We start from the raw sequence: 50923 nt of genomic DNA on the forward strand, positions 1-50923 counted from the left end.
CTTCTTCATTTGTCACTTGAATCCCCGCCCTTTTCAGTTATTACTATCTTTTACCCGATTAGGCGGTTCTTAATTTTATGAGTTCAATCTATATAACAAATAATTTTTATATATAAAAAGAGATCAGGGGATTTATAATTTCGTACAGGTATTATAATTGGGGGTCGAATGTTCAAATGGTAGCGATCTTTATCATTGGATTTATCGTGTCAATGGGACTGGCTCTTGCCCTGACACCACTTGTCAAAAAGTTCGCAGTCCGCATTGGCGCAATGGATACGCCGAATGCACGTAAAGTACACACACGGATCATGCCACGTCTTGGTGGTCTGGGGATATTCCTGGCCTTTATTATTACAGTTGCTGCATTGCTTCCGTTTGTATCGGCATGGTTCACAACTCGGGATATGAGTTTTGTCAGCGCATTTCTGATTGGTGGAACAATTATTGTACTGATCGGCGCACTCGATGATCGGTTTGAACTATCGGCCAAAGTGAAGCTGCTTGGTCAGATCGTTGCTGCTTCTGTCGTTGTATTCGGATTTAATATCCGGGTAGATTTCGTTAACATTCCGTTTCAGGATTCCTACTCTTCACTCGAAGCTTGGGTATCCATACCGCTGACGATCTTCTGGATCGTTGGTGTAACCAATGCGATTAACCTGATTGATGGTCTGGATGGTCTGGCAGCCGGTGTATCTGGTATTGCAATTGGTACCATTGCCGTAATGTCATTCCTCATGGGTAACATGATGATTGCCTTGATGTGTCTTGTATTGCTGGGTAGTATTATCGGATTCCTGTTCTTCAACTTCCACCCGGCCAAGATCTTCATGGGGGATACCGGATCACTATTCCTTGGTTTCTCTCTGGCAATGCTATCTATGCTGGGATTCAAACAAATTGCTATCGTGTCCTTTATTACACCGCTGATCATTATCGGTGTGCCGCTCTCGGATACCTTCTTCGCGATTATCCGTCGTGCGGTACAACGGAAACCGATTTTCGCACCGGATAAAGGTCACCTGCATCACTGCTTGCGTGAACTTGGATTCAGTCACCGTCAGACGGTACTGATCATTTATGGAATTGCCGCATTCTTCGGAGTTCTGGCGATTATCCAATCTTCTGCTGCCATGTTTGAAGCGAATTGGGTAACATTTGTGGTCATCTGTATCATGATGTTCTTCCTCCAAGTGGGAGCAGAAGTTATCGGGCTTGTTAGCAAAACGAGAAGACCGGTTATTAACTTCCTGATGCGCATGCGCGTTAAGTTGAATCCGGAGACTCGTTCGAAATCATAAATAGATAAATGGTATGGTTATAGCTATTCTTGAATATTATTCCAGACCCAACCTTATCCCTTGTGGATAAGGTTTTTTGTTTATTTTGAGATTTTTACTAAATAATTGGAACCTTTTGCCGATATATAAAGGTAACTGACTTAAAAAGAGGAGAGATGATTGAATGCAACGTACGAAGAAGCCGTTAATCTGGCTGATGATGGTGGCGCTGGTTGTATCTCTAATACCAGCTGGCCTTGCACCAGTCGCATCGGCGGCGGGACAGACAAGTTACTTTACTCCTGATAATACAGCCAACGTTCCATTGAAAAGTACAGTAGGACTCAAAATGACTGGAACAGGCTCTGATGTTCTTTCTCGTTCGACTGCTTTTGTGGTAACTAGCGCGGAGCAAGCTGTAACAGGCACGTTTACGAATGTTACTGGCTCTACGTTGGGTGCCAACGTACAGCTATTGAATTTAAAAGATGGAACATGGGTTCCAGACAGTTCAAGATTAGCACCAGCTGTTGTCACAGTTGATCCTAATCGCCCGGATAATCGCTTTAACGCAACACTTACTTTGTTCCCCGGAATGAACAAAGTGACGTTTTCCGGTTCCCAAGGTCCAAGTGAGCGTTCCGAAAGTTTTTATATTTTGTATGACTCTGTACCTTACATTGAGAAACTGCAGGTTTTGGGTGGAGCGGATAATCTCGATCTAAATGAAGGATCGCAGGTTGTTGTGGATACGGGTGATGTGACGATTCAAGGTGTAGCTCACAACTCCTCCAAAGTAACAGTAACACTGAATAATGGTGAGGCTTTACCAACATCTTTATCGACACAAGATGGTACATTCTTCTCACCTATGCTTCGATTAAAATCAGGTAAGAATGATCTGGTTGTAACGATTGAAAGCGGCGTAGACAAAAATAAATTCACGTATTCTCTGCTCTACTATGATGAAGAAAATCCGTTCTCTCAACTCGATCTGAAAGAGGGCTCAGATGGGCTGTCTCAGAGTATGTTAACTGATCGGCCTACGTATGGGGGGGATCCCGCACAAGCCCGTGTGATGGTTGAATTGCTTTTGCCGGATGATAAAACCACTGCTGTTCCTGAAATTTCTGTGGATGGTGTGTTGACTAATATTGTTCCCAAGATTGAACCCATTCCTAGTGTGGGGATCAACACACCTTCATATTCTCTGTTTTCATTCGAAATTCCATCTTTGAAGTTTACAGAATCAGCAACTGGCACACCTCCAGTCACTTCGATTGATTCTTTACAGAATCATTCGTTGACTGTCAAATATGGAAAAAACACAGCCAGTACAAACATGAATTTTCAATATCTAGAGAACGAAACGGTAATTACGGATTTAAGATACCTTAAAGACTACAGCGGTTCTGGTGATGCACCAGAAGGGGTACCACTTTCGGGTTCTAGTGTCACTTCTGCAGATTTCTATATCCTTGTAGAGACTAGCAGAAATCCTAATGGAAGCTTGTTGACAGCGGAATATCTTCCAAGGAGCACAAGCCCAATTGAACTTTCAACAACGCCTATACAGGTATCTCCAACGAAATATATTTATCAAATTAAAGGTTTCAAAAACGGAAATCAAACGGTTCAGTTTAAATTTACTGGATCAAAATCAAGCAAAAACGCAACGATCTCGTTTGCTTCCAAAAACTATATTTTTGTGAGCAACCTGACGGATGGCCAAACATATGATATGAATTCCAAAAAAACAGATAAATTGTTGCTTGAAGGTAAGTACGTTGATTTTGCCACATTAGATAGCAAATACTTTGTAGCAGAGATTTTTGCGAACGGAGTTAAAGTGTATTCAACACATCCTGCAGCGAACACAAAGCAAAAACAATTGACTTTGGGTGCTGATGGAAGTTTCGAGGATGTTGAGATTGATATCGATGGGGACACAGGACCATTATTCTTTGGGGAAAACCGTATTGTATTAACGGGAACAGGAACTGGAGATAAAGGCCAACTGAATGAAGTAACTAAAGAATTGCGTATTTACATCAATGATAACAATGTATCTACAATCAATAATTTTCAACCTGCACCAAGTAAAAATCGCTCGACATTCCTTGATCCATATAATCCGGATGACCAATGGGTGAAAAACCTGTTTAACCTGTCCACGGATTTCACATTTGCGGACAAGAAATATACGACCAGCCTGAAAAACTTTGACTTGGCTATCCGTGGTGCAGGGGCGACTCGAATGAGCTTGAGTATGGGTACTCAAACGATTTTTGACTTGAACATACCAGATGGATCGGCAACTAATACAACTTGGCAAGATCCAATAATCTCTTCTGAGTATGCACTGAACAATGGTAATGTTATTGTGGATCGTTCCGGAAGTCAGAAGGACTTTGTGGTGCGGTTAAGAGACTTAAAAGCGGAGACACCAGGAACATACATCTACACACTGGATTTGTATAACAAAACAGGTGCAAAAACGAGCCAAAAGGTAGAAGTGGTCAGAGAAGCAGCGGGTTATCGCATCTTGGCTCCACGTCCTACTTCAGGCAGCCAAATTGTTGTGAGCAAAAACTTTGTTCATTTTGATATTGAGGCTGAAGGAGCTACTTCCGTTGTTATTGACAAAGAAACGGCTAAGAAGCTTCAAGGCACAGAAACAGATCGTTTTGCTTTGGATTATGTGGGGCTCAAGGCTGACAAAGTGAATAAAATCAAGTTGACGATTGATCGAAATGGTGTCAAAACAAATGATACAGTGGAAGTGTACTATACAAGCAACACTGGTGTTGACTCTCAGTATATGGCGCCTAAGGTAGCCAACAAATATTCAGCATTCAATAAACAGCTGGAACTGAGTTTCCCGAAAGGCACGGTAATGCAAAGCACGGACCTCAGCGGGATTGCTAAATTCTATCCAAACAACAAGCTGCTGTTTGGTATTGCTGACCCGAACACAGGAATTGTGGAGCGGAAGAACGACTATGGAAGCATCGTTGGTTTCAGAACAGAAGCAGAGGACCCGAATCCATTAAGCGTTCCCGATGACTATTATAGAAGGTTCTCCGCAATTGTAGGGGACTCTGTAAACTTTAGTCCAGTTTCCGAAATTTACTGGGTAAGCGGCGGCCTTGGGGAGTCGGGTACAAGAGGAGATAATAATTACAAAGAGCCAACGAATGGAATTGGCCCTTATACTGTAGATTCCTTATACGGTAATCCTTTGACGCCTGCAGAGCGAAAAATCAAGCCTTCACAACGGGGTACATTAACTCTTGCTTATGATCCAAATGTAGTAGATGATGCTGGTTCAACCATTTCCGTATTTTACTATTCTCCAAGCAGAGAGTGGAGACGGATTGGCGGCGAAGTGGATTCGAAGAAGCATACAGTGACCGTTCCTTTTGATGAGTTTGGTTATTATAAAGTAATGAAGCTGAGAAGAAGTTATAACGATATCACCAACCATGGGTGGGCAAGAAATATTCTAAATGCACTCTATGCTAAAGGATTCATGGCTCCATTGCGCTTTGAACAATTCGGTACAGATGACCGTACTTCGCGTGGAGAGTTTGCAACTCTTCTTGTGAAAGGTTTGAATTTACCAATTACGTCCGATAGCAGAAGAACATTCACGGATGTTGCACCAGGTACAAGTTCATTCACATGGGATTATGACAGTATCGAGACCGCAGCAAGAGCGGGTATCATTACTGGCCTGACAGATGGTGTGTTCGGACCGGATCGTCCGCTGACACGTGAACAGGCTGCAGTGATGATTGCTCGGGCACTAGAGCTGAAAATGGTTGCTAATGATAGCAAGCTTCAAAGTGCACTTGCTAAGGCATTCATCGATTCCGGCAGCATGGAGAGTTATGCTGGACCAGCGGTACAAGCTGTGACGAAAGCCAAGATCATGGAGGGTTCTCCGGTTACAGTGGCTGGACAGAAGAAGCCGCAATATGCATTCAACCCGAAAGGTAATCTGACACGTGCAGAAGCGGGTAAAATTGCAGTAGAATTGCTCAAGAAGAGCACAAAAGTATTCCCTAAAACCTTGAGTTAATTCATTTGATACATCGATGCAATTTAGGAAGGACCTGTCCCTTACTCTAAAGGGGCAGGTCCTTTTCATGGCTGTCAATGAATTGACATAGAGTACTTTTATAATAGAAGAAACAGAATTTTTACCAATAACTATTTTTGTAATTTGCTAGAGTTTAAGATACAATAACGGTAAATACACAATGATCTAGAGGGTGAAGTTAGCTAATGAAACCGATTTATTCGAAAGCCCAGCTGGGCTACATGAAGGCAAAGACACAGTTTGAGAAGCAGGCAGTCATTCTGGAGAAAAAGTTGGAAGATACACGCAAGACTCAGGAGATCTCTCAGGAAGTTATGGAAGGGCTTGTACAGTCCACTGGCTTCCATGATGCGTATAACAATCTGGTTCTGGCTGAGAATGAGTTGATTGAATGGTCTCACACAACGATGAAGCATGAGAAAACGTACCGTGAGAACAGACAACCAATTGACGATATGTATCTGAGATTGAACAGTGACCCCAATATGCGTGCTCAAATTATTGAACTCGCGATGAAGATTAAATAACTTATATTTCCAGAACTGCAGGAAAAGCATCCCAACAGGGGTGCTTTTTTATTTTATTTTTTGTGAATTTTGTCGCTTCATAGGTTGAAGTTGCGGGTATAAATAAACGTTGGTAGCACAGACAAACCAGAGATCACCATTCCAGATTCATTGCTGTATCAACGGTTTGAAAAGGTTTTGGATAGCTTCAATACCCGCACTGTACCTATACATAAAAAAAATCAAAACTTTTTTTGTGCAATCCGCAACTTTTTGAAATCTACTGCGTTTAAAGTGTAGAGTCGAAAACATTGGGCCTGTTACCAAGAATGACCTCGTGAAGAATCTTGTCTATTTTTTAGAAAAAATTGCTTTACGGCACGAGAGACCCATTGTATAATACGTAAGGTAGGATTAGGAAACTACTCTATTTACGTGTGATTCTGGTTTACAAACTAGTTTACAAGTTTCTGTGATATGCTCACAGACATCATTTATATTAACTTGCTCACAACTCTGGAAAGGGGGTGCAACAATATATGAGGAATACGAGCGACCCTATTAAAAAAGAAAATTCAAATGTTATGAACGCCCAAGGAGGAGAAAAAAAGGTTATGAAGAAAATTTTATCCGTAGCATTGTCTACAGCAATGGCATTCTCAATGTTTGCATCTGTAGCATTCGGTGACACAGCAGTTTCCCCGCAACAACAGTTTGATGCATTGAAAGCAAAAGGTATCTTCAACGGTTATCCGGATGGTACAGCAGGTCTTGACAAAGACATGACTCGCGCTGAGTTTGCAAAAGTTATCACTAAATTGCTGGGTCTGAAAGAGATCACTGGAACTCTTTCTTACACTGACAAAAACTACACAGCTAAAAACTGGGCTGTACCTTACATCGAAGCAGTAACTGCTGCTGGTATCATGGAAGGTAAAAACGTTGAGAAGAAAATCTTCGACTTCAACGGTAAAGTGACTGTGTCCGAGATGGCTACAATCCTGACTCGTGCATTGGATCTTGAAATCCCAGCTGAAACAAACAACACTGCTCCAGCTTGGGCTAAAGGTTATGTTCAAGCAGCAATCAACGCTGGTCTGGTTGATGCAAACACTAACTTTACAGCTAACGCTTCCCGTGAATTGCTTGTAGGCGCTGCTTACTCAATTGACCAAGCGCAAAGCTTGAAAGTATCTTCTTACACAGTAACTGAAGGTGGAAAAGTTGTTGAATTCAAAATCAGCGACGGCGAAACTGTAAAAGTTACTTTGGATAAAGCTCTTGAAGCTAACAAAGAAACTGAAGTGAAATTTACTTACAAAGATAAGAACTTCACTGAAAAAGTTACTTATGTTGTAGAAGCTGCAACTAAAGTACAATCCGCTTCTTCTGTTAACCTGAAAGAAGTTGACGTTGCTTTTGACGGTAAAGTAGACAAAGCTACTGCAACTGACAAAAACAACTACAGCATCGATTCCAACTCTAAAGGGATCAAATCGATCACTTTGTTGGCTGACGGTAAAACAGCTCGTCTTTTGCTGAATGAATCCAGCAAATTCGTACAAGGAACAACTTACAAAGTTGTTGCTAAAAACGTGAAATCTTCTACTGGTACAGTATTGCCACAAGGTGAAGTTTCCTTCACATCTGCTGACAATGTTCTGCCTACAGTAGCAGAAGTTAAAGCTCTGGGAACTAAAGTTATCAAAGTAACTTTCTCCGAGCCAGTTGTATCTCCAACAAGCAGCAACTTCCAATTGGATGACAAAGCTTTTGTTGGTTCTGTAACTCAAGGTGCTAACCAACGTGAAGTAATCCTTCGTGATTACACTGGTTCGATCTCTGAAGGTGCTCACAAGTTGACAACTTCTTTGGTTGAAGACTTCGCTGGTTTGAAATCTTTGGCTGCAACAACTGACTTCACAGTAGCTGTTGATACTGAAGGTCCTAAAGTGACTGAAATCTCCGCTACTCTTGAAAAAGTAACTGTTACTTTCGATGAAGAAATCGATCCAGCTTCTGTAACTAACGACAGCTTCTACTGGAAGTCTGGCGATACTAAGAAAACTGGTACAGTAACTCAAGTTGCTTCTAACGTATATGAAGTTCAATTCACACAAGCTAACCGTCTGCCAGGATATGAGTCCACTTTGTTTGTAGAAGTTAAAGACTACTCTGGTAACGTTAATGCTGTGAAAGAACACAAAATCAATGCAACTGTTGACTTGGTTCGTCCACAAGTAGTTGAAACTACATTTGGAGATCGTACTAACACATTGACAGTTCGTTTTGACAAAGCTGTAAGTGCAGCTGATAAAAAATACTTCACTATTAAAAAAGGTGACGATGTCATCCCAGTAAACAGTGTTGTAGCAGCTGATTCTTCCAACAAAATTTTCTACGTTACTTTCTTTAACACACTTGCAACTGGCACTTATAACTTGAAAGTTGCTGATGTTCAAGACACTACAGCGTTGAGAAACACATTGGTAGAATTCAATGGTACATTCGTAGCTAATGATACTGCGAATCCTTCCATCTCTTCTACAGATTACAATGAGTCTGCTCGCAAAGTAACATTGAACTTCGGTCGCGAAATGGACCTGGCAACTGTTAATACTAAAGGTAACTACTACATTAACTTCGAGAAAAACGGTGCTAATGCTCAAAACATCGCTCTTCCAACTGAAGTTAGCGTAAACGCAGTTAACGGTGGTAAATCCGTAGTACTTCAGTTCCCTGAGTTCATCGATGGAACTAAAGTTACATTCGGACCGAACGGATCCGTTAAAGGTGTAGTAGCAACTGGATTGAAATCCAAAACAGGTCAAGTAGTATCCTTGGATGCTTCTAGCTTGAAAGATGCTGCTGCTAACCAATTGAAATGGACTAACGCTGTACAAAAAGATGCTAAAACTTTCGAGTTGACATTCAACCAAGTAGTTGCATCTGCAAATGTTAGCGACTTCCAAATCAATGGAACATACCCTACATCTGTAAGCATTGACGAGAATAAAGTAACATTGAAAACTGCTGATGAAGTTACTGGTGGCAACATCACTTTGTTCGCTAATAATTCTATTGAGACTTATTCAAACAATAAGTTGAATCTCTCTACTAATGCTTCGATGCCTGTAAGCAATGCAGTAGCACCTCGTGTAATTACTGTTGACTCTACAAGAAACGTAAGTAATGAGTTTGTTATTGAGTTCTCTACAGCAATTAGTGCAGTAGATCCAACCGTTGCGACATTACTTGCGAATGATCTGGTAGTTAAAGATCTTTCAGCAACTAATACACCAACTTTGACACCTGTTGTAGATTACGATGTTGTAGTTCAAAACAGCAATGAACTTAAAGTAACTATCAAAAAGACATCTGTACAAAATAAACCAGTATCTGTTCAAGTTAAAGATGCTAAGTATATCGTTGCAAATACTACAACAACTAAAGCTGCCGATTCCAGCGTATACACTGTTGTAGCTCCAAGTACTAGTAATGCAGCTGTGAGAGTTAATTCAACTAAAATCACAGATGGAAAAGAAGCTGTAGCATCTAAATCTAATGATTTGAGTGGCGTAGTGTTGACTGCTACAAAAGCTACTATCGTAGATGGAGATACAGTGACTCTTACAGTAGATCCTACACTTACTAACCCTACTGATCCTAAAGTTACTATTAGTGTAGATGGTAAAACTATCACTGTGAGTCCAGCTGCTACAAGCGCTGATATTATCACTGAAATCACTAATTCAAATCTTCCATACTCAGCTGCAGCAGGTACTTCTTCTACTGTAGCATCCGGTAACTTTACATTTGCGGGTTCGCAAGCTGCTACCAACAACACATTGGCAGTAACATTGAACGGTAATGTTCAAGCGATTAAAAATGTTAGTATTGGCACTAAAACTTACACAGCAACTGATGTGACTTTCACTGCAGGTACTTCTACATTTACTGTAAATGTTGGTACAGATGATGTTGAAGGTAAACAACTGAAAGCTGTAGCTACTGTAGGTACTGCACCTAATGCTATGGATGTTAACCTTGACGTAACTATTGGTAACGTTAAGTAAGCATTAACAATTTTAAAAAGAAGGGGTTACGTCCAGATTCTCTGGGGTGTAACCCCTTCTTTTTTATTTCTCAAAAACAAGTCCTAATTACTTCTTTAGTACTTTTTTTTTTTCTTAATGAAATCATCTACATATGATTTTGATTTTAATTGTTAAAAGAGTTAATATATCTATAAAAAATTAATTTTTCTGATATTGTTAAATGATGAAAGATGAATATTTCAATTTTAGATTGTTAGATGACTAAGAGTTTCATTGCAATACACTTAATAAAAACCAACAACATCGTAACTTTCTCCCCATCCCAAACGTTTATACTATATAGCAACAAGCAACTTATGGGAGGTTTGGAAGTGGATCATAAAAAGGTCATAATGACTTTGATAACTAGTATGTTATTCATCAGTTCAAGTGGAGGTTTAGTAGCTGCTGCAAGTACACCAGCTAACTCAGGTAAACCTGCTACAAATAACAGCGCAACAACAAAGAAGCAACAGACAACAACCACGAACAAAGTCGTACATACACTGGCTAAGGTACCTGCGGTCAAAGTAACTGCACGTAGTACCGTGAAGTTAACCGACGTTAATATCTTGTCCCAAGACGACGGGAATACGGTGACGTATACACTAACGTATAAAAATAATGACAGCACACCGATGATGATGCTCGATTATTGGAGCAAAGTGAAAACAAAAGGTGGAACAAGCTTCTCTCCAAAGCTGATCGCCAAGGATCAAGAGAAGAAGACGGTATCACCGGGTTCCACGGTGGATCTCACATACGTTATGAAGGTTGGACGTGAAGTGAAATTGAGTGATCTGAACTTCTTGATTGTAAAATGGGATTTCAGCAAACCGAATTATGAAAGCACGCTGGGGAAATTCAATGTTCCCGCATCATATAGCATCACTACACCTGTAGGCAAAACAAAGACGGTTCGTCTGAGTGATTCAGCCGTCAAGGTTAAAGTCTCTGGTATTAAAGTGTATCCAGGGGAGAATAAGAAACAATACGTCAAAGTTGGCGTGAACCTAAATAATATCAGTTATAAGTTATTGGACAATCCAAATATCAAGTGGATTCTACGTACACCGGGAGGTACGAATTATCCGTTGACCCCTGATAAGGATAGTACGGGTGTCAGCATTCAGGCACAGGCCAACAAAACGTTAAATTTAATGGCTTCTTTGCCTACAGCATTGAAACTGGAAAAATCAGAATTACTTCTTGTGGAAGAACAAGGTGAAGAGAAGACAGCTCTGCCAGTTGCTGCACTACAGTTGCCCGAAGCTAGTCAAACCAATGTAAACGTAGCAACCAATCAACCGAACATCATTTCGATTGATGGACAACCTGTATCGACTCTATTGGAATCTGCTCGTGTCCGTGGTGAGGATGAAGAGTTTGATCTAACGATGCAGTGGGTCATTAAGAACCAAGGGAAAAAAGAAGTTAAGGTTCCCAAATACGCATTAGAGATCCGTACAGAAGATGGTACTTCCTATCCGATCGAGACGAAGGCACTGGATGATCTGAAGTTGAAGCCAGGTGCGACTAAAACGATCAAGCTGAACTCTACGATCCAAGGGAATGGGGATACCAGCAAAATCAAATTATATGCGATGACACCTACAACCAAAGATGAGAGCAAAGAAGGGGAAACGTCTAGTGGAGGTACGAGTGGCTTTGAGTTCTCCTATCCGGTTGGCATCTATGCTATTCCTGAATCCGTAACAAGTGGAGATGGACTTACAACGGAAACGGTAATTAAGAATAGTAAAGGTACATTCGGTGTATCTGTTGGCTCCTTGCAACGCCTTCCTTGGACAGACAGTGATATTATTGCTGCCAAGGTCACCATCCGTAATGCATCGGCCAAAACAGTTCAATTGCCTGAACTGGAAGCGATGTTCACAATCGATTCCGCACGCATTGATGGAGATACGAAGCTGATTAGCGCGCAAGGGGGCAAGTTGCTTGGTTCTGGCATGGTCACCGAAGCTTATCTCTTGACGAAGATTCCATCTGAACTCAATATGAGCCGTCTGGAATTAACTTTGCAGGAGAAAGTAAGTGAGGAAGAAAAGAACGATTGGATTACCCTGAGTACGTCCGGTTTAATTCAGCCCCTCTCTTATGTAGGCGAAGGAAAAACCTATACTCAAGGAACTGCAGATAAAGAAACAGAGCTGGGCATACGCAGAACATATGTGTATCCGGGATCTTCGTCCGATATTGTATACACCGAATTCGAGATGACGAATAAGTCGCTGCGTCAGAGTGGCCTTGCGAAGTTGGTAGGATACTACAAAACAGCAGATGGTCAATATTACAAAGCAACAGCTAAGCAGGCAAACCGTGTACCGGGACCAGGTCAGAAGAGTATTGTTACGTTCTGGGCCAAAGTGCCGAAGAGTGTGAAAACATTATCTGATATGCGTCTGATTGTAGGTGAAGGGGTTGCTGACAACAAATTTGTAACCGGTGAAGGCGAGGCAACGGCTTATGTTAATGCCACGTCATTCGAGGTGCAACCGAAATCATTATCTGTTCTATCATCTCTGAATGATATCGACTTGTATCCTTTCAAATTCTCGGGTAGCAATATTAAAGCTTATCTTACAGGTGGAACGGCAGTACAGATTGAGATGATCTACTCCTTAACACAGGAGGAAGCTGTGGATAGTGGAGAGTACGGACACAAGCTGATTTTATCTATAACTGATGGGTCAGGAAAAGTGTTTGATAAAGAGCTCACACCAGGAACTGATCTGAAAACAGGCATTAACCAGACGCTGAACTGGAGTATTGATGATACGGTATTTGATAAAATACGTGGTGGCTCATATCGCGTAGCCTTGTATGATGTTTTCGAAGGTCAACGAATTCGTCTTGCAGAACAAGGCTATAGTTACGATGTATCCAAACTGCCTAAAGAAGAACCGATCATCCCGGAGTTCCCGGAAGAGGGTTCTAATAATCCCAATAATAATCGGTAATTTGTACGAAACTTAAGATATTTTAAAGCTAAGACCTCGCTTCCACATCTTCGGAAGCGAGGTTTTGCTTGTCGCATGTCTATTTTTTCTCTATAGTTAAAGTTAATAGATTACCAGAGGAGGAAAATGATTCACATGAAACCTTATATGAAAGTATCCCTCGCTGCGCTCGCCATTGGTGTTGGCGTCTGGGTTGGGTCGGTATACAGCAATACAGCCATCGGTGCAGGTACAAGCCAGCCAGGAACAGCAGATGATCCGGTTGTAACTAAGAGTTATGTAGATCAGCAGATCCAACAGGCTTTGGGCGGTAAGATCCCGACTGGAGGAGGTAGTACCAATACGGGAACAGACAGCAATGCAGGAAATGGTAACAACACCGGCTCTACAGGAACCGGGAACTCCGGTAGCACAGGTGGAGACACATCCCTTCCTCCACTGGTCTCGGGCGCTTCTGATGCCGTTGAGATCGTAACCGTGAAGCCGGGTCAACAGCTGATCGGTAAGTCTGGCGCGGAGTTCATTTTACGTAGCGGCAAAGCTGTGATCGTCAGTGAAGGTACGAATGGCGTAGCTGATCTGACGGACGGGATTGACCTGACGAATGGACAGGCAGCGCCCACCAATCACCTGCTCTCTTTTCCAAGGGATGGACGGGGGATCACGGTATTGGAAGGAAACAAATACAGCTTAACTGTAATGGTTCGTGGTGGATATACTCTGAAATAGGATTTGTAGCTGTTAAAGGAATTATTCATTAGTCCTGTATTTGATTTACGCAGAGTACAGAACCCCCCTCACTTTCGGTCCACTTCTTTAGACGAGCATGGAGATAATGTCGGATATGGAGTATCACTATTGTGATACTCCATATCCGAAACGTCTGTGTTCTTTTTTTTATTAACGTGTTTCAATTGATCCATTTAACTGATACAGTATAGACATGTACGAATATAGAAGAACAAAAACAACCGTATCTTTGTTGAACTATCATTTTGTGTTCTGCCCACGATACAGGAGAAAGATATTTCTCAAATCAGAGCTAGAACAACGCTTCAAGGAATTGGTGCATGAGTTATGTGCAGAGCTAAAAATTGAGATTGTTGCCATAGAATGCAACAAAGACCATACACATATGATTCTCAATGCACTTCCAACATTAAGCCCTGCAGATATCATGGCAAAAATAAAAGGAGTCACATCAAAAAAACTACGAGAAGAGTTTCCCCACCTTCTACATTTGCCCAGTTTGTGGACACGCTCCTATTTTGTTTCTACTGCTGGACATGTATCAAGTGAGACCATCCAACGTTATGTTGAACAACAAAAGACAAGGGGGTGAAGCCTATGTCCCAGACCATAACGGTTAAGGTAAAGTTGCTGCCGACGAAAGAGCAGATCCGACTATTGCAACAGAGTAGTCATGAATATATCCGAGTTGTTAATAAACTCGTGGCAGAGATGGTAGAAGAAAAGAAAAGGTTGAAGAAGACAACAAAAGACGTTTCTGCTAATCTACCCAGTGCAGTAAAAAATCAAGCGATTAAAGATGCAATAAGTGTGTTTTCTACCAAAGTTAAGAAAAGTAAATACGCAATCATACCAACGCTAAAGAAACCGATTTGCGTATGGAATAACCAAAACTATTCCTTTGACTTCACGCATATTTCTATTCCATTCATGGTAGAGGGTAAATCCAATCGCTTAAAAATTCGTGCATTGTTCATGGACAAAGACAATCGAAACGTTGACCTTTTGAAGCATAAACTAGGTACGCTCCGTGTCACGAAAAGCTCCGGCAAGTGGGTAGCCCAAATTGCTGTCACCATGCCAACAATTGAAAAAACGGGAATGCGGATTTTAGGCGTTGATTTAGGGCTGAAAGTCCCTGCCGTGGCTATCACGGATGATGATCAAGCTCGCTTCTTTGGGAATGGGCGAGAAAGCAAATACAAAAAACGGAAATTTCGAAGTATTCGTAAAAAACTAGGAAAACTAAAGAAAGTGAACGCTATTCGCAATTTAGATGATAAAGAACAACGATGGATGAAAGACAAAGACCACAAGGTTAGTCGTGAAATCATTAATTTCGCAGTCGAGAATAGGATTTCTGTCATTCGCTTAGAGCAACTAACGAATATTAGGCAGACGACAAGAACAAGTCGTAAAAACGAAAAGAATCTACATACCTGGTCATTCTATCGTTTGGCACAATTCATTGAATACAAAGCAAATATGATAGGGATCAAAGTGGAATATGTGAACCCTGCAAATACAAGTCAAACATGTCCAGAATGTTCAAAAAAGAACAAGGTGCAAGATAGAAGATATAAGTGTCCATGTGGATTCAAAAAACATCGTGATATCGTTGGGGCGATGAATATTCGCTACGCAACTGTGATTGGCGGTAACAGTCAATCAGCCTAAGATGCTATATGCACTGTCTTAGGAGGGGTAATGGCATACCCTAATCTTAGCATTTGTCCAAAACAGAAATGAATTGAGGACGTTAAGCTAGCTAAGAATCCCAGTCAAGTTATTGACCTTGCTCCTTAGGGGTGGGAGTGTCAACCAGTTCTAACAAACATTAATACGGCTAGCCAGCCTTGTTCCTGCTCACTCTATAACTGTTGACAATCAATTAATGGAGGTGCAGGAATCATGGCTAGAAGCAATCGCAAAGTGGTACCCGAAAGTCGTCAAATGCTGGATCAGATGAAGTATGAGATTGCTGCAGAGTTTGGTCTCAATGTAGGTTATGGTGGCAGAGGTTTAGCTGGTGCGGATACAGAATTTGGATCTGAACTGGGTGAAGTAAGTGATCATTCCTATGGGCAATACAAAGGGTGGGGACATCTGACTTCCCGCGAGAATGGATCGGTTGGTGGAGAGATCACCAAAAGGCTAATTCGCCAGGCAGAACAGCACTTATAGGGCATTTTCCTTACCCCATTTCGTTTGACACGTCTTGACAAATACGTTAAGATGGCACTTGAGGTATGCAACCTTTTCCACTAGGGAAAGGTTGATTTTCGTTTGAGGCAATTACCTGAAAAATCCTTATCTTCGGTACTGCGGACCCTGCGTCCTTATTCCATTTTGGAAAGCTTCGAGGGTACAGTGAACGAATCGCTGTCATGTTTTGTTCGGGCAATCGCCATACTACTAGTTATGGGAGGTTGAAACTTCATGTCTGTTAAAGGCCGGCATCTATTTACATCGGAGTCTGTAACCGAAGGACATCCGGATAAAATCTGCGATCAGATCTCAGACGCCGTTTTGGACGCGTTCCTGTTGAATGATCCTAATGCTCGTGTAGCGTGCGAAGTTTCTGTAGCCACAGGCCTTGTGCTTGTTATCGGTGAGATTAGCTCAGCGTCTGAATATGTGGACATTCCGTCCATCGTTCGTAATACCATTAAGGAAATTGGGTACACCAATGCCCAGTTCGGTTTTGATTATAACACTTGTGCAGTTCTGACTTCTTTGAATGAGCAGTCTGCTGATATTGCCCAAGGCGTTAACGCAGCGTTTGAGAACCGTGACCCGGAACAAATGGCTCGTGAGACAGAAAACATTGGTGCAGGTGACCAAGGTCTGATGTTCGGTTTTGCAACGAACGAAACACCGGAACTTATGCCTTTGCCAATCGCATTGTCCCACCGTATCGCACGCCGTCTGGCGGAAGTGCGTAAGAACGGTACATTGGAATATCTTCGTCCAGATGGTAAAACGCAAGTAACGATTGAATACGACGGTGATAAGCCGGTACGTGTGGATACAATCGTTGTGTCTACTCAGCACGCTGAAGAGACTACGCTGGAGCAGATCCAAAAAGACATCAAAGAACATGTAATCTTGCCTGTCGTTCCAGCTGAATTGCTGGATGAGCAGACTAAATATTTCATCAATCCAACAGGACGTTTCGTTATTGGCGGACCTCAGGGAGATGCAGGCCTCACTGGACGTAAAATCATCGTAGATACTTACGGCGGTTATGCACGTCACGGCGGTGGTGCGTTCTCTGGTAAAGATCCAACTAAAGTAGACCGCTCTGCAGCATATGCGGCTCGTTACGTAGCGAAAAACCTTGTAGCTGCAGGACTTGCAGACAAAGTTGAAATCCAGCTCGCTTACGCGATTGGTGTAGCCAACCCGGTATCGATCAACGTGGATACATACGGAACTGGCAAAGTCAGCGAAGAGAAATTGGTTGAGCTTGTGCGTAACAACTTTGATCTTCGTCCGGCTGGCATTATCCGTATGCTGGATCTGCGTCGCCCAATTTACAAACAAACCGCTGCTTACGGTCACTTCGGCCGTACAGACCTGGATGTACCTTGGGAGCAAGTCGACAAAGTAGACCTTTTGAAAGCTCAAGCAGGTCTGTAATTAGCTAACGTTATGTGGATCATTCAATGAGGCCCTTGGTTCCGATAAGGAATTAAGGGTTTTTTTGTGCTTCTATTGATATGGCTGCCTTGATTATCTTTTTCAGCGAATGTTCCCTCACATATCCCTTTTCCTGAAATCACGACGCTTATTCTTATTACATTGCTTGTCATAGACAAAATGAAAATTGTGGAATATATACCCAAATAACTAAATGAAATCCCTTCTCTAACCGAAATACATAATGAGGTCTGTACATCAGACAAGAGAAGAAATTCAGATAAGGGGGAAGATCAGTGGAATTGAAGAGAATTGCAAGAAAAGGCATGCTCGGAATCTTAATTGTTATGCTGACGGCTCAAGGTTGGCTTACGGGTTGGAGTGGAGTCGAGCAGGAAGCATATGCGGCCAATGAATTAAGTGCAAATGGAATAACGAATACTGTTCCTGCCGTGAAAGGAACGAATGTGGATAGTTCAGTACCATTCGTTATTGATTTTGATAAACCTGTTCAGAAGGCAACGGGTACACAAAGTTCAATCTTGATTAAGCGCTTGGATGATAATACAACGATGGGTTCGGTACTGGTATCCAGTGACCAAGTTGTGATTGATCCCACACCACCGATTACAGACCCAACGACACCCGATGCGGGGGACAGCACATCTGTACCAGCTACTGGCCTACGAGTGACGATTACACTGGGCAAGGATCTACCGGGAGCAACATACTACGTAGAGATAGATAATAAATCATTTGTTTACGCGGACAATACTCCATTTCCGGGACTGACTAACAAAGAGTGGACCTTTAGCACTCTGGGACTAGGCTCAACTTCGCTTGTGAGTAGAATTCCTGATAACGCAGCAATGGTATCTCCTTCAACTAAGGTAGTGATGACTTTCGATAAGCCGGTAACCGCAGGTAGAGGGAATCTCATTATTTATCAGGGAAGAGTTGGTGGTACTGTATTTGAGCAGATTCCAGTAAACGCAGGAACACCTCGAATTACAGGTTTTGGAACAAATACGATTACGATCGTTCCCACGAATAACTGGAACAACAACACTACATATTACATCGTAATGCCAGAAGGTTTTTTGAGGGATAGAAATGAGAATGATATCAGTGCAATTAGTGGGAATGTTTGGGGATTCAATGTCATATCCGATCCAACGTCCCTTATGGTATCTACTGTATCTCCCACAAACGGTACTACCAATGCACCCTTAACGGGAAATTTAACAGTTACGTTTAACAAAGAACTTGATCCGAATTACATTCAGAATGTAACGCTCAAAAAAGCAAATGGGGCAATTGTTGCATCTAAGACAGTCATTAATAGTGCAAACAATAGACAATTGCTGATTACACCTGCGAACGCATTGGATAGCAACACGAATTATGTGGTAGACATTCCAGCCAATACGTTTCGTGATAAAGCAGGAAATACATTTACAGGTCTTAATGGGTCTACATCATGGGCCTTTAAAACATTAAGTGCAGATACAACTGCACCTGTGTTGAAGAATGCTAAGATGCATAGCAATAACACCATTCGCCTGACGTATGATGAGTGGCTGTACAGCACTAATTCGCTGAGTAGTACCTATGCTGTAACTGTAAATGGTGAAAAGAGGAATGTCAGCTCCACTTATATCTCAGGTGACAGTGTATATGTTGTCTTGGATACGGGTGTAGCGGTAGGACAGGTTGTGCGGATCGCATATGCACCCGGTACTACAGGTAATCGTCTTACAGATCAGTCTTCCAATGCTGCGGCTGCTTTTGGCGCAAGAGATGTGGAGAATGGTTTAGATTCTGTCATGTCCAAGCCGCGGGAAGGTAACGTGTATTACAGTACAATTACGTTGTACTACCCTGAGACGGTATATATTACTTCAAGTGATGCAGCAAGACAATTCAGTGTAACTGCGGATCAGTATGCTGTAGGCATCAATAGCATATCGATCAATGGCAGCTCTGTGGTGACGTTGAATCTTAGTCGATCCATTACGGATGGTGAAGTCGTTCGGGTTGCATACACGCCAGGTTCATGGCCTGTTAAAGATACACGTGGACAGGCTCTTGCTGGATTCAGCGGCTTCTATGTCCGCAATTCAATTGATACCAAACCACCTGAGTTTAAGAGTGCTGAGGTGAGTGGTAACAAGTTATGGATGCGTTACAATGAACCACTGAGCACGACGAATAAACCGCTCAACAGCCAATATTCAGTTCTGGTCGATGGCAAGCCAGTCTTCGTTAATGATTCCGAGATCGAAAATGATCTGGTTACGTTAACGCTGGCTTCAGCGGTGAAGGATACACAAAATATATCGTTATCATATGTACCTGGAGCATTGCGATTAACGGATCTGAACAATAACCCAGCAGGATATCTCAATCTGACTCCAGTAACGTACACATATGGAAATGGCAAAATCCTTTCGGCTACGCTTCAGGAAGACACGGTTCAAATTAATTTCCGTGATTCAATCCAGTCCCAGGCTGCACTAACAGCATCTCAGTTCAGTGTAGTGATTGGTAATTCAACCACAACTGTATTGTCTGCTTCAGCTTCTGGCTCTGTGGTGACGTTGAAAGTGGATACTTCAGCAGTAACATCGACAGCTACTCAGACGGGAACGGTGAGTTATGTACCTGGGGCAGTGCCGTTACGGGATGCGTCGAATGTCACGATAACAGCATTTGGTCCACTTACGTTACAACAGACGAATAATAGTTCGAACAATAATCAGTCGGGAAACCGTCCTTCCTGGTTGTCGGAATTGGATGCAGCGAGCTATGGTCAGTCTTTACTTGTGATGAATAATACTACGGCTTCTGCTGTATCTGCGATGTCCCACTATAATCGGCCGACTCGTCAATTCAACGTGGATGCAACCAAGTTGATTCAGTCCTTTGAATACGATGGAGCAAACGGGAAATTGACTCAGCCGGTGGTATTTGAGATTCCGGACAGTGAATCGGCTGCGTATGTTGGATTCCCATTAAATGCACTGACTCAGATTGCTACAAGTTATCGCACAGGCACTATTGGTGTGAAATATGGCGATCTTCTCTGGACGGTGCCACTGTCTAATTTAGATATGGCGGCTATGAGTCGGAGTGTAGGAACGTCAAACACAAGTACAACGACAGGAGCAGCGGTTCCATCCTTATACGTTCAGTTAGAGACGGTACCTGTGTCTTCATCGGGGACGATGGAAGGCTTGATTGCAGGTGCAGGAGCACAGAAACTTGCGAATTATACGGATGTGTACCTGTTTGCCAGTAATGGTACGACCGATCAACGTGTGGAGCAGAAAGTGAAAAGTCAGTTATCCATGCAATTACCAGTAGGTACTTCTACAGTAACATCTGGATTCACTTATATTGATCCGGTTACCTTCATGTTATCAAACGTACCTAGCTCGTTTAAAAATACACCAGGAAGTGTAGTTGTCCAAGGACAACTGAATGGGAATCAATCGGTAGTTCCGGTCAACCATATTGTTAATTATCCGGACACCACATCACACTGGGCTAGTGCAGTTATTAAGGAACTCTCTGCCAAATGGATTATTAATGCACCAAATGGTTCTTACTATCGACCAAATGAGAATATATCACGTGCAGAATTCGCTGAATTGGTCGCCAGAGGTCTGGGTTTAAATGGAGAACCAACTGCAGCGAGTCGTTTCAGGGACGTTCGCAGTGGAAGTATGACAAGTGCCTATATCGGGGCTGCCGCTGAAGCGGGGATCATTACGGGGAATACCGATGGTACGTTTAAGCCGGATCGCCCCATTACGCGTGAGCAGATGGCGCTTATGATGGTACGTGCGATGAATTACGGTGGGAAAACAGTCTCTCTTCAATCTTCCGCTGCTACCACTCTATCCAAGTTCAAGGACAGCAACAAAATCCAGTCTAAGGATTCTGTTGCCAAAGCGGTGCAGGAGGGAATCATTCAAGGCATGACAGCCAGAACATTTGAACCTCAGGGAAATGCAACTCGTGCACAGGCAGCAGTCATGTTGAAACGGGTTTTGGACAAATTAGGATATCTATAATAGTAATTAGCTCTTTTATCTTAGTGAAGCGAAATCGATCAGGGGAATAAGTTCAACTGGTTGGTTTCGCTTTTTTATATTATAAAGTCATAAATTTCATGGATAGAGGGTGTAAATTTGCTTAAAAAAATGCTAGTATTTGTCCTCGTTCTGGGGTTAGTATCTATACCATCACTGGCTTATGCTCAAAATAATAAAGAATCCATACAACTGTACGTTAATGAAAAGCCTACAGACATTAAACTGATGACAAAATCAGGAACGGTGTATGTTCCATTTCGAGAGTTTATTCAACTAATGGGGTACCAAGCGGATTACTCAGTGGTAGATCGAGAGATTTCAGTTAAGATCGGGAAATCAAAATTTATCTTCCTACCGGATGATGGTTACATTAGTGGATCGGGAGATTATTACGAATTACAAAGGCCGGGTATTCAAATTGATGGAAAATTCTTTTTACCTATCCGTTATGCCGCCTGGTTAACCAAGCACTCGGTTAAGTATGATCAAAAGTCGAACACGGCTTGGATGGTAGAGTATGGGTATGGTCAAGAGAAAGAGATACTTGATTTGATAACAACATATGATAGAGCATTTACTGTAAAACTACTAGCTTCTAAACATATGCAGAGATTTTATCTGACTGAGAGTTGGATTGCACCCCAAGAAAGAGAAATCCCTGATTGAATCTACAATGTTGATATAACAAGCATTACATACGAATCTGCGAACCAGGCATTATTGTACGTTACTTATATTCATAATAATCAGGTAATAAATGACCAACATGAGGTCGTATTTCGAATTATAAAGGAGAACAATCAGTGGAAAATACTTCAGGATCGATATCTTTCCAGTAATACTGCGCTTCCAGAAGATATCGATAAATCTGTAAATATAGTAAAAGAGAATTTTAATGATGAGCAACAAAGAGTCCTATCTGACTTAAAGACATATTATAGAGCATATAATCAGAAAGATTTTGATTTAACGTATAAATATACTTCGCCATTTGATATTGAACGGATTAACGCAAATGCAGTTGATGAATGGAGGACATGGGAGCACATTACAAGAGCTTCTTTTGAGTATGGAGACACTACGTATCATATGTCTAATGAACGAGTCGTGTTCCTTGGGGAGAAGCAAGCTGTTGTCCATGCTACGATGCAATGGAGTAGTGTTTCAGAGAAGATAGAGCAGCATAGTTCTGAATATAACGCATTAATCTATCTTGATTATGCCAATGGGCACTGGAATTATAGTGATGAATTTAACATTGATGCTAACTACGAGGAAACCAATAGAGAGTTTCCCGAAATGTTTTTTCCAGAATTAGAATAGGATTCAACATAAATCATTATTCAGGTAGAACCCAGGTGCGCAGTTAATGCCGTGCATGGGTTTTTTTTGCCAAGAATATCCTCAAAGTTAGCTATGGGCGTAACTTTTTCCACAAAAAGCAGTCTATTAATAGAAGAGTATACTAGAGATCTCGCTATCGGCTGCCTACTTGGCAGTGTTCGTGATGTCTAAGATTGATATACAAGATGGGAGAGACGTTTCAGACATGCTGGGGAAACATGAGAAACAGCTGGAAGACGTTAAGGGCAGTAAGGTGAAGAAATGGGCGATTGTGACGCTGGCGGGTGTGATCTGGATTGCACCGGTGATGAGCGCAGGCGGGCAGATGTGGTCAGGGACTTCGTGGCAATCGGTGGCCGCAGCAGCATCTACCAATACAAGCAAGTTGAGTGAAGAAATTCTGACTTCGGGTGCGAAGCTCATGAAATACAGATATACAACAACACGTTCCGGTTCCAAGGTCAACGTACTGGCGGATGTCATCCAGGTGGATCTGCAGAACCCGTATGTGAAGCTGGATGTAATGACAGGCAAGGGCGGTAATCTGAACAGCAAACAGAGCACAGGTGCTATGGCTAAGGAAAATGGTGCAGTAGCTGCTGTGAACGGTGATTACTTCAATGTATCCGGAGAACTCGCGCCTATTGGTGGACAGGTCTCCGATGGCGTGCTGGTCTCCACACCTTCTGAGCTGTCAGGCATGTATGCCCTCACGGTGACCAAGGATGGCAAACCGATGATCGACGAGTATTCATTTGATGGGACCGTGAAGGCGCAGGATGGTTCAACCTTTGCTTTGCGTGGGATAAATAAAGAGGATTATACGGTAGAGTCGGGTGCGGTGAAGTATAGTCATGCCAACTCGATGTATATTTATACACCGGCATGGACCTCCACCAAGCGTCCGAATGACCCTTCCACAACGCCGACAGAGGTTCTCGTGCAGAACGGAGTAATTACCCAAATCTCGGATAAAAAAGCGCTTAACATGACGGTGCCGCAGGATGGGTACATTTTGCGTGCGCATGGAACAGCGGCGACATGGATCATGAGCCATCTGTCCGTTGGGCAAACCTTGGATGCGGATTACAAACTGAAAGCTAAAACAACCGGGGAATCGGTCGATCCAAGTAATCTGGAGATGATGATAGGTGGTCACACCATTTTGGTGAACGGTGGAAAGGCAGCATCCTTTTCCCGTGATATCGCATCTTCCGGTATCGGTGGCATTCGTGCAAGAACGGCAGTAGGGTACTCCCAGGATGGTCGGTATGTCTACATCATCGCCGCGGAGAAAAACAGTAACAGCAGCGGGATGTCACTGACGGAACTGCAATCCTTTATGACCAGTGTGGGTGTCTGGAAAGGCATGAACCTGGACGGAGGCGGCTCCACAACGATGGTAACACGTCCGCTAGGTGAGCAAACCGCTGGTCTGACGTTCAACACAGAGTATGGCACCGAGCAACGTCAGGTTGTAAACACGCTGGGTGTGTTCTCTACGGCTCCTGTAGGTAAACTGAAGGGCTTTGCCGTGAGTGGCAGTCAAACGTTGCTAGTGGGACAAGAGGGCAAGTACACAGCCAAAGGATATGACACCTACTACAACCCAATCGCAACAGGCGATATCAGCATGTCCTGGAAGTCCAGCAACAACGGCATCGTGAGTGTTAGCAACGGCACGATCAAAGGCGTGAAGCCAGGTACAGCAACGCTGACGGCAACGAGCAATGGAGCTTCATCCTCCATTAAAGTATCGGTACTGGGTGGAAGTGAGTTGGCTTCCCTGACAGCAGGATCGGGTCTCGGTTCGCTCAAAGCAGGTACAACGATGTCGATTCCTGTAACGGCGACAACGAAGAGCGGACAAAGTGTGACGGTTCCGGCAGACTCGCTGACATGGGAATTTATCGGATTCAAAGGTAAAGTTACTGCTGACCAATTAACCGTATCTTCCGTCAATTCCGGTGCACAAGTAGGATATGCGATTGGACGTTATGATGGTTACAGCACAGTCGTGGTACTCTCGGCTTCTGCAAGTGAAACGATCTGGGAGAACTTCGAAAATGTGAATTATCCGGTCAACTTCACCACGAACGCAGCGGGTGTAACTGGTTCGGCAACCGTTACAGCAGGAACTGGTGAGAAAGCCGGCTCCAATGTGCTGCAACTTGGTTATGATATGACTGCTGGAACAGGAAAAATGTACGCTTATGCACAACTGAATGGCTCTACCGGTAGAGAGGTATCTGCTGCAGCTACATCAATGTCGATGGATGTTATGGGAGATAAAAGCCTGAACTGGTTACGTGCCGAATTCACGGATGCCAATGGCAAAACGGTATATGCCGATCTCGCCAAGGCGATTGACTGGGACGGGTGGAAGAAGCTGAGCGTGGACCTGAACGGACTGAACATCGCCTATCCGGCGAAGCTGAAGCGGGTCTATGTGGTGAACGTGGAAGAAGGTCAGGATGAGCGTGCGAAATCAGGTACGGTTGCTTTTGACAATATCGCATTCACGATGCCTTCCAAGTCCAGTGAAGTTGGATTGCCTACGAGTATAGCTTCACTTGTGCTTGGACAGAAATCGATGACGGTGAACGGAACGAAAAAAGCGATTGATGCAGCACCGGTCCTTAAAAATGGTACAACGTATGTGCCAATCAAGCATGTTTTGGACGCTTTTGGTGGTCAGGCAAGCTGGGATAGCAAAAATCAGCGAATCACAGTATTACGTGGTGGCAAGCTGATTGATCTGGTTGTAGGGCAGAAAGAATTCATTCTGAATGGTAAAAGGCAGAGCGCAACTGTTGCACCATACGTAACGGGTGGTAGGACTTTAGTCCCACTTAGACTCGTTTCCGAGCAACTTGGTCTGACTGTAAAATGGGAACAGAAAACGAAGACCGTTACCATCTCATCGTGATATGGTATGATATATACCGGAAACGATAGAAATGGAGTCGAACAAACGTGGATTTACAAGCCGATGCCATAGACCGCGTCATTAAAAACGCCATACAAGTCATGGAAAACAGCAAATATCAAATGTTCGAAATCATGGACTCGACTCGCGATGAGCTGAAAACGCTCAACGAAGAGTTGAAGTCGGTGTTGAAGGAGACGGCGGAAACGATCGAGAAAGTAGATCAGTTGGAGCTTAACTACCGCCGTTCCCGGATCCGGCTGACTGAGGTTAGCCGTGACTTTGTCCGTTATTCCGAACATGATATCAAGCAGGCGTATGAGAAAGCAACACAGCTGCAGCTGGATCTGATGATTTATCGTGAGAAGGAAATGTATCTGAAGGCTCGTCGGGATGATCTGCAGAAGCGTGCCAAAAATGTGGAAGCTTCTGTGGAGCGTGCCGAGACCATCGGTTCGCAAATGGGCGTTGTGTTGGAGTACCTGTCGGGTGAACTGGGTCAAGTGACCCGGATCATCGAAAATGCCAAAAATCGACAAATGATTGGTTTGAAAATAATTTTGGCCCAGGAAGAAGAGCGGAAACGTATTGCTCGTGAGATTCATGACGGGCCTGCCCAGATGCTCGCCAATCTAGTGCTTAGGACGGAAATTGTAGAAAGAATGCTCATTAAGCAGGATTTTAAGATGGTCCAGGCCGAAATAGTAGATTTGAAAGGCCAGGTTCGTTCCAGTCTTGAAGAAATGAGAAAAGTTATTTTCAATCTGCGTCCTATGGCACTGGATGATCTGGGACTGATTCCAACGCTTCGGAAGTATGTGCAGGATTTTGAGGTAAAAACGAAAATCCGGTCGCTTTTTGAAACAAGAGGTAAGGAACACCGTTTATCTTCCGCGATGGAGGCAGCGATCTACCGTCTCGTGCAGGAAGGTCTGTCGAATGCTGCAAAGCATGCTTATCCCACTTATGTTGTAGTGGAAATTACATACCAGGCTCAGCTCGTCAAAATTGTCGTTCAGGACAATGGGCTTGGGTTCAAACCGGAGCTTCTTGCCAAGAAAAGCAAGGATCATACCCACTTCGGTCTGATTGGGATGAGAGAACGGGTTGAACTGTTAGAAGGAAGAATAGAGATTGAATCCGGAGAAAATCAAGGAACCAAAATAGTGATTCATATCCCGACAAACGTGGATAAGGGAAAGGAGTAGCAGGATGATGGAAAACCGTGATACTGGGAAAGCATCGATTAAAGTTCTTTTGGCTGATGATCATCAGCTTTTCCGTGAGGGACTGAAACGCATTTTAAATATGGAGGACGACATTGAGGTCATCGGCGAATGCGGCGATGGTATCCAAGTGCTCGAATTCTGCAATCAGGATAAACCTGATATCGTATTGATGGATATCAACATGCCAATCGAAAATGGGGTTGAAGCAACGGAGAAATTGCGTGAGCTGTTCCCTGATGTCAAAGTAATTATCTTGTCCATTCATGATGATGAAAGTTATGTATTTGAGACGCTTCGTAAAGGGGCTAACGGATATTTGCTGAAGGATATGGAGGCCGAGTCTCTGATCAATGCGATTCGTTCCGTGCATGAAGGACATGCGTTCATTCATCCGAAAGTAACAGGCAAACTGATCATGCAACTGCGTCGTATGACGTACCTTAATGAGACAGGGGCAATGAGTGAAGGAGCTTCGAAAGAAGCAGGTGTTAAATTTGTCGCTGGCGACAATAACCCGCTCACACGTCGTGAGGCTGAAGTACTTCGCTTGATGGCAGAAGGTAAGAGCAATAAAATGATTGGTGAATTCCTGTTCATCAGTGAAAAAACAGTAAAAAACCATGTCAGCAGTATTCTGCAGAAGATGGAAGTGGATGACCGTACACAAGCCGTTATCAATTCGATCAAATATGGTTGGGTTACGCTCTAATACCTTATGTTTTTCGTAAAGCAGTATTCTTACGGTAAGTCAGTCCATTGGTTGATTCAACCTAGACGGAGTATAGATTGGTGTTCACTCGCGCCCTTTCCACAATGTTGGATTGGTCTGCGGGTTAATGGACTTTATCACTGCAAATTAGCAAAGTATAAGGTTGTGCGGAACATATGTTCAAGCTTAGGCGTGAATGAATGACCTGGCCTGTCTTTCTTCGTCCGGTGTCGATCAGCGTGGAATATGAGTGATAGGAAATGCAAGTGTAACCCTTCAGGAAGTACAGCATATACTTGTTGTATACAGGGATGTTCGCCATGGGTGAGCATGACCTTCCGAGGAGGTGCAGTTGCCATGGTTGCTCATCTGACTATGATTCTGCTCATATACTTCCTGGCGGCAATGGCCGTTCATGCCATGCACCAGCGCCATCTTTCCCGTCCGGAATCTGAAGGTTTCGAGCAGATTCTGCTCATCCCTTCCAATCAGGCAGGGCGGATCGAAGGCATTGTAAGAGAACTTTGCCGGGAATTATTATACCGTGGTAAGAGCTTCAGATTAACAGTTGTCGCTGATCGTACAGAAGCGGAAACGATTACGATTATTGAAAAGCTTATGCAAAGGCAAGGCATGGAGACATCTTATCTGCCTGCTGTCCCTGCTGATATTGAACGGGTAGCACAGACCGATCACACGTTTCGACTGATTGATTTGCGTGAGTCAGAGCAATAAATCATGATGTGAGCGGGAAATGGGATTAACATTTCGCAGATCTACAGTGAAAAGATTACAGCAGAAGCTGTAGTCTTTTTTTGTAATTGTAGCCAAGTCTGCTTTTAAATTAAAAATGGGTTTTTATGCAATCTATGGTTATTGTCTGGGTTCTGGCGAATCCATGAGCACTAAAATAAACTTTTCGAAGTCAGAACTCTTAATTTAAAAGTATAGACGATTCAGATTGGAAAAAGTTTCGCAATTTTAGAGAAAGATTCTGGTTATTAGCAGAATTTTATGATGGATCATGTTGTGTGACTAATGTTGTGATGTAGAGATTCAATTGGTATAGTGATAAGTAAGATTGATCATAAGAAGATGGAATATGGACATGAAGCACATGCTCCGGCGAATAGCCGGGTTGGCATGTGCTTTTTTTGCGTTCGGAGAATGTGCGATGGGGGAGGAGAGTAAATGAAGGTTGCCTTATATGTGTGCCGTGTAGGGGAAGGGTGGAGTATGATCTTGTCCCTCGACATTCGAGTGGATGTGGCTTGGTGGCTCAAGGAGGGAAGTGGGCGAAATGTGCTGCGCTGGTTGTTGTTAGATAAGGCGTTGCCGTTAAGTCAGGCATCCTGGTTGGTTGAACATTATGAGATGGAGCGAGGTATGGATCAGTGGGGCCAGCGCGAATGGCAGAGTTATCTTGCACGGAAGCTGGATATGTATGAACTGGCCTCAGGGGAAACAGAGGCCAGAAAAGGTATAGCGGGCAAAGCGGGGAGTTCCGCTGTGCGTGGTGCGTTGGTAGGCGGGATGCCAGAGCCGTATCCCGCCGGGCAGTGGGCTCAGCTGGAGCGGGACGCGGCCCTGCTGGCTGAGCGGATCAGCGGCCGCCAATTACTGGCGGCCGAGGCGGAGGCGTTGCTGGCGGATACCGCCCAGCCGCCAAAGGAGTGGCGCGCGGCTGCGCAGCTCGCGCGCTTGCACGGGCGGCTGGGTATCACAGCCGCCCTCGAAGGGCCTGCCACGCGCCGTCGGCACGCGTGGCTTGGACGCGCGCGGAGCGCGCCCCGCTGCCACCGTTGTGGCAGCGAAGCCAGGCAGCGCGTGCCCTGCGCTGCCTGCGGCCTGGCGGCGTGCGCCTACTGCGAGGCCTGCCTCGCGCTGGGGCGCAGCCGTGCTTGTGCGCTGCTGCTACGCAGTGCAGTGCACGGGGCCGTGCCACGCGGCGAAGCACCGCGTGGCACGGCCTTGGCCCCCACCGGCGGCGGGCTCGCCCGGTGGGGGCTTAGCGCAGCGCAGAGCGCGGCAGCAGCCGCGGCGCTTGCGTTTTTGGCCCGCCCACCCGCAGGGGATGGGCCGGGGCGGTTCTTGCTGTGGGCCGTGACCGGGGCCGGCAAGACCGAGATGATATTCCCACTGCTCCAACATACATTGGATCGTGGCAGACGAGCTTTGGTCGCTACGCCGCGCAGGGATGTGGTGCTGGAACTGGCTCCGCGTCTAGCTAAAGCTTTTCCGGACACTTCGATCGCTACCCTATACGGAGGCAGTGACGAACGCTGGAAAGACGCTCAGCTCACGCTTGCGACCACACATCAACTGATGCGTTTTTATCAGGGGTTTGATCTCGTCATCATCGACGAACTGGATGCTTTCCCTTATCACAACGATCCCATGCTCGCTCACGCGGCGGCATCTTCCTGTAAACCAGACGGGAATTTTGTCTATCTATCTGCCACACCGCCTGCTCGGCTTCAGAGGGAAGCAGCACGGGGGAAACTCAATCATGCCAAAGTTCCAGTACGTTTCCACCGTCATCCTTTGCCCGTTCCAAGATTGGTCAAGATGGTTACCGTTGCTGAATGTATTAAGAAACGAAATTTTCCTTCTGCCTTGAGGACTAACATCCAAATTTCATTGAAGCGTGACGCCCAGGTATTTGTCTTTGTAACACGCATTGCCCAGATTGAGGCGTTTGTGAATCTAATGCGTCGTACCTTTCCCGGAATCCATATCGAAGGAACTTCATCTCAGGACCCTGATCGCGCTAGCAAAGTTACAGCCTTTCGTGAACGCAAAATTCGTTTGCTCGTAACGACAACAATTCTGGAGCGTGGCGTGACCATTCCGCGCAGTGATGTTTTTATATTGGATGCAGACAATAGTCTCTTTGATGAAGCGTCACTGGTCCAGATGGCGGGAAGAGCAGGGCGTTCCATGGATGACCCGGCGGGTAGAGTGGTTTTTGCATCATCTAATCGGACACGTTCACAGGTGAAGGCCGTTGCCCAGATTCGGAAAATGAACACCATCGCTCGTCGCAAAGGCTACCTGCATCCACCATCCAAGACATAATTGTCATCTGCCCAGTTCGTATCCACATATCACAATACATTCCCGAGACTGGAGGTATGCCCCTATGTTCAACTGGCTCAGCAACATAACCGATTATGCGCAGCACCTGACCGGACGTCTTCATCACCTGCTCGCCCCGCCGGGAGCGACTTGTTTAACATGTGGCACTCGAGCGATTCTGTCTTCAACTTATTCAGGCATATGCCCACGTTGTGTGAAACAGATCCCATGGATTCGTTCCATCCGTTGCCTGCGTTGTGGTCGGGGTGTCGGATGCCCCGACTGTGCTCGTCCACACATGCAAAACCGTTCTTTTATCTCCAACCGCAGCGCCGTACAATACAACCCTCTTATGAAAGAATGGATAGGCATGTACAAATTCAGAGGCCATGAAAGATACGCACCGCTCCTAACCGCGCTGTTGATTCAAGCCTTTCAAGCGATGAGAGAGGAGCAGAATTCTGCTTTGGCAAAAGAACCCCCAGCCCCCGTGGCTCATATCGCCACGCCTGCTCAACAAACGAAGCCGCAATGGCGGCCTGACGCGGTCACCTATGTCCCGGTGAGCGGCGAGCGCCTGGCCGAGCGTGGCTTCAATCAGGCGGAGCGGCTGGCTGCCGGGCTCGCCACCGCCTGCCGCCTACCCATTGTTGATCTGTTGCAGCGCCAGATCAACACCACCAAACAAAGCTTTAAATCACGCGGTGAGCGAATTGAAACGATGAAGAATGCTTTTTCCATCAGCCCGGATGGCATGCAGTTAATTGAAGAGCTATACAGGGCATCTCATCTGCCAACACATATGGGCATATCGCACGCCAAATCCATACAGTTACTGCTGATCGATGATATATACACAACAGGTAGCACCTTGGATGCTTGTGGGCGGGTTATTCTAAATGCTGGCTTCTACATGGGGATTCCGGTCGAGCTTTACACTCTGACACTGGCAAGATCCTAATTAATAAATGGGCTTTTAATATATTTATGGAATAAATTTTATTATTAATGTACGAATAGTATGCTCCGCGGGAGGAGATTGGAGCGATATTATAAGCAAAATGGCCATGAAAGGGATTTCGTATATGTGCATCCTGTTCCCCTTTTTTGCTTTGTAAATAGACTATGGCTTCATCAGAGAAAATAAGGTAATGTATAATTATTATCTATTCGGAAATGGAAGTTTGAGAGGGGCGTTTTAGCGATGAATCTAGGTAATTGTCCTCGCTGTGGTAAATTATATGCGTTGAATTTTCGAGATGTATGTTCAAACTGTATTAAGGAAATAGAGAAGGAATATCAGATCTGTGTAGATTATTTGCGCGAAAACAAGGGCACCAACATACAGGAGCTATCCGATGCAACGGAAGTTTCGATTAAACACATTACCAAGTTCATCCGTGAGGGACGAATTTCCATCGAGAATGCCCCGAATATGATGTATCCTTGTGAAGTATGCGGAACATTGATTCGTGAAGGTCATATGTGTGACTCTTGCCGCAATCGTTTAACGAAAGACTTGGCAGGAGCAGCTCGTGAAGTAGGTCAGAAGGATAACAACAATTTAGGCGGACGAACCTACAATGCTGTCGACAAACTACGCGATTCATAGGAGCGAGGGCTCAAATACATGTTTTGCTATAACAAATGTTTTGAAACGTACCGATAAACTTATTAAAGATTATCGGTTTTTTTTATTATCCTAATCATTTTGACAACATAAAGATTAAAGTAAGAAAAACGTATATCAACATAAACTCCTAATCATGGAAGGAAGTGCATTTTAAATGAAAATCAATGAACCGAGTAGAATTGGCGCCATCAATTCATATCAAAGGAACGTTGAATCCAATCAGCAGGCTGATGCCAAGAAGAGCCGCCGTAAGGACGAGGTATCCATTTCTCCGGAGGCGATGAAGATGCTTGAGGAACAAAGTCGTACGCAAGATGCAGGACGCATACAGCGGATACAGGAACTGAAAGAACAGGTCAGTTCGGGAACGTATCAGGTAGACAGCAGCAAGCTTGCTGATAAGTTGCTACCGTATTTTAAGTCTTTTGATAAGGAATAGGTGATCACGTAATGGCAGCACTGGACAGATTAATTGCAGTTTTGCAGCAAATGGAACAAAGTCACCGCGATATGCTGGCACTCAGCGAGGTCAAGAGACAGGTCATTGTCAAAAACGATGTGGATGAACTCATTGCCCTCCTCAACAAAGAATCTCGTTTCATGAAACAACAGGAGCCATTGGAGATTGAACGGCAGAGCGCAGTTCACGAATTGCTTCAGGAGCGGGGCATCAAGTCCATGCTGAACCTGAATATCACCGAGATCTCGAAGCTGATTTTTGATCCGGCTGACAAACTGCGATTGCTTGAAGTCCAGAAGAAGCTGGCGGGAACACTGCAGGAGTTAAAAGAAATTAATCAACTGAATCAAATGCTGATCGAGCAATCCTTGATGTTTATTGATCTTTCAATGGACATCTTTGCTTCTCGACCAGAACAGGATGCCACATATCAGCATCCTGCTGATAAGAACGGTAATCCAGGGCGAATCGGTCTGTTTGACACGCGTGCCTGATTAATTAGGGGGAAACCAGGTGACATCTACATTTCATTCAATCGAAACGGCTAAACGCAGTTTGTTCACACAGACGACAGCTCTTAGCACAACAGGCCATAACATAGCCAATGCCAACACGGAAGGCTACTCACGCCAAAAGGTAAACATGCAGGCATCTATTCCAATGGAGCCGTTCGCCTTTCTGCATAGCACAACACCAGGACAGCTTGGTACAGGGGTAGAATTTGACTCTATTACACGTGTGCGTGAGAAATTCCTGGATGACCAGTATCGCAATGAAAACACCAACTTCGGGAGTTGGTCCATTCAACGAGATACTCTTGAGAAACTTGAAGCTATTGTAAATGAACCATCAAACACTGGTTTTCGAACCGTTATGGATAATTTCTACAAATCATGGTCAGATCTGAGTAAAAATCCTGAGGATGTCACAGCACGGCGGATCGTCAAAGAAACAACCCTTGCTCTTACGGATGCGATGAATCAGATTAGCCGTCAACTGGATGCACTTAGCGAGGATCTGGATAGTAACATTGCTGTGAAAAGCAATGAAATTCAGGGCTACCTTGGTAACATTGCGAACCTTAATAGCGCTATTGTAAAAGTCGAGTCTCTTGGCGACAATGCCAACGATTTACGTGACCAACGTGATCTGATGACGGACAAGTTGTCCAAAATCATGAATGTTACAGTTACGGATTCTCCGCAAGGATATCAGGTTCAGATGAATGGACAGGCACTCGTCACTGGCGGTGCGGTACAAGTAGCGGTAGATCCTGCTTTTCTGAATGCTGCTTATACAGCAGGTACGCTCACTAACGGCGAGGTCCACGGTATGATCAAGTCCAGAGACACTTTGGTGACTGATTATCAGAAGCAAATGGACGACTTAGCTAATACGCTTGCTAATGGGGATATCGAGATCACCCTTCCTGCGGGCTCTGTCTTGCCGGATAATACTGTCCTGGATGGTGTTACATACACAGGTGCAGCACGGACACTGGCAACTGATCTGAAGGTTACAGTCAAAGGCCTAAACGGATTGCATCAGCTTGGATATAGTATGGACGGAACCAATTCGCCAGGGTTACCTTTCTTTACAGCAGCGGGTGGTGGAACAGCGATTACAGCTGGTAATATTTCATTGAATGCTGAAATCTTGGCTGATCCGAATAAGATTGCAACTTCGCTCCGAACCACTACGGATTCTTCAGGAGCAGAATCGGTGATTAAAGGTAACAATACACTGGCTAATCTACTGGCTAATTTGAAGGATACTCCAATGAAATCCGTTGATGGATTGCGTAATGCAACGATTGGTGCTCAGTTTAGTGCAATCGTTGGACAGTTGGGTGTTCAATCTCAGGAAGCGGCACGTCAAACGTCCAATTCTGAGTTTCTCGTAGAACAAGTGGACACTCGCCGTCAATCGGTCAGTGGTGTTTCCTTGGATGAAGAGATGGCCAACATGATTAAATTTCAGCATGCTTATAGTGCTTCTGCACGTTTTATGACCACATATGACCAATTGCTCGAAAAATTAATTAACTCTACCGGCGTAGTAGGCAGATAATAGAAAGGAGTGACATAACAGACGATGAGAATTACGAATAATATGTTGAGCTCGCAATTGATTCTTAACTTGAACCGGAATGCACAACAGATGAATAGTACACAAACTCAATTGGCAACGGGACGGAAGATCAACAAACCGTCTGACGATCCGGTAGGGATTACGTACTCCCTTCGTTATCGTGGAGAACTTTCTTCCAATGAGCAGTATCAAAAAAATGTGGATAGCGCGGTATCATGGTTGGATTTTAATGATACCGTTATGGATCAAGCAGGCAGCGTGGTTCAGCGGTTGAGAGAACTGACGGTGCAGGCGGCTACGGGGACTAACCCGCAATCTGCACTAGATAGTATCAATGAAGAAGTAAAGCAATTAAAAGCACAACTTGTTGATATTTCAAACAGCACGTTGAATGGGAAGTATGTATTTAATGGTGAAACCTACGATGTGAAACCTTATGATTTTCCTACCAGTGCTGACGGTTCGTTCGATACAACTAATGCTGCTTCCGTCGTTACTGATTCGGGTAAAATTAATTTTATCGTGGGTGAGAGTATCCAATTACCAATTAACGTAACCGGTAATGAAGTGTTTGGTGATTCTACGGAAGCCGATAATCTATTTGTAATCTTTAATACGATTAGTCAGGCTCTCGCCAGTGGTGATCAAAAAGAAGTGTCGAATCAGCTTGCAAACATTGATACTCGAACAAACAAGATGCTTGGGATTCGTGCAGAAATCGGGGCGAAAACCAATCGCGTCGAACTCATGCAAGGTCGATTAAGTGATCTTGAAGTGAACTTAACGGATTTGCAAGCAAAGGTTGAGGATGCAGATTACGCTGAGTTATCAATCAAGTCTAAAATCCAGGAAAACATATATAATGCTTCACTTTCTGCTGGTGCTAAAATTATATCTCAGTCATTAGTTGATTTTCTTAGATAACAAAGGAGAGATCATCTGATGAATACTCTTCCAGTGGTACAAATACACACAACGCCCACGCTATTACATATCGATGCGGACATTGGTCAGTATTCGATTCGTCAGCCGAAGGCGGAGGTCCAACTCCATACCAAGCCTAGTAAATTAACGGTGCAAAGCCATGCAATAGAGCTGAATGTGGATCAATCCAAAGCTTTTTCTGCCTATCATGGTGGGAATATGATCGATATGAATGCCCGAATATATTCGGGTATTCAGCAATTATTCATGCAGAATATGGCTGAGCGTGTGCAACAAGGAAATGATATGGCAGCCATCCACAAACCAGGCAATACGATTGCCAATATTGTAGGAACGAATTGGCAAGCTAAACCGTTTCCTGAGACACGCACGGCAGCTTCCTCTGATAATGTGGATGTACGTGTGTTTACGCAAGCACCAGACATTCGCTTTGAAGCAGCGGAATCCGAGATGAATGTAAATGTGAACAAGCCAGAGATTGAATATCAACGTGGTAAGTTGGATATTTATGTGCAGCAATATGCTTCTATACAATATACTCCGCCTACGATTGATATGGGATTATAATATATAATGTAGAGCTATAGACGGTTATAATACCCCGCTATAGCTTTTTTCTATAAAATCATCGCCAAGGAGGCGTTTATTATTTTTATTGAGACAAGTACATGGGGAAAAATTGAAGTAGATGAAAACAGCACATATCAATTTCCAAGAGGTCTGCCTGGTTTTGAAAACGAAACTAGTTTTGCACTAATCCCTTGGGAAGACACACCATTTAGTTACTTACAATCATTAACAGAGAAAGAGCTCTCTTTCTTGGTAGTCAGTCCATTTGAGTTTAAGCAGGATTATAGTTTTGAATTGAGTGAAGAAGATAAAGAAGAACTCAAAATCGAAGAAGATGTAGCTGTTTATTCCATAGTCACTATACATTCAGATGTGACAAAATCAACGATGAATCTCTTGGCCCCTGTTATAATAAATCCTGCACATCGGGTAGGCAAGCAAGTCGTTCTTCAGCAAACAGGTTATGTGACTAAACATCTCATATGGACAGAAGAATCGACTTCAGCGAAGGAGGGGGTCTGAAATGTTAGTATTGTCACGTAAAAAGGGAGAATCTATTATCATTCAAGATAATATTGAGGTTACTGTATTGGCAGTGGAAGGTGACACGGTACGGATTGGCATCTCCGCCCCCAAGCACATTGATATCTTTCGGAAAGAGGTATATGCCTCTATTCAGGAGGCTAATCGAGAGTCTGCAAAACCTGATGCTCCTAGTGTCGCTGCTTTTATGGAGTTGCTTCAAGGCATTGAAAACAAAAAAAAATAAAAATATTCCAATTTACTATTAACTGTTCTTCTCTTCCTGTCGATATATAGTTTAGACGCTGCTTCGGCAGGGCGGCCGACCTTAATGTCGCGGCGTTTACCACAAGGATGTGGAACTAACTTATTTTCAGGGAGGAAATTTCTAATGATTATCAACCACAATATTGCTGCAATGAACACTCACCGTCAACTGGGTGCAAACACAACTAACACAAACAAGGCTATCGAAAAATTGTCTTCCGGTCTGCGTATCAACCGCGCTGGTGACGATGCTGCAGGTTTGGCAATTTCCGAAAAAATGCGCGGTCAAATCCGCGGTTTGGATATGGCTACTAAAAACGGTCAAGATAGCATTTCCTTGATCCAAACAGCTGAGGGTGCTTTGAACGAAACTCACTCCATCCTGCAACGTATGCGTGAATTGGCAGTTCAATCTTCCAATGATACGAACACAGATTCAGACCGTACATCTCTTCAAAATGAAGTGGATGAGTTGGCTAAAGAGATCACTCGTATCTCCAATACAACTGAGTTCAATACAAAGAAATTGCTTAATGGTTTCGCGGCTGCAGGTTCTGGTGTAAACAGTGCAGCTAACCTGAGCTTCCATATCGGTGCAAACGCAGATCAAAACATCTCTCTCACAATTAAAGCTATGGATGCTGCAAGCTTGGCTGTTGGTGCGACTGGAGCTTCCTCAGCAACTGGTTCTACTGAAGCTAAAACAAGCGGTGGTATCAGTATCTCTAGTGCGGTGTCTGCAAATGCAGCAATCACAACAATCAATAAAGCAATTGAGACAGTATCCGCAGAGCGTTCTAAACTGGGTGCGTACCAAAACCGTTTGGAACACACAATCAACAACTTGGGAACGACTTCCGAGAACTTGTCTGCTGCTGAATCCCGTATTCGTGACGTAGACATGGCTAAAGAAATGATGAACCAAACGAAAAACAACATCTTGGCTCAAGCTTCCCAAGCAATGTTGGCACAAGCAAACCAACAGCCACAAGCTGTTCTGCAATTGCTTCGTTAAATTTAATTCATTACTTAATGGTAAGAAAAGGTTGTCGATTTTTACATCGACAACCTTTTTTACTATGCACAATTGAGGGTAAGATATCAAATTCACAAGAATATATATTAAATCAAATTTATGCATGTTATATAATTAATGGGTTATACGTAGGAAGTGCTCAAAAAAGGTATAAAAAGTAGATAATGAGACGATAAACAATAGTTTTATAGTTTTATGACATGTTGCCGTGTAAAGTTACTCAGAATGGTACAAAGAAAAACATAAAGTTAATAATAATAGAGGAGATGGATATGCTCAGGTCAATGATGAGTATACCTCAGGCTCGTTTATATATAAATTGAACTGAAAATTTTATCAAAATAGAGTATATTACCTTATATTTTACGATGTAATGTATATCTCTAATTAAATAATACTAATCAAGAGACGAGTGGATATAATGACCAAATCGATTTCACTTTGTATGATCGTAAAAAACGAAGAGCAGTATATAGAGCGTTGTTTAGAAAGTGTGAAGCAGGTCGTTAACGAGATTGTTATCGTTGACACAGGCTCTAAAGATGCAACTATTGATATAGCCAATAAATATACCACAAATATCTATTCCTTTGACTGGGTGAATGATTTCTCCGCAGCGAGAAATTTTGCTATAAATCATGCAAAATCTGATTATATTTTAGTGATGGATGCTGATGAGTATTTAGAAGAATATGCAGATTTACAAAAAGACTTGATTAAAGACTACGATTATTATGTATTCAATATCAAAAATCACATGAAATTCAATAGGTCCTTTACACACACTGCGGTGAGAATGTTCCGAAATCATGTTGGTCTTAAGTATGAAAATAGATTGCATGAGCATCTCAATATACTGGAGAAAAACCACGAGTATGTCGGTGATATGTCGGCCTGTACGATCGAACACGTAGGGTACATGGATGAGGAGATACTTGAAGAAAAAAAGTATAAGCGTAATTTGCCATTAATGAAATTGGAAGTTCAGGAGCACCCAACGGCCTATAATTTATTTAATATGGGAAAAACATATTTTGGTATGAATGAGTTTAAGAAGGCGGTTCCTTATTTTCAAAAATCGTATTCTTTAGGTAAGGATAAAGTATATTTACCTGAGTTATTTACTAAGTTAGCATTTGCGCTTAATGAGACTGGCCAAGTTAATGATGCTCTCTCGATATTGAATGATGCTACAGTTCTATATCCGTTAGAAACAGAAATGAAATACATTCAAGGGATTATTTTTATGAATAATGGGTATTACAAAGACGCTGAGAAGTGTTTCTTAAATTGTTTAGAATTAGGAGATCAAGGGACGCTGATCACTGAGGGCAGCGGAAGTTACATGGCTCATCTTCAATTATCAGATGTTTATGAGAGAAGTAATCAGTTAGATAAAAGTTACAATGCAAGAATTAACGCTATGAAAGTAAAAGGGGATTCTGCTCATGTGCTACAGGATTACTTGCAGTTTACACTAAGGATAAACCAGCCTTTAGATGACACTAAACAGATTATTGAAGATTACTATAGAATGAATAATATTGATGACCTTCAAAACTTAATGAACGTATTATACAGCTTGCGTCATCCATTACTGAACGTTTATTTGGGAAAATTCAAGATTACAACTGAACCTCATATTCATGCTATAGCGAAAATATATAGTAAAGATAAGAACCAAATGAAAACCGTACTAGAAGAGATCCGTGACATGGAAAAAAGAGAAATAGTTCAAGATATCTTGCTTGTAGGATATATCTTTAAGGAAGCTAGTTTAGCGAATAAAATTCAAAATTTAATGAATTTCGGAAATAAAGAGATGAAAGTCATTAAACAGCTACTTAAGGGAGAACTATTAACTGGATCACTCAGTTCTGCTCTGCAGCCTGTATTATTTTCATTATGTAGACAATTAATAATAATAGAAGAGTTTGAATTATTCCAAGATCTCACTGAGAAGCTGATAAATAACGATCCCAAAAATCATTTTGGGGTATGTAAACTTCTGAGTGAATTTAGATTTGATGAATTAGCTATTGATATGTTAATTGTAACGTTTAAGGATTCTCCTAATAATCCGGAGGTTGTTCGTCTGTTGGGAGATTTGTGTTTCCGTAATGGCTATTTGGAAGATGCAGAAATTTTTTATACCAAATTATTAAACTTAGATTCCAGTTATGAAGTATATGAACGGAACTTCAGGCTCTATGAGAAAAAAAATGACACACAAGGCATGATGAAAATTGGAAATGGGATCGTGGAGAAGTTCCCTGCAGTTTCCTGGGTCCATGAGCTTTATCCTGTAAGTAATCGTCTTATCAAGTGAAATATTTGGAGTTGACCCAAACTATTGGTGTGGATCTACAGCCATGCCATGCTTTAATTTACAACATCTCTTCATTCTATGTTTATACTTACCGATAAATATAATAAATAATTCCATCGGGGGATGAACGATGAATCTACAGTTCTCACTTTCAACGAATTCAGTGAACAACAGTACTTCAAGTTCTTTAAGTCAACCAAGTGAAGCATCAGTAAATCTGAACACACAACTCATTCAAGCGGCGAGAAACGGCGTTGATATGTCTAAGCTTGAACGGCAAGGGATTAGCATTCCGTCTGGTGACGAACATCTTATTAAAGCGATCGACAAAGCTGTAAAAGCCCTTCAGGGGCCTACAACAACTTTGGAGATGAGCGTTCATGAAAAAACTCATCAAATCTTAGTGAAAGTCCTGAATAAAGAAACCGGTGAATTGATTCGCGAAATTCCGCCTGAAAAAACATTGGACTTGGTAGCCAAGATGATGGAAATCGCCGGTATCCTGATTGATGAAAAGGTATAGGAGGTTACTATAAATGAACATGCGAATAAACGGCTTCTCAGGTATGGATATTGACAGTATGGTCAAATCTCTTATGACAGTGAAGAGAGTTCCACTTGATAAGTTAAATCAACAGAAACAGATTCTGGATTGGACTAGAGATAGCTATAGACAGTTAAATAGTAAAATTGTGCAGTTAAGCAACAAGTTGCAACAAATGGATTTGTCCGCAGCAACAAACACACAAAAATCAACGGTCAGTGGAAATACAACAGCAGTTAGAGCCGAGGCAAATGCGGACGCAGCTTCTGTGACAATGACTGTTGAAGTGAAAACATTGGCTAAGAAGGCTAATTTACAAACCCAAACAGTGCTAACTACAGGAACGCCTGATGCAAAAGCAAGCTTGAATACTACGCTAGCACAGCTTGACCAAACAGGCCCACCTAAGGCAGAATATGAACTCCATATTAATGATAAATCTTTAGTATTTAAAGATACAGATTCTTTATCTACCGTAATTTCTCGGATTAATTCTGAAATCCCAACAGCTAATGCAAGTTATGATGAGATCAGTGGTAAGTTAACGATCACCTCAAGAGAGAATGGGAAAGTAATCACAGGGACAGGAACTGGTGGGGCAGCAATGTCCAGTTCGTTATCAGACGTACTAGGTTTGAAGGCGAATGGCGCTGTGCCAGGATCAGTGACTATTACTACCTCTTCTGGCGTTAGTCGGGATTATACGACTACCGGAGATACATTGTTAGTCAATGGTGTGAATTTGACCCTGTTAGAAACGAATGTAGGCTCACCCAGCAAGGTCTCAACGCAGTCCGATCCTACAAAAGCGATGGAGACGATTAAGTCTTTTGTTGATACCTACAATGAATTATTGGGATTGATGAACACAAGATTATCAGAAGAAAAGTATCGAGATTACGCACCTTTGACCGCAGAGCAAAAGAAAGATATGAAGGAAGATGACATTAAAAATTGGGAAGAGCGAGCCAAAAGTGGTCTTTTGAAGAATGATACCATTCTAAGCTCGGCTGTAGCCTCAATGAGGTCTGTCATTACAGGAAACTTAAAAGTGCTAAGTGAGGCAGGAATTACAACAGGGCAATATTATGAAAAGGGTAAGTTACAGATTGATGAAGTAAAACTTAAGAGCGCGTTGGATAGTAATCCGGATCGAATCCTAAGTGCTTTTAGGGGCCCTTCTGCCGACGCTAATAATCCTGCTATATTTAGTGGGTTGAGAAAAGAATTGAATTCAACCTTGGATATGTTGGTCAAAAAAGTAGGTACCTCTAAGAGCGATACAGACGCCAGTATGACTTTGAAAACTGAGAGTAGCATGGGCCAACAATTGAAAAATTACAACAATAGGATTTCAGACTTGGATAGAAAAATGGTAACTTGGGAAACGCGATATTATAAACAGTTTGCTGCTATGGAAAAAGCTATGAGTCAATTCCAGTCACAGTCCTCGAGTCTATCAAGTTATTTCCAATAAAATAAAAGGAGGAATATTTTAGCATGATCACATCTCCTTATGACAAGTATAAGCAATCTTCAGTTCAAACATCTACTCCAGGGCAATTGGTCATTATGTTGTATGATGGTGCAATTCGATTTACGAAAATGGGCTTGGAAGGAATTAAAACCAAGGATTATTCTAAAGCGAATGTGAACCTCGGTAAAGCTCAAACGATTGTTAGTGAGCTAATGTCTACGCTGAATCTATCTTATCCTGTCTCTAAAGATTTGTTCTCGCTATATGAGTACATGAACCATTTGCTGATTCAAGCCAATATCAAAAAAGATATCAAGCATGGGGAAGAAGCTCTGGGATATTTTCAGGAATTGCGTGAGACCTGGGTTGTAGCAAGCAAACAAGCAATGGGAGCTTCAGCTCAATGAATAGTAGCAACAAGACTTTGATAAACGATGTTCTCAGTCAACTTTCTGAGCTTACGCAGAATTTTATCAAAGATTTAGAAACTCAAGATTCTGATCATGTAGTACAGTTTGTTGAAGAGCGTCAACTTCTAGTGCAGCAATTGCATGGAATTTTGGACGTTCAAGAGATGAGTGATCTGCAAAAACAAGCGCTGAAGCAAGTTTTGGCATACGACACGATAATAGAGCAACGTATGTCATCACTTAAAAACGAGGCGCAGGAATGGTTGCTCCAACGAAATACGGCCAAAACGCAGCGTACAGTATATGAATCCAAATATGCTTCTGAAAGCTACCTTATGGATAAACGAAAGTAGTACAAATGTATCCAATAATTATAACGAACCCCCGTACTGGCAAATACTCAGTGCGGGGTTTCTTGTGCTATCAAAAATACATCAAAATAGACTTATCAACCCTCCAATTCCCTGATATATTCAAGATATCTCACCGTTCAACACAATTCCCTATTAATCTACAAAAAATTCCAAGAAAACATTTACTTTTCCAATTGACAATGGATAACTTTGGATGGTATTATCTGAATTGTGGGCAGAGGTTAAGGCCGAAAGCTTCACTTCATTTGATGACGAAGGGAATGTTAGTGCATGCAAGGTAAAGTAAAATGGTTCAACGCAGAAAAAGGTTACGGTTTCATTGAGACTGAAGATGGCGGCGACGTATTCGTACATTTCTCCGCAATTCAAACCGAAGGATTCAAGACTTTGGAAGAAGGTCAATCCGTAGAATTCGACATCGTCGAAGGCGCACGTGGACCGCAAGCAGCTAACGTAATCAAATTATAATCATCCGGACAATCCGACCTACATATATGGTTAGATGGTTACCAAATTGAATTATCGCTAGCATCAGACTCCGGTACGTTCCGGGGTCTTTTTTTGTTCTAATAGATTCGATATTTAAGGATCATCCGAGGAACATTATTCTAGTGAATTTAATAGATTCAAGAGATAGATTGAAGTTCATTTTACATATAAGATTGAGCAAGCTCAAAAACGGTTAAATACATCATCAAGCGCCTAATAAGACATACCATGTAAATATACGATTAGGGCTGAATATGATGAAATATGGCGTTATGCCTACGTTGGCAGATGTGGCTTGAACAGATGTCATTATTCGGTCACCGGTAGTTTTTACATGGCGCTTACATTCGTGTTATAATGAAGTGGCAAAGGAAAAAGGAGGAGTGCCCTATGAATTTAAGTATTCGAGGTCAACAAATCGAGGTTACTGATGCTTTGAAGGATTATGTCGACAAAAAGTTGAGTAGACTCGAGAAGTATTTCGATGCACCCCTTAACTCTGACGGTGCTGTTACATTGAGCACGACGAGAGGTTTGCATACGGTAGAGGTGACGATCCCTTTGAAAGGCATTGTGCTCCGCGCCGAGGATGAGAGCGACGATATGTACGCATCTATTGACTCCGTGGTGGACAAGCTGGAACGTCAGATCCGCAAACACAAAACAAAAATTAACCGTAAGTTCCGCCAGGAAGGTAGCCTGAAAACACTCTTCGTTGAAGATCCAACAGGTACTGTAGCTACAGCTGAACTGGATGCGGATACGGATGACGATGATTTTGAAGTCGTACGGACAAAACGCTTTATGTTGAAACCAATGGACGTGGAAGAGGCCATCCTCCAAATGAACATGGTTGGTCACAATTTCTTCGTATTCTCCAACATTGACAGTGAAGAAGTTAGCGTTGTTTACAAACGGAACGATGGTAAGTACGGATTGATCGAACAAGGTTAATCTTAATGTACAGGATCACCGGAACGGACTTGCATATGAATATCTAATAATAATGAAGACAGGGACTGTGGTTTCCTGGATTAGACTTAACAAGAGCTTCCATCCCTTAGGGGATGGGGCTCTTTTGTGCGTAGAGGAGCTGGGAAATCACCTTTGGAAATAAAATGGTGAAACTATTCCCTATGCTGCTGCGTCTAATAGATAGTAAGAAGAAGCACAAACTGTAAAAGTTTACTGCCAGATTCCGATGCTTAAGAAAATATTCGTATACCTACATTCGAGAACTGGTTATTGAGATTTCCATCCAAATTTACCATCAAAATTCGTTGACAGGGCCGTCTAGGCTGTAAAACGAAACATGACAATCGAACGCTTCCGCTAACGACTATGATTTTTTGCACTTAAACTCCATTTGATATGTCTCAGAAGTTCAAAGAAGTGTGCCGTGGCGTGTTGCGGCGGCTCTTACAAACTGTTACAATTTATGCAAAGAGAATCATTGTCCTGATGAGGAATTGTCAACGAATGATCGCTAATCATAATCAATGACAGGCACAGCACCATGAACATGATTCGCAAGGCTCGGGCTTCGGCTAGTTTTTAATAACCGAATCCTCTTGAATACCGAATCAGCTTCATGAGGAACCCTTGGCAAGCCTGGAGTTGATTCATCCATATTACTTTTTATATTGTTTGTCACCCCCGGGTAAGTGGATACAACATCCATCCGATGGTGTCGCGTGGCGGCAACAGGGGGTCTATTCTGTTTTGCACGAAAGGGGTATACCATGCTAGGACTTGTCAAAAAGATCTTCGGCGACATGAATGAACGTGATGTTAAACGTCTGATGAAGACGGTCGATGTGATCAATAAACTGGAACCACAACTTCAGGCGTTGTCTGATGAGCAACTGAAAGGCAAAACGGACGAATACCGTGCTCGTATTGAAAAGGGAGAAACGACAGATGAGCTTCTTCCTGAGGCATTTGCAACCGTGCGTGAGGCTTCACGCCGCGTACTGGGCAAACGTCACTATGATGTACAGATGCTGGGCGGTATAGCTCTGCACGAAGGCCGTATTTCCGAGATGAAAACGGGTGAAGGTAAAACACTGGTAGGAACACTTCCGGTATATCTGAACGCGCTGACGTCCAAAGGTGTGCACGTGGTCACGGTCAATGACTATTTGGCACAGCGGGATAGCCAGGAAATGGGACAAATCTATGAATTCATGGGCATGACGGTAGGGGTTAACCTGAGCGGTATGGACCATGCTTTGAAACAACATGCATATGCATGTGATATTACGTACGGAACGAACAACGAGTTTGGTTTTGACTATCTGCGTGACAACATGGTGCTTTATAAAGAGCAAATGGTTCAACGTCCATTGTTCTTCTGTATCATTGATGAAGTGGACTCCATCCTGGTCGATGAGGCGCGTACGCCACTCATTATCTCTGGACAAGCTCAGAAGTCGACGGATATGTATTATGCAGCAGATCGTTTTGTGAAACGTCTGGTTCCAGAAGAAGACTTTACGGTAGACATCAAGGTGAAATCCGTAGCGTTGACTGAGGCCGGCGTGGCAAAAGCAGAGAAAGCATTTGGTATCGAGAACTTGTATGATCATGCCAATGTAACTCTCAACCATCACATTGTACAGGGCTTGAAAGCTAATGCAATCATGCGTCGTGACGTGGATTATGTGGTGAGTGATGAAGAAGTTATGATCGTGGATGAATTCACAGGTCGTCTGATGTCTGGACGTCGTTACAGTGATGGATTGCACCAGGCGATTGAAGCCAAAGAAGGCATTGAAGTACAAAACGAGAGCATGACGCTTGCTACGATTACCTTCCAGAACTATTTCCGGATGTACCGTAAACTCGCGGGTATGACGGGTACAGCGAAAACCGAGGAAGAAGAGTTCAAAAAAATCTACGGTCTCGAAGTACTGCAAATTCCAACCAACCGTCCAAACAAACGGGACGACATGGCAGATGTCGTGTACAAGAGCATCGATGGCAAGTTTAATGCCGTTGTAGAAGAGATCGTGGCACGTCACAGCAAGAATCAACCGATTCTGGTAGGTACAGTGTCCATTGAGAACTCTGAACGCCTGTCTGACATGCTTAAGCGCCGTGGTGTCAAACACCAGGTACTGAACGCCAAGTACCACGCGGAAGAAGCAGAGATCATCTCAGGAGCTGGTCAAGCGGGTGCAGTAACGATTGCAACCAACATGGCTGGACGGGGTACGGATATTATCTTGGGTGAAGGTGTAGCTGAAGTAGGCGGCCTTCATATCATCGGTACAGAGCGTCACGAATCACGCCGGATTGATAATCAGCTGCGTGGTCGTGCGGGACGTCAAGGTGACCCGGGTTCAACACAATTCTATCTGTCACTCGGTGATGAATTGATGAGACGTTTCGGTGCAGACAATGTATTGAACATGATGGAGCGTCTTGGTTTTGAAGAAGACCAACCGATCGAGAGCCGGATGATTACTCGTGCAGTAGAATCAGCGCAGAAGCGTGTTGAAGGTAACAACTTTGACGTGCGTAAAGTCGTTCTCCAATATGATGATGTCATGAACCAACAACGTGAAATTATATATAAACAGCGCCGCGAGGTACTGGAGTCTGAGAATATTAAACAGATCGTTATGGATATGATCAAACCTTCCATTGAACGTATCGTTGAAGCACATTGCAGTGACGATATTCCAGAGAACTGGGAGTTGCAGGAAGTTGCCGATTACATGAACAGCAAATTGCTGGATGATGGTTCGGTAACAAAAGATGATCTGTGGGGCAAGGAAGCAGAAGAGATTATCGAGTACCTGTTTACGAAAGTTCAGAACAAGTACAATGCACGTGAAGAGCGAATTGGCGAAGAGATGGTTCGTGAGTTCGAGAAAGTGGTTGTGCTCCGTGCAGTAGACAGCAAGTGGATGGATCATATTGATGCAATGGATCAATTGCGTCAAGGTATCCACCTTCGTGCCTACGGCGGTACAGATCCACTGCGTGAGTACCAGTTCGAAGGCTTCGAGATGTTCCATCAGATGATCGCTTCGATCCAGGAAGAAGTAGCGACTTATGTGATGAGAGCACAGATCGAGAGCAATCAGGAGCGTCAAGCGGTTGTTGAGGAAAGTCAGATCTCGACAAGCGGTGAACCTGCTGAGAAACGTCCAGTGAAGGTATCTGACCAAATCGGACGTAACGACGCATGCCCATGCGGCAGTGGTAAGAAGTTCAAACACTGCCACGGTCAAGAGTAGTTAGAGGTTTTTTCTATACACTATAGTGTAATAAGCTGAACCTTGATTTTACACCATAACGGAGAGTGCAGAAGCAATCTGAAGAAGCGGAGCGTTCGCCTTTATCCCCGGATTTTTCCCTTGTAAGAGGGAATCAAGAAAATCTGGGGATAAGAGCGATCGGAAGATGCTGCTGTAATCGGAGTAATAGGTGTAACATGAATGAGGTCAACTTAGATAGCATGACATGAACGGCTCCTTGCAGCCGGGTATTCATTGGATGAAGTGAAGGATGCAAAACCGATTAATGGTGCATAGTTATAATAATATGACCATGATCACGGGGAAGAGATATACTGATATAACAGTAGTCTCAACACCAGGGTGGCGCATCACTTACTTAATCTGGAGGAATGCCCTGGATGCGGGGAGCTTATCTTAATGAAAAGAGGAATTGCACATGATCGATCCAAACGTGAAGCATGACCTGCGTGAAATAGGCAAGAAACTAACCAACCTTAGGGGGTCTCTTTGACTTAGATCTGAAGCAAGAGATGATCGGCAACTTCGAAGTGAAGATGTCTGCTCCGGATTTCTGGGATGATAGTGACAAGGCGCAATCCGTAATCGCTGAGCTAAATGTGGTGAAGGGATCTGTGGATCAATACACCAAACTCCAACAGGACTATGATGATGCGGTGATGATGGTAGAACTGGCTGACGAGGAAGGCGACGAAGACCTCGCTGCAGAGATCGGTAGAAGCGTCACAGCGATCGTGAGCAAGGTGGCAGAGTTCGAACTTCAGCTGCTCCTGAACCAGCCGTATGATAAGATGGATGCCATTCTAGAGCTTCATCCGGGGGCAGGTGGTACCGAGTCACAGGACTGGGGACAAATGTTACTCCGGATGTACACACGTTGGTCCGAGAAGCGTGGCTTCAAGGTTGAGGTGCTGGATTATCTGCCTGGAGATGAGGCGGGGATCAAGAGCGTCACGCTATCGATCAAGGGGCACAATGCTTATGGTTATCTGAAAGCCGAGAAGGGTGTACACCGACTGGTGCGGATCTCTCCTTTTGACTCATCGGGCCGTAGACATACGTCCTTCGTATCATGTGATGTGGTTCCTGAGATTGATGATACGATTGAATTGGACATTCGAACAGAGGATCTCAAGATTGATACCTACCGTGCGAGTGGCGCGGGTGGACAGCATATCAATACCACCGACTCAGCCGTGCGGATTACCCACCTTCCGACAGGTGTAGTTGTAACGTGTCAGAATGAACGTTCACAGATCAAGAACCGTGAGCGGGCGATGAAGATGCTTCGTTCGAAATTGTATGAGCGTAAAATTGAAGAGCAAAAACAACAGCTGGATGAAATCCGAGGAGATCAGTCGGATATTTCATGGGGTAGCCAGATTCGCTCCTATGTGTTCCATCCCTATAGTATGGTAAAGGATCACCGTACAAGCGTGGAGACAGGAAATACAGGAGCAGTAATGGACGGCGACCTCGATGCATTCATCGATGGTTATTTGCGTAGCCAGATTAAAGTAGAAACCGATTAATATAAGTTCCTGTATGGACCCATACGTGTAGGCGTATGCTGGTGTATACGGGAGCTTTTTTTTGAATAATTTTATAGGATAGAAAAAATGAGCGAACAACTGATCAGTCACATAAAAGGAGAGCACGAGAACATGCAACAACGATCACAATTTCATAATAACCGCAAAAAGAGGATAACTAGCCTCATTCCACTCAATGGTCCATGGAGAAACGTCGTGGATACGGTATCTATCATTGTAGGCTCGTTTTTAATTGCAGTGGCCTTTAATCTATTTTTATTACCGAATCAGATCGCTTCGGGTGGAGTGTCCGGGTTATCGATCCTAGGCAAGGAGTGGCTCAATCTGGAGCCGGCATACACCCAGTGGGCGATTAACATCCCACTCCTGATCGCTGGTTTCCTGCTTATTGGTAAGCAGTATGGGATTCGTTCAGTACTGGGCAGCATTGTTCTGCCTCTGTTAGTCTATCTTACGAAGGATTGGGCTATTCCAACAACGAATCCGCTACTTGGTTCACTGTATGGTGGGATTGGTGTTGGTTTAGGGATTGGAATTGTATACCGAGGTAGAGGATCAACAGGTGGCATGAGCATTCTTGCACGAATCGTACAGAAGTACAGTGGACTGAGTTACTCGCTGTGTGTAGTCATCATGGATGCTACGGTTATTATTATGGCTGCTTTTGTATTGTCATTGGAGCAGTCCCTCTATGCGCTGATTGGGTTGTATGTTACTGGTAAAGTGATCGATGCTGTTGAGATGGGGCTGGGCTTCTCCAAGGTGGCGTATATTATCTCCAACCAGACGGAAGCGATTAGCAAAGTGATTCTGGATGACTTGGATCGCGGATTAACAAAGCTGGAAGCCAAAGGTGGTTACACCGACGATCAACGAACAGTACTAATGGTCGTGGTTGGGCAAAATGAGGTGCCAAGACTTAAAGCGTTGATCCGGTCTGTGGACCCGGGAGCATTTGTCATTATCAGTAACGCGCACGAAGTGCTTGGCGAAGGTTTTAAGCGGGGAGAACATGTGTGAACGGGTTGAAAATATAATGAGTGAGCCAATATAGACTCATAAGTTTGAAAATTCAAGAAAAAAAGCAGGTACGCCCTTCTCTGAGAGTGGTATTATCCCCTCAAGGTAGACAGTGAAAAAAAGAGATCATGTTAAAATGAACTCAACACTGAAAACCGGAGGGGATTTTTGCTATGCCAGCG

38 protein-coding genes are annotated in these 50923 nt (G+C 43.4%); all 38 read left to right on the top strand.

All coding sequences use genetic code 11. The features are described 5' to 3' along the window. Positions 1 to 176 precede the first annotated feature (176 nt). The 38 genes from J2Z28_RS29120 (at position 177) to J2Z28_RS29305 (ending at position 50741) form a co-directional block, all read left to right on the top strand. Positions 177 to 1304 carry a glycosyltransferase family 4 protein gene (locus tag J2Z28_RS29120; protein ID WP_036667762.1) on the top strand — a complete coding sequence of 376 codons (1128 nt, stop codon included), beginning with the start codon at positions 177 to 179 and terminating at the stop codon, positions 1302 to 1304. 163 nt (positions 1305 to 1467) lie between these two features. After that, complete coding sequence (locus J2Z28_RS29125; RefSeq protein WP_211085517.1) at positions 1468 to 5367, top strand: S-layer homology domain-containing protein; 3900 nt, start codon at positions 1468 to 1470, stop codon at positions 5365 to 5367. A gap of 206 nt (positions 5368 to 5573) precedes the next feature. Beyond that, positions 5574 to 5915, top strand: coding sequence for a hypothetical protein (locus J2Z28_RS29130; protein ID WP_036612519.1), 342 nt, complete (start codon positions 5574 to 5576; stop codon positions 5913 to 5915). A 518-nt stretch (positions 5916 to 6433) separates the two neighbouring features. Then, positions 6434 to 9970 (top strand): S-layer homology domain-containing protein, encoded by a 3537-nt coding sequence (locus tag J2Z28_RS29135; RefSeq protein ID WP_211085518.1) that lies wholly within the window; start codon positions 6434 to 6436, stop codon positions 9968 to 9970. A 353-nt stretch (positions 9971 to 10323) separates the two neighbouring features. Next, the gene (locus J2Z28_RS29140) at positions 10324 to 12972 is read left to right on the top strand and encodes a hypothetical protein (RefSeq protein WP_211085519.1); all 2649 of its coding nucleotides are present in this window, start codon (positions 10324 to 10326) and stop codon (positions 12970 to 12972) included. Between the two features lie 135 nt (positions 12973 to 13107). Continuing rightward, the gene (locus J2Z28_RS29145) at positions 13108 to 13701 is read left to right on the top strand and encodes a hypothetical protein (RefSeq protein ID WP_211085520.1); all 594 of its coding nucleotides are present in this window, start codon (positions 13108 to 13110) and stop codon (positions 13699 to 13701) included. A gap of 214 nt (positions 13702 to 13915) precedes the next feature. After that, positions 13916 to 14314 (top strand): IS200/IS605 family transposase, encoded by a 399-nt coding sequence (tnpA, locus tag J2Z28_RS29150; RefSeq protein ID WP_211085521.1) that lies wholly within the window; start codon positions 13916 to 13918, stop codon positions 14312 to 14314. 5 nt (positions 14315 to 14319) lie between these two features. Further along, positions 14320 to 15399: an RNA-guided endonuclease InsQ/TnpB family protein gene (locus J2Z28_RS29155; RefSeq protein WP_211085522.1), complete on the top strand. Its 1080-nt coding sequence runs from the start codon at positions 14320 to 14322 to the stop codon at positions 15397 to 15399. Positions 15400 to 15633: 234 nt separating this feature from the next. Next, on the top strand, positions 15634 to 15906 hold the full coding sequence (locus J2Z28_RS29160) for an alpha/beta-type small acid-soluble spore protein (protein WP_017691962.1): 273 nt from the start codon (positions 15634 to 15636) through the stop codon (positions 15904 to 15906). A gap of 255 nt (positions 15907 to 16161) precedes the next feature. After that, complete coding sequence (gene metK, locus J2Z28_RS29165; protein WP_211085523.1) at positions 16162 to 17364, top strand: methionine adenosyltransferase; 1203 nt, start codon at positions 16162 to 16164, stop codon at positions 17362 to 17364. Between the two features lie 296 nt (positions 17365 to 17660). Further along, the gene (locus tag J2Z28_RS29170; RefSeq protein WP_211085524.1) at positions 17661 to 21443 is read left to right on the top strand and encodes an S-layer homology domain-containing protein; all 3783 of its coding nucleotides are present in this window, start codon (positions 17661 to 17663) and stop codon (positions 21441 to 21443) included. 117 nt (positions 21444 to 21560) lie between these two features. Then, on the top strand, positions 21561 to 22130 hold the full coding sequence (locus tag J2Z28_RS29175; RefSeq protein ID WP_211085525.1) for a stalk domain-containing protein: 570 nt from the start codon (positions 21561 to 21563) through the stop codon (positions 22128 to 22130). A gap of 54 nt (positions 22131 to 22184) precedes the next feature. Beyond that, positions 22185 to 22787, top strand: a complete 603-nt coding sequence (locus J2Z28_RS29180) for a hypothetical protein (RefSeq protein ID WP_211085526.1) — start codon at positions 22185 to 22187, stop codon at positions 22785 to 22787. Positions 22788 to 23013: 226 nt separating this feature from the next. Beyond that, positions 23014 to 25737, top strand: a complete 2724-nt coding sequence (locus J2Z28_RS29185; protein ID WP_211085540.1) for a stalk domain-containing protein — start codon at positions 23014 to 23016, stop codon at positions 25735 to 25737. Between the two features lie 47 nt (positions 25738 to 25784). Continuing rightward, on the top strand, positions 25785 to 26945 hold the full coding sequence (locus J2Z28_RS29190) for a sensor histidine kinase (protein ID WP_036612500.1): 1161 nt from the start codon (positions 25785 to 25787) through the stop codon (positions 26943 to 26945). A gap of 7 nt (positions 26946 to 26952) precedes the next feature. Further along, complete coding sequence (locus J2Z28_RS29195) at positions 26953 to 27675, top strand: response regulator transcription factor (RefSeq protein ID WP_026081439.1); 723 nt, start codon at positions 26953 to 26955, stop codon at positions 27673 to 27675. Positions 27676 to 28032: 357 nt separating this feature from the next. After that, positions 28033 to 28410 (top strand): hypothetical protein, encoded by a 378-nt coding sequence (locus J2Z28_RS29200; RefSeq protein WP_036612497.1) that lies wholly within the window; start codon positions 28033 to 28035, stop codon positions 28408 to 28410. Positions 28411 to 28866: 456 nt separating this feature from the next. Beyond that, positions 28867 to 30753, top strand: coding sequence for a helicase-related protein (locus J2Z28_RS29205; protein WP_211085527.1), 1887 nt, complete (start codon positions 28867 to 28869; stop codon positions 30751 to 30753). A 64-nt stretch (positions 30754 to 30817) separates the two neighbouring features. Beyond that, entirely contained in the window at positions 30818 to 31714 is an 897-nt protein-coding gene (locus J2Z28_RS29210) for a ComFC family protein (protein ID WP_244988599.1), read from the top strand. 243 nt (positions 31715 to 31957) lie between these two features. Beyond that, positions 31958 to 32365, top strand: a complete 408-nt coding sequence (locus J2Z28_RS29215) for a TIGR03826 family flagellar region protein (protein ID WP_211085528.1) — start codon at positions 31958 to 31960, stop codon at positions 32363 to 32365. A 175-nt stretch (positions 32366 to 32540) separates the two neighbouring features. Next, positions 32541 to 32825, top strand: coding sequence for a flagellar biosynthesis anti-sigma factor FlgM (gene flgM / locus J2Z28_RS29220; RefSeq protein ID WP_047840678.1), 285 nt, complete (start codon positions 32541 to 32543; stop codon positions 32823 to 32825). An 11-nt stretch (positions 32826 to 32836) separates the two neighbouring features. Further along, complete coding sequence (locus tag J2Z28_RS29225) at positions 32837 to 33340, top strand: flagellar protein FlgN (protein ID WP_211085529.1); 504 nt, start codon at positions 32837 to 32839, stop codon at positions 33338 to 33340. Positions 33341 to 33359: 19 nt separating this feature from the next. Continuing rightward, positions 33360 to 34916 carry a flagellar hook-associated protein FlgK gene (gene flgK / locus J2Z28_RS29230; protein ID WP_211085530.1) on the top strand — a complete coding sequence of 519 codons (1557 nt, stop codon included), beginning with the start codon at positions 33360 to 33362 and terminating at the stop codon, positions 34914 to 34916. 24 nt (positions 34917 to 34940) lie between these two features. Continuing rightward, on the top strand, positions 34941 to 35861 hold the full coding sequence (flgL, locus tag J2Z28_RS29235) for a flagellar hook-associated protein FlgL (protein WP_211085531.1): 921 nt from the start codon (positions 34941 to 34943) through the stop codon (positions 35859 to 35861). An 18-nt stretch (positions 35862 to 35879) separates the two neighbouring features. Further along, positions 35880 to 36449: a DUF6470 family protein gene (locus J2Z28_RS29240; RefSeq protein ID WP_211085532.1), complete on the top strand. Its 570-nt coding sequence runs from the start codon at positions 35880 to 35882 to the stop codon at positions 36447 to 36449. 111 nt (positions 36450 to 36560) lie between these two features. After that, positions 36561 to 36974 carry a flagellar assembly protein FliW gene (gene fliW / locus J2Z28_RS29245; protein WP_342357564.1) on the top strand — a complete coding sequence of 138 codons (414 nt, stop codon included), beginning with the start codon at positions 36561 to 36563 and terminating at the stop codon, positions 36972 to 36974. 1 nt (position 36975) lies between these two features. Then, the gene (gene csrA, locus J2Z28_RS29250) at positions 36976 to 37221 is read left to right on the top strand and encodes a carbon storage regulator CsrA (RefSeq protein WP_024631614.1); all 246 of its coding nucleotides are present in this window, start codon (positions 36976 to 36978) and stop codon (positions 37219 to 37221) included. A gap of 144 nt (positions 37222 to 37365) precedes the next feature. After that, the gene (gene hag, locus J2Z28_RS29255) at positions 37366 to 38256 is read left to right on the top strand and encodes a flagellin Hag (protein ID WP_211085533.1); all 891 of its coding nucleotides are present in this window, start codon (positions 37366 to 37368) and stop codon (positions 38254 to 38256) included. Positions 38257 to 38698: 442 nt separating this feature from the next. Next, the gene (locus J2Z28_RS29260; protein ID WP_211085534.1) at positions 38699 to 40606 is read left to right on the top strand and encodes a glycosyltransferase family 2 protein; all 1908 of its coding nucleotides are present in this window, start codon (positions 38699 to 38701) and stop codon (positions 40604 to 40606) included. 130 nt (positions 40607 to 40736) lie between these two features. Beyond that, complete coding sequence (locus tag J2Z28_RS29265) at positions 40737 to 41129, top strand: flagellar protein FlaG (protein WP_211085535.1); 393 nt, start codon at positions 40737 to 40739, stop codon at positions 41127 to 41129. Between the two features lie 13 nt (positions 41130 to 41142). Further along, on the top strand, positions 41143 to 42627 hold the full coding sequence (fliD, locus tag J2Z28_RS29270; RefSeq protein ID WP_244988600.1) for a flagellar filament capping protein FliD: 1485 nt from the start codon (positions 41143 to 41145) through the stop codon (positions 42625 to 42627). 23 nt (positions 42628 to 42650) lie between these two features. Continuing rightward, positions 42651 to 43034: a flagellar export chaperone FliS gene (gene fliS / locus J2Z28_RS29275; RefSeq protein ID WP_145149327.1), complete on the top strand. Its 384-nt coding sequence runs from the start codon at positions 42651 to 42653 to the stop codon at positions 43032 to 43034. Next, on the top strand, positions 43031 to 43390 hold the full coding sequence (gene fliT, locus J2Z28_RS29280; RefSeq protein ID WP_211085536.1) for a flagellar protein FliT: 360 nt from the start codon (positions 43031 to 43033) through the stop codon (positions 43388 to 43390). The genes fliS and fliT overlap by 4 nt, the downstream gene beginning before the upstream one ends. A gap of 291 nt (positions 43391 to 43681) precedes the next feature. Further along, positions 43682 to 43879, top strand: coding sequence for a cold shock domain-containing protein (locus J2Z28_RS29285; protein WP_017691992.1), 198 nt, complete (start codon positions 43682 to 43684; stop codon positions 43877 to 43879). Between the two features lie 411 nt (positions 43880 to 44290). Continuing rightward, positions 44291 to 44854, top strand: coding sequence for a ribosome hibernation-promoting factor, HPF/YfiA family (hpf, locus tag J2Z28_RS29290; protein ID WP_017691993.1), 564 nt, complete (start codon positions 44291 to 44293; stop codon positions 44852 to 44854). Positions 44855 to 45642: 788 nt separating this feature from the next. Continuing rightward, complete coding sequence (gene secA, locus J2Z28_RS29295; protein ID WP_211085537.1) at positions 45643 to 48147, top strand: preprotein translocase subunit SecA; 2505 nt, start codon at positions 45643 to 45645, stop codon at positions 48145 to 48147. A 439-nt stretch (positions 48148 to 48586) separates the two neighbouring features. Further along, a protein-coding gene (gene prfB / locus J2Z28_RS29300; RefSeq protein WP_211085538.1) for a peptide chain release factor 2 occupies positions 48587 to 49700 on the top strand; the annotation gives its coding sequence in 2 pieces (ribosomal slippage) (positions 48587 to 48658 and positions 48660 to 49700; 1113 coding nt in all). Positions 49701 to 49832: 132 nt separating this feature from the next. Further along, positions 49833 to 50741 (top strand): YitT family protein, encoded by a 909-nt coding sequence (locus J2Z28_RS29305; protein WP_211085539.1) that lies wholly within the window; start codon positions 49833 to 49835, stop codon positions 50739 to 50741. Positions 50742 to 50923: the final 182 nt, after the last annotated feature.

Origin of the sequence: Paenibacillus xylanexedens (assembly GCF_017874615.1) — a bacterium.
Classification (GTDB): Bacteria; Bacillota; Bacilli; order Paenibacillales; family Paenibacillaceae; genus Paenibacillus; species Paenibacillus xylanexedens.

Excerpts from the sequence above, each read along its gene's own strand:
- J2Z28_RS29240 (WP_211085532.1), top strand. The coding sequence starts at position 35,880 with ATGAATACTCTTCCAGTGGTACAAATACACACAACGCCCACGCTATTA.
- J2Z28_RS29285 (WP_017691992.1), top strand. The coding sequence starts at position 43,682 with ATGCAAGGTAAAGTAAAATGGTTCAACGCAGAAAAAGGTTACGGTTTC.
- J2Z28_RS29210 (WP_244988599.1), top strand. The coding sequence starts at position 30,818 with ATGTTCAACTGGCTCAGCAACATAACCGATTATGCGCAGCACCTGACC.
- J2Z28_RS29215 (WP_211085528.1), top strand. The coding sequence starts at position 31,958 with ATGAATCTAGGTAATTGTCCTCGCTGTGGTAAATTATATGCGTTGAAT.
- csrA (WP_024631614.1), top strand. The coding sequence starts at position 36,976 with ATGTTAGTATTGTCACGTAAAAAGGGAGAATCTATTATCATTCAAGAT.
- J2Z28_RS29185 (WP_211085540.1), top strand. The coding sequence starts at position 23,014 with ATGCTGGGGAAACATGAGAAACAGCTGGAAGACGTTAAGGGCAGTAAG.
- J2Z28_RS29205 (WP_211085527.1), top strand. The coding sequence starts at position 28,867 with ATGAAGGTTGCCTTATATGTGTGCCGTGTAGGGGAAGGGTGGAGTATG.
- secA (WP_211085537.1), top strand. The coding sequence starts at position 45,643 with ATGCTAGGACTTGTCAAAAAGATCTTCGGCGACATGAATGAACGTGAT.
- metK (WP_211085523.1), top strand. The coding sequence starts at position 16,162 with ATGTCTGTTAAAGGCCGGCATCTATTTACATCGGAGTCTGTAACCGAA.
- J2Z28_RS29305 (WP_211085539.1), top strand. The coding sequence starts at position 49,833 with ATGCAACAACGATCACAATTTCATAATAACCGCAAAAAGAGGATAACT.
- hpf (WP_017691993.1), top strand. The coding sequence starts at position 44,291 with ATGAATTTAAGTATTCGAGGTCAACAAATCGAGGTTACTGATGCTTTG.
- J2Z28_RS29135 (WP_211085518.1), top strand. The coding sequence starts at position 6,434 with ATGAGGAATACGAGCGACCCTATTAAAAAAGAAAATTCAAATGTTATG.
- flgM (WP_047840678.1), top strand. The coding sequence starts at position 32,541 with ATGAAAATCAATGAACCGAGTAGAATTGGCGCCATCAATTCATATCAA.
- J2Z28_RS29200 (WP_036612497.1), top strand. The coding sequence starts at position 28,033 with ATGGTTGCTCATCTGACTATGATTCTGCTCATATACTTCCTGGCGGCA.
- J2Z28_RS29155 (WP_211085522.1), top strand. The coding sequence starts at position 14,320 with ATGTCCCAGACCATAACGGTTAAGGTAAAGTTGCTGCCGACGAAAGAG.
- J2Z28_RS29160 (WP_017691962.1), top strand. The coding sequence starts at position 15,634 with ATGGCTAGAAGCAATCGCAAAGTGGTACCCGAAAGTCGTCAAATGCTG.
- fliS (WP_145149327.1), top strand. The coding sequence starts at position 42,651 with ATGATCACATCTCCTTATGACAAGTATAAGCAATCTTCAGTTCAAACA.
- J2Z28_RS29130 (WP_036612519.1), top strand. The coding sequence starts at position 5,574 with ATGAAACCGATTTATTCGAAAGCCCAGCTGGGCTACATGAAGGCAAAG.
- fliT (WP_211085536.1), top strand. The coding sequence starts at position 43,031 with ATGAATAGTAGCAACAAGACTTTGATAAACGATGTTCTCAGTCAACTT.
- J2Z28_RS29145 (WP_211085520.1), top strand. The coding sequence starts at position 13,108 with ATGAAACCTTATATGAAAGTATCCCTCGCTGCGCTCGCCATTGGTGTT.
- J2Z28_RS29195 (WP_026081439.1), top strand. The coding sequence starts at position 26,953 with ATGGAAAACCGTGATACTGGGAAAGCATCGATTAAAGTTCTTTTGGCT.
- J2Z28_RS29120 (WP_036667762.1), top strand. The coding sequence starts at position 177 with ATGGTAGCGATCTTTATCATTGGATTTATCGTGTCAATGGGACTGGCT.
- J2Z28_RS29125 (WP_211085517.1), top strand. The coding sequence starts at position 1,468 with ATGCAACGTACGAAGAAGCCGTTAATCTGGCTGATGATGGTGGCGCTG.
- flgL (WP_211085531.1), top strand. The coding sequence starts at position 34,941 with ATGAGAATTACGAATAATATGTTGAGCTCGCAATTGATTCTTAACTTG.
- J2Z28_RS29265 (WP_211085535.1), top strand. The coding sequence starts at position 40,737 with ATGAATCTACAGTTCTCACTTTCAACGAATTCAGTGAACAACAGTACT.
- hag (WP_211085533.1), top strand. The coding sequence starts at position 37,366 with ATGATTATCAACCACAATATTGCTGCAATGAACACTCACCGTCAACTG.
- tnpA (WP_211085521.1), top strand. The coding sequence starts at position 13,916 with ATGTACGAATATAGAAGAACAAAAACAACCGTATCTTTGTTGAACTAT.
- fliD (WP_244988600.1), top strand. The coding sequence starts at position 41,143 with ATGAACATGCGAATAAACGGCTTCTCAGGTATGGATATTGACAGTATG.
- J2Z28_RS29225 (WP_211085529.1), top strand. The coding sequence starts at position 32,837 with ATGGCAGCACTGGACAGATTAATTGCAGTTTTGCAGCAAATGGAACAA.
- J2Z28_RS29260 (WP_211085534.1), top strand. The coding sequence starts at position 38,699 with ATGACCAAATCGATTTCACTTTGTATGATCGTAAAAAACGAAGAGCAG.